The sequence below is a fragment of the Paraclostridium sordellii genome (assembly GCF_000953675.1).
Lineage (GTDB): Bacteria > Bacillota > Clostridia > Peptostreptococcales > Peptostreptococcaceae > Paraclostridium > Paraclostridium sordellii.
The window spans coordinates 2,885,525-2,943,195 of sequence record NZ_LN679998.1 but is presented as its reverse complement, the minus strand read 5'-3'; the positions used below and the strand labels follow the sequence as shown (position 1 = coordinate 2,943,195).

General features: G+C 29.1%; 60 protein-coding genes (1 of these 60 cut by a window edge). 46 read left to right on the top strand and 14 right to left on the bottom strand.

Annotation, left to right across the window (positions count from 1 at the left end):
- Positions 1–591: the 5' portion of an asparaginase gene (locus tag ATCC9714_RS14290; protein WP_055330720.1), read on the bottom strand. It extends 405 nt beyond the left edge of the window; the window shows 591 of its 996 coding nt (coding positions 1–591); it begins with the start codon at positions 589–591; the stop codon falls past the left edge of the window.
- A 680-nt stretch (positions 592–1,271) separates the two neighbouring features.
- Between ATCC9714_RS14290 and ATCC9714_RS14285 the strand changes: the two genes are divergently transcribed.
- Both ATCC9714_RS14285 and thiI read left to right on the top strand, forming a co-directional pair.
- Positions 1,272–2,423 (top strand): cysteine desulfurase family protein, encoded by a 1,152-nt coding sequence (locus tag ATCC9714_RS14285; protein ID WP_057545741.1) that lies wholly within the window; start codon positions 1,272–1,274, stop codon positions 2,421–2,423.
- A 16-nt stretch (positions 2,424–2,439) separates the two neighbouring features.
- A complete protein-coding gene (thiI, locus tag ATCC9714_RS14280; protein ID WP_057545742.1) occupies positions 2,440–3,618 on the top strand; it encodes a tRNA uracil 4-sulfurtransferase ThiI in 1,179 nt (392 codons plus the stop codon).
- A gap of 39 nt (positions 3,619–3,657) precedes the next feature.
- On the opposite strand, the gene pflA is transcribed toward thiI, so the two are convergent.
- Positions 3,658–4,392, bottom strand: a complete 735-nt coding sequence (pflA, locus tag ATCC9714_RS14275; protein WP_021122431.1) for a pyruvate formate-lyase-activating protein — start codon at positions 4,390–4,392, stop codon at positions 3,658–3,660.
- A gap of 229 nt (positions 4,393–4,621) precedes the next feature.
- Positions 4,622–6,853, bottom strand: coding sequence for a formate C-acetyltransferase (gene pflB, locus ATCC9714_RS14270; protein WP_054631401.1), 2,232 nt, complete (start codon positions 6,851–6,853; stop codon positions 4,622–4,624).
- Between the two features lie 269 nt (positions 6,854–7,122).
- Between pflB and ATCC9714_RS14265 the strand changes: the two genes are divergently transcribed.
- Together ATCC9714_RS14265 and ATCC9714_RS14260 are read left to right on the top strand one after the other, a co-directional pair.
- On the top strand, positions 7,123–8,079 hold the full coding sequence (locus ATCC9714_RS14265) for a calcium/sodium antiporter (RefSeq protein ID WP_021127733.1): 957 nt from the start codon (positions 7,123–7,125) through the stop codon (positions 8,077–8,079).
- A 144-nt stretch (positions 8,080–8,223) separates the two neighbouring features.
- On the top strand, positions 8,224–9,813 hold the full coding sequence (locus ATCC9714_RS14260) for a DEAD/DEAH box helicase (protein WP_055340681.1): 1,590 nt from the start codon (positions 8,224–8,226) through the stop codon (positions 9,811–9,813).
- A gap of 47 nt (positions 9,814–9,860) precedes the next feature.
- On the opposite strand, the gene ATCC9714_RS14255 is transcribed toward ATCC9714_RS14260, so the two are convergent.
- Positions 9,861–11,093 carry an LL-diaminopimelate aminotransferase gene (locus ATCC9714_RS14255; RefSeq protein WP_057545743.1) on the bottom strand — a complete coding sequence of 411 codons (1,233 nt, stop codon included), beginning with the start codon at positions 11,091–11,093 and terminating at the stop codon, positions 9,861–9,863.
- A 157-nt stretch (positions 11,094–11,250) separates the two neighbouring features.
- On the opposite strand from ATCC9714_RS14255, the gene spoIIAA reads away from it, so the two are divergent.
- The 6 genes from spoIIAA to spoVAE all read left to right on the top strand — a co-directional run bounded on the left by spoIIAA (position 11,251) and on the right by spoVAE (position 14,726).
- Positions 11,251–11,607, top strand: coding sequence for an anti-sigma F factor antagonist (gene spoIIAA / locus ATCC9714_RS14250; RefSeq protein WP_021122442.1), 357 nt, complete (start codon positions 11,251–11,253; stop codon positions 11,605–11,607).
- Entirely contained in the window at positions 11,600–12,034 is a 435-nt protein-coding gene (gene spoIIAB, locus ATCC9714_RS14245; RefSeq protein WP_021127736.1) for an anti-sigma F factor, read from the top strand. The genes spoIIAA and spoIIAB overlap by 8 nt, the downstream gene beginning before the upstream one ends.
- 10 nt (positions 12,035–12,044) lie before the next feature.
- On the top strand, positions 12,045–12,809 hold the full coding sequence (sigF, locus tag ATCC9714_RS14240; RefSeq protein WP_021122445.1) for an RNA polymerase sporulation sigma factor SigF: 765 nt from the start codon (positions 12,045–12,047) through the stop codon (positions 12,807–12,809).
- A 78-nt stretch (positions 12,810–12,887) separates the two neighbouring features.
- A complete protein-coding gene (spoVAC, locus tag ATCC9714_RS14235; RefSeq protein ID WP_021122446.1) occupies positions 12,888–13,328 on the top strand; it encodes a stage V sporulation protein AC in 441 nt (146 codons plus the stop codon).
- A gap of 12 nt (positions 13,329–13,340) precedes the next feature.
- A complete protein-coding gene (gene spoVAD, locus ATCC9714_RS14230; protein ID WP_054631405.1) occupies positions 13,341–14,354 on the top strand; it encodes a stage V sporulation protein AD in 1,014 nt (337 codons plus the stop codon).
- Between the two features lie 12 nt (positions 14,355–14,366).
- The gene (gene spoVAE, locus ATCC9714_RS14225; RefSeq protein ID WP_021122449.1) at positions 14,367–14,726 is read left to right on the top strand and encodes a stage V sporulation protein AE; all 360 of its coding nucleotides are present in this window, start codon (positions 14,367–14,369) and stop codon (positions 14,724–14,726) included.
- 37 nt (positions 14,727–14,763) lie between these two features.
- On the opposite strand, the gene ATCC9714_RS14220 is transcribed toward spoVAE, so the two are convergent.
- Entirely contained in the window at positions 14,764–17,523 is a 2,760-nt protein-coding gene (locus ATCC9714_RS14220) for a transglycosylase domain-containing protein (RefSeq protein ID WP_057545744.1), read from the bottom strand.
- Positions 17,524–17,715: 192 nt separating this feature from the next.
- Here ATCC9714_RS14220 and tyrS point away from each other — a divergent pair, with 192 nt between their 5' ends.
- Together tyrS and yunB are read left to right on the top strand one after the other, a co-directional pair.
- On the top strand, positions 17,716–18,936 hold the full coding sequence (gene tyrS / locus ATCC9714_RS14215; RefSeq protein ID WP_057545745.1) for a tyrosine--tRNA ligase: 1,221 nt from the start codon (positions 17,716–17,718) through the stop codon (positions 18,934–18,936).
- Positions 18,937–18,979: 43 nt separating this feature from the next.
- Positions 18,980–19,687 (top strand): sporulation protein YunB, encoded by a 708-nt coding sequence (yunB, locus tag ATCC9714_RS14210; protein ID WP_057545746.1) that lies wholly within the window; start codon positions 18,980–18,982, stop codon positions 19,685–19,687.
- A gap of 8 nt (positions 19,688–19,695) precedes the next feature.
- On the opposite strand, the gene ATCC9714_RS14205 is transcribed toward yunB, so the two are convergent.
- Positions 19,696–20,649: a SpoIVB peptidase S55 domain-containing protein gene (locus ATCC9714_RS14205; protein WP_057545747.1), complete on the bottom strand. Its 954-nt coding sequence runs from the start codon at positions 20,647–20,649 to the stop codon at positions 19,696–19,698.
- Positions 20,650–20,817: 168 nt separating this feature from the next.
- Positions 20,818–21,144, bottom strand: coding sequence for a hypothetical protein (locus ATCC9714_RS14200; protein WP_054631409.1), 327 nt, complete (start codon positions 21,142–21,144; stop codon positions 20,818–20,820).
- A 148-nt stretch (positions 21,145–21,292) separates the two neighbouring features.
- Here ATCC9714_RS14200 and ATCC9714_RS14195 point away from each other — a divergent pair, with 148 nt between their 5' ends.
- The 4 genes from ATCC9714_RS14195 (at position 21,293) to ATCC9714_RS14180 (ending at position 25,213) form a co-directional block, all read left to right on the top strand.
- Positions 21,293–22,069, top strand: coding sequence for an N-acetylmuramoyl-L-alanine amidase (locus ATCC9714_RS14195; RefSeq protein WP_021122460.1), 777 nt, complete (start codon positions 21,293–21,295; stop codon positions 22,067–22,069).
- 94 nt (positions 22,070–22,163) lie between these two features.
- Positions 22,164–22,877: a zinc dependent phospholipase C family protein gene (locus ATCC9714_RS14190; protein WP_021127745.1), complete on the top strand. Its 714-nt coding sequence runs from the start codon at positions 22,164–22,166 to the stop codon at positions 22,875–22,877.
- A gap of 136 nt (positions 22,878–23,013) precedes the next feature.
- Complete coding sequence (locus tag ATCC9714_RS14185) at positions 23,014–24,564, top strand: ABC-F family ATP-binding cassette domain-containing protein (protein WP_054631411.1); 1,551 nt, start codon at positions 23,014–23,016, stop codon at positions 24,562–24,564.
- A 19-nt stretch (positions 24,565–24,583) separates the two neighbouring features.
- Positions 24,584–25,213 (top strand): TIGR01906 family membrane protein, encoded by a 630-nt coding sequence (locus ATCC9714_RS14180; protein ID WP_057545748.1) that lies wholly within the window; start codon positions 24,584–24,586, stop codon positions 25,211–25,213.
- 9 nt (positions 25,214–25,222) lie between these two features.
- Here ATCC9714_RS14180 and ATCC9714_RS14175 read toward each other — a convergent pair whose 3' ends face one another.
- Positions 25,223–25,480, bottom strand: coding sequence for a cysteine-rich small domain-containing protein (locus ATCC9714_RS14175; protein WP_021122465.1), 258 nt, complete (start codon positions 25,478–25,480; stop codon positions 25,223–25,225).
- Between the two features lie 99 nt (positions 25,481–25,579).
- Between ATCC9714_RS14175 and hflX the strand changes: the two genes are divergently transcribed.
- The 4 genes from hflX (at position 25,580) to ATCC9714_RS14155 (ending at position 28,801) form a co-directional block, all read left to right on the top strand.
- Positions 25,580–26,863, top strand: a complete 1,284-nt coding sequence (gene hflX / locus ATCC9714_RS14170; protein ID WP_021127748.1) for a GTPase HflX — start codon at positions 25,580–25,582, stop codon at positions 26,861–26,863.
- A gap of 7 nt (positions 26,864–26,870) precedes the next feature.
- Complete coding sequence (locus ATCC9714_RS14165) at positions 26,871–27,533, top strand: HEAT repeat domain-containing protein (RefSeq protein WP_021127749.1); 663 nt, start codon at positions 26,871–26,873, stop codon at positions 27,531–27,533.
- A gap of 112 nt (positions 27,534–27,645) precedes the next feature.
- Positions 27,646–28,074 (top strand): NUDIX domain-containing protein, encoded by a 429-nt coding sequence (locus tag ATCC9714_RS14160; protein ID WP_021127750.1) that lies wholly within the window; start codon positions 27,646–27,648, stop codon positions 28,072–28,074.
- A gap of 88 nt (positions 28,075–28,162) precedes the next feature.
- Positions 28,163–28,801 carry a YigZ family protein gene (locus tag ATCC9714_RS14155; protein ID WP_021122471.1) on the top strand — a complete coding sequence of 213 codons (639 nt, stop codon included), beginning with the start codon at positions 28,163–28,165 and terminating at the stop codon, positions 28,799–28,801.
- A 118-nt stretch (positions 28,802–28,919) separates the two neighbouring features.
- Here the strand turns inward: ATCC9714_RS14155 and ATCC9714_RS14150 are convergent, their stop codons facing one another.
- Entirely contained in the window at positions 28,920–29,297 is a 378-nt protein-coding gene (locus ATCC9714_RS14150) for a sulfite exporter TauE/SafE family protein (protein ID WP_021127752.1), read from the bottom strand.
- Complete coding sequence (locus ATCC9714_RS14145; RefSeq protein ID WP_054631294.1) at positions 29,297–29,665, bottom strand: sulfite exporter TauE/SafE family protein; 369 nt, start codon at positions 29,663–29,665, stop codon at positions 29,297–29,299. The genes ATCC9714_RS14150 and ATCC9714_RS14145 overlap by 1 nt, the downstream gene beginning before the upstream one ends.
- A 110-nt stretch (positions 29,666–29,775) precedes the next feature.
- Between ATCC9714_RS14145 and nadE the strand changes: the two genes are divergently transcribed.
- Entirely contained in the window at positions 29,776–30,531 is a 756-nt protein-coding gene (nadE, locus tag ATCC9714_RS14140; RefSeq protein WP_057545749.1) for an NAD(+) synthase, read from the top strand.
- Between the two features lie 151 nt (positions 30,532–30,682).
- Entirely contained in the window at positions 30,683–31,405 is a 723-nt protein-coding gene (locus tag ATCC9714_RS14135) for a YebC/PmpR family DNA-binding transcriptional regulator (RefSeq protein WP_054631296.1), read from the top strand.
- 27 nt (positions 31,406–31,432) lie between these two features.
- On the opposite strand, the gene ATCC9714_RS14130 is transcribed toward ATCC9714_RS14135, so the two are convergent.
- Positions 31,433–31,756: a DUF1540 domain-containing protein gene (locus ATCC9714_RS14130; protein WP_021122478.1), complete on the bottom strand. Its 324-nt coding sequence runs from the start codon at positions 31,754–31,756 to the stop codon at positions 31,433–31,435.
- 118 nt (positions 31,757–31,874) lie between these two features.
- Complete coding sequence (locus ATCC9714_RS14125) at positions 31,875–32,192, bottom strand: hypothetical protein (RefSeq protein WP_021122479.1); 318 nt, start codon at positions 32,190–32,192, stop codon at positions 31,875–31,877.
- A gap of 169 nt (positions 32,193–32,361) precedes the next feature.
- Here ATCC9714_RS14125 and ATCC9714_RS14120 point away from each other — a divergent pair, with 169 nt between their 5' ends.
- From ATCC9714_RS14120 to ATCC9714_RS14010, 23 genes are all read left to right on the top strand, one after another.
- On the top strand, positions 32,362–32,961 hold the full coding sequence (locus ATCC9714_RS14120; protein WP_021122480.1) for a hypothetical protein: 600 nt from the start codon (positions 32,362–32,364) through the stop codon (positions 32,959–32,961).
- 133 nt (positions 32,962–33,094) lie between these two features.
- A complete protein-coding gene (ruvC, locus tag ATCC9714_RS14115) occupies positions 33,095–33,604 on the top strand; it encodes a crossover junction endodeoxyribonuclease RuvC (RefSeq protein ID WP_054631298.1) in 510 nt (169 codons plus the stop codon).
- Entirely contained in the window at positions 33,597–34,199 is a 603-nt protein-coding gene (ruvA, locus tag ATCC9714_RS14110; RefSeq protein ID WP_021122483.1) for a Holliday junction branch migration protein RuvA, read from the top strand. The genes ruvC and ruvA overlap by 8 nt, the downstream gene beginning before the upstream one ends.
- 14 nt (positions 34,200–34,213) lie before the next feature.
- Positions 34,214–35,227, top strand: coding sequence for a Holliday junction branch migration DNA helicase RuvB (gene ruvB / locus ATCC9714_RS14105; protein WP_054631299.1), 1,014 nt, complete (start codon positions 34,214–34,216; stop codon positions 35,225–35,227).
- Between the two features lie 79 nt (positions 35,228–35,306).
- Entirely contained in the window at positions 35,307–36,332 is a 1,026-nt protein-coding gene (queA, locus tag ATCC9714_RS14100; RefSeq protein ID WP_021127761.1) for a tRNA preQ1(34) S-adenosylmethionine ribosyltransferase-isomerase QueA, read from the top strand.
- A gap of 16 nt (positions 36,333–36,348) precedes the next feature.
- Positions 36,349–36,849 (top strand): phosphate-starvation-inducible PsiE family protein, encoded by a 501-nt coding sequence (locus tag ATCC9714_RS14095; RefSeq protein ID WP_021122486.1) that lies wholly within the window; start codon positions 36,349–36,351, stop codon positions 36,847–36,849.
- 22 nt (positions 36,850–36,871) lie between these two features.
- On the top strand, positions 36,872–37,993 hold the full coding sequence (gene tgt, locus ATCC9714_RS14090; RefSeq protein ID WP_054631300.1) for a tRNA guanosine(34) transglycosylase Tgt: 1,122 nt from the start codon (positions 36,872–36,874) through the stop codon (positions 37,991–37,993).
- 72 nt (positions 37,994–38,065) lie between these two features.
- Entirely contained in the window at positions 38,066–38,347 is a 282-nt protein-coding gene (gene yajC / locus ATCC9714_RS14085) for a preprotein translocase subunit YajC (RefSeq protein ID WP_021127764.1), read from the top strand.
- A gap of 65 nt (positions 38,348–38,412) precedes the next feature.
- Positions 38,413–38,775 (top strand): TIGR04086 family membrane protein, encoded by a 363-nt coding sequence (locus tag ATCC9714_RS14080; protein WP_021122490.1) that lies wholly within the window; start codon positions 38,413–38,415, stop codon positions 38,773–38,775.
- Between the two features lie 65 nt (positions 38,776–38,840).
- Positions 38,841–38,984 carry a six-cysteine ranthipeptide SCIFF gene (gene scfA / locus ATCC9714_RS14075; protein WP_021122491.1) on the top strand — a complete coding sequence of 48 codons (144 nt, stop codon included), beginning with the start codon at positions 38,841–38,843 and terminating at the stop codon, positions 38,982–38,984.
- Positions 38,985–39,127: 143 nt separating this feature from the next.
- Positions 39,128–40,501 carry a thioether cross-link-forming SCIFF peptide maturase gene (gene scfB / locus ATCC9714_RS14070; protein ID WP_021127765.1) on the top strand — a complete coding sequence of 458 codons (1,374 nt, stop codon included), beginning with the start codon at positions 39,128–39,130 and terminating at the stop codon, positions 40,499–40,501.
- Between the two features lie 5 nt (positions 40,502–40,506).
- Positions 40,507–41,007 (top strand): gamma carbonic anhydrase family protein, encoded by a 501-nt coding sequence (locus ATCC9714_RS14065; RefSeq protein ID WP_021122495.1) that lies wholly within the window; start codon positions 40,507–40,509, stop codon positions 41,005–41,007.
- An 86-nt stretch (positions 41,008–41,093) separates the two neighbouring features.
- Positions 41,094–42,758, top strand: a complete 1,665-nt coding sequence (locus ATCC9714_RS14060) for an ABC1 kinase family protein (protein WP_054631301.1) — start codon at positions 41,094–41,096, stop codon at positions 42,756–42,758.
- A gap of 13 nt (positions 42,759–42,771) precedes the next feature.
- Positions 42,772–45,216: a single-stranded-DNA-specific exonuclease RecJ gene (gene recJ / locus ATCC9714_RS14055; protein ID WP_057545751.1), complete on the top strand. Its 2,445-nt coding sequence runs from the start codon at positions 42,772–42,774 to the stop codon at positions 45,214–45,216.
- A gap of 10 nt (positions 45,217–45,226) precedes the next feature.
- Positions 45,227–45,739, top strand: a complete 513-nt coding sequence (locus ATCC9714_RS14050; protein WP_021127768.1) for an adenine phosphoribosyltransferase — start codon at positions 45,227–45,229, stop codon at positions 45,737–45,739.
- Positions 45,740–45,813: 74 nt separating this feature from the next.
- Positions 45,814–48,021, top strand: coding sequence for a RelA/SpoT family protein (locus tag ATCC9714_RS14045; protein WP_057545752.1), 2,208 nt, complete (start codon positions 45,814–45,816; stop codon positions 48,019–48,021).
- A gap of 11 nt (positions 48,022–48,032) precedes the next feature.
- Positions 48,033–48,482: a D-aminoacyl-tRNA deacylase gene (gene dtd / locus ATCC9714_RS14040; protein WP_021122507.1), complete on the top strand. Its 450-nt coding sequence runs from the start codon at positions 48,033–48,035 to the stop codon at positions 48,480–48,482.
- A 13-nt stretch (positions 48,483–48,495) separates the two neighbouring features.
- The gene (locus ATCC9714_RS14035) at positions 48,496–49,116 is read left to right on the top strand and encodes an MBL fold metallo-hydrolase (protein WP_021127771.1); all 621 of its coding nucleotides are present in this window, start codon (positions 48,496–48,498) and stop codon (positions 49,114–49,116) included.
- Positions 49,117–49,152: 36 nt separating this feature from the next.
- Positions 49,153–50,628, top strand: a complete 1,476-nt coding sequence (gene hemZ / locus ATCC9714_RS14030; protein WP_057545753.1) for a coproporphyrinogen dehydrogenase HemZ — start codon at positions 49,153–49,155, stop codon at positions 50,626–50,628.
- Entirely contained in the window at positions 50,618–51,880 is a 1,263-nt protein-coding gene (gene hisS / locus ATCC9714_RS14025; RefSeq protein WP_021127773.1) for a histidine--tRNA ligase, read from the top strand. The genes hemZ and hisS overlap by 11 nt, the downstream gene beginning before the upstream one ends.
- A gap of 52 nt (positions 51,881–51,932) precedes the next feature.
- On the top strand, positions 51,933–53,723 hold the full coding sequence (gene aspS, locus ATCC9714_RS14020; protein ID WP_021127774.1) for an aspartate--tRNA ligase: 1,791 nt from the start codon (positions 51,933–51,935) through the stop codon (positions 53,721–53,723).
- A 95-nt stretch (positions 53,724–53,818) separates the two neighbouring features.
- Positions 53,819–54,109, top strand: coding sequence for a metal-sensitive transcriptional regulator (locus tag ATCC9714_RS14015; protein WP_021122517.1), 291 nt, complete (start codon positions 53,819–53,821; stop codon positions 54,107–54,109).
- A 10-nt stretch (positions 54,110–54,119) separates the two neighbouring features.
- Complete coding sequence (locus tag ATCC9714_RS14010) at positions 54,120–54,560, top strand: SoxR reducing system RseC family protein (protein ID WP_021122518.1); 441 nt, start codon at positions 54,120–54,122, stop codon at positions 54,558–54,560.
- Between the two features lie 37 nt (positions 54,561–54,597).
- On the opposite strand, the gene ATCC9714_RS14005 is transcribed toward ATCC9714_RS14010, so the two are convergent.
- The gene (locus ATCC9714_RS14005) at positions 54,598–55,167 is read right to left on the bottom strand and encodes a threonine/serine exporter family protein (RefSeq protein WP_075809328.1); all 570 of its coding nucleotides are present in this window, start codon (positions 55,165–55,167) and stop codon (positions 54,598–54,600) included.
- Positions 55,167–55,883 (bottom strand): threonine/serine exporter family protein, encoded by a 717-nt coding sequence (locus ATCC9714_RS14000; RefSeq protein ID WP_101509444.1) that lies wholly within the window; start codon positions 55,881–55,883, stop codon positions 55,167–55,169. The genes ATCC9714_RS14005 and ATCC9714_RS14000 overlap by 1 nt, the downstream gene beginning before the upstream one ends.
- 329 nt (positions 55,884–56,212) lie before the next feature.
- On the opposite strand from ATCC9714_RS14000, the gene ATCC9714_RS13995 reads away from it, so the two are divergent.
- Positions 56,213–57,460, top strand: a complete 1,248-nt coding sequence (locus tag ATCC9714_RS13995) for a serine hydroxymethyltransferase (RefSeq protein ID WP_057545754.1) — start codon at positions 56,213–56,215, stop codon at positions 57,458–57,460.
- Positions 57,461–57,671 lie beyond the last annotated feature (211 nt).

The following is a 57,671-nucleotide window of genomic DNA, read 5'->3' as shown; positions in this document are numbered from 1 at the left end:
TACTATATCTCTAGATAATACAAGTTTATCGCAGTCTATTATTCCTAAAGGACCACATGTTAAAGATTTAAATGTATTTAAAGTAAGAGTGTTAGTTTTAGTAGCTTCAGATGCTAATAAAACTTCATTACTTAAAACAACTAAAACACCTTTATTATAAGCTTCATCAGATATAGCCGTACAAACAGCTGCTGCAAGATTGCTAGGTCCGTCATAACCAAGTTCATCACTACTTCTCATTGCACCTGTAACGATAACAGGCTTAGGAGTATCTAATGTTAGGTCTAAGAAATAAGCTGTTTCTTCTAAACTATCAGTACCATGTGTAACAACAACACCTGAAATATCATCATTTGAAAGAATATCATTTATATAATTTCTTAAGTTTAACATTTTTTCTGGAGTCATATGAGGTCCTGGAATTTCATCGAAATTGAATACCTCTATATCAGCAACTTTATCTATATTAGTTACCATAGACATTATTTGCTCCCCAGATAAAGATGGTATAGCAGCCCCTATTTTTTCGTCTACAGTCATGGAAATAGTTCCGCCTGTAAACACTATAGCTACTTTTTTCTTATTATGCATATTATTGACCCCCCTAAATTTATTATATCTATTAAATTATATCAAAAAAAGAGAGATAAATGTAGAAATAAGCATAAAAAAAAGAGCTTGGGGAAGCTCTTTTTTTGCGTTAAACTAACTTCCGTTGTTAGTTTAACATTGGATATAAAGTCTATCCGTTCAAAAGGGGTATTGGGAATAGAGATTTTAATTAAGGTTATCAGGGGGATAACCATGTATATATAATAGCAATATTCGACAGAAAAATCAATAGTTTTTGAAAATATATTTAATTAAAATTAATAATTAATTTTAAACATAAAAAAACCTACTTCTTTTCCGTTAAGAAGTAGGACTTAAATGAATGTAGTATATTCATTTAAAAGGGGTATTGGGAATAGAGATTTTAATTAAGGTTATCAGGGGGATAACCATGTATATATAATAACAATATTCGACAGAAAAATCAATAATTTTGACAAAAAAATTAAAAAAACATATGTTTAAGACAAAGTTAGATATAAAAAATAAATTATACTTAGATTAGGATTGAATTATAAAGGCTTTAGTATATAAAAAAAGCTGAAATAATGGTATAATAGTAAAAGTTTCACTAAATTTATATGATAATTTATGAAGTTAATTGGAAAAATAAAAGAATATTTTACTATATTTAAATAGAAGAAAGTTGGTGTATTAGCATGGAGATATATTTAGATAATAGTGCCACAACTAAGCCTTATAAAGAAGTTGTAGACAAGATGGTATATGCACTTACTATAGATTATGCAAACCCGTCAGCTGTTCATAAAAAAGGTGTCGAAGTAGAAAAAAATATAAAAAAAATAAGACAAGAAATAGCTAGAAGTATAGGATGTAAGGATAAAGAAATAATATTTACATCTGGAGGAACAGAATCAAACAATACCATAATAAGAAGTGTTGCTAGCCTTAATAAGAAAAGAAAAAATCACATAATAACTACGAATATAGAGCATCCATCAGTATTAAGAACAATGGAAGATCTAGAAGAACAAGGTTTTGAAGTTACTTATTTAAAAGTAAATGATAAAGGTGTAGTAGATATAAATGATGTGAAAAGCGCTATAAAGGATAATACTATACTAGTAAGTATGATGCATGTTAATAATGAAGTTGGAAGTATACAACCAATTAAAGAAGTTGGAAAATACTTATCTACTTTAAATGAAAAAGTATATTTGCATGTAGATGCAGTTCAATCTTTTGCTAAAATTAATTTTAAACCGTCTAGATACAATATAGATTTTATGAGTGTAAGCGGACATAAATTACATGGACCAAAAGGTATAGGATTTATGTATATAAAGGATATAAATAGAGTGAAGCCTATGCTTACAGGTGGAGGACAAGAATCTGGGCTTAGATCTGGAACAGAAAATGTAGCTGGAATATATGGATTAGGAGAAGCTATTAATATAATAATGGAAGATCTAAATTCAAAGATAGAAAAAATGAGCAATTTAAGAAATTTATTAAAAGATTATATAGTAGAAAATATTGATGATATAAAGGTAAATTCCCCAGAAGATGGAGTATGTCATATACTTAATATATCTTTTAGAGGTGTAAGAGGAGAGGTGTTATTACATCACTTAGCTCAACAAGGAATTTTTGTATCTACTGGATCTGCATGTTCTTCTAAAAAGAAAGGTAGCCATGTATTAAATGCAATGGGATTAAATGCAGAGGAAATTGATGGAGCAATAAGATTTAGTTTATCAGATATGACAACAGAGAAAGAAATAAAAGAAGCTTGTGAAATAATAAAAAAATCAGTTGAAGAACTTAGAATAATAATAAAAAGAAGATAATTAAGAGGTGATAGATTTGTATAATATAGCAATAGTAAAGTACGGAGAAATAGGAGTAAAAGGAAAAAATAGATATATATTTGAAAATAAGCTTATAAAAAATATAAAAAGCATGCTTTCTCCTTTAGGAAAGTTTAACGTATATAAAGAATATGGAAGAATATATGTTGATTTAGGCGAATTTGCTGAAGATTATGAAGAAGTATTAGAAGAAATCAAAAAAGTTTTCGGTGTAGTTGGAGTTTGTCCAGGAATAAGAGCTGACAAAGATTATGATAAATTAAAGGAGTTAGCTTTAAAATTACTAGACGAGAAAATAGAAGAAGGGTCAAAATCATTTAAGGTCACTTCTAGAAGAGGAGACAAAAGTCTTCCTTTAACTTCTCAAGAAATGAGTAAAGATATAGCTGGTTTTTTAGTTTTTAATGTAAAAGATAGAATAAAAGTTGATGTAAGAAATCCTGAAACAACTATACATTGTGAATATAGACAAAATCATGTTATGGTTTATAGTGACACTGTACCAGGTTATGGAGGACTTCCAGTTGGAACTAATGGAAGAGCTATGTCTTTATTATCAGGAGGTATAGATAGTCCTGTTGCATCTTGGATGGTTGCAAAAAGAGGAGTAGAGATAGAGGCTATACATTTCCACAGTTATCCATTTACAAGTGAAAAATCACAAGAGAAGGTAAGAGATTTAGCTCAGATCTTAGCTAAATATTGTGGAAAGGTTAGACTTCATAAGGTTAATATATTAGAAATTCAAAAAGCTATAGGTGTTTCTTGTAAAGAAGAAGAGATGACTATAATATCTAGAAGATTCATGATGAAGATAGCTCAAAGAGTAGGAGAAATGAGATTTTGTGATGCTTTAGTAACAGGAGAGAGTATAGGTCAGGTTGCATCTCAAACAATACAAGGATTAACATGTACTAATGCTGCTATTACTTTACCTGTATTTAGACCTCTTATAGCTATGGATAAATCAGAGATAATAGATATAGCTCAGAAAATAGGGACATTTGAAACGTCTGTAATACCAGAAGAAGATTGTTGTACAGTATTCTCTCCAAAGAGTCCTGTTACAAAACCTAAATTAGATAGAATAGAAAGATCAGAGTCTGTATTAGATGTAGAAAAATTAATACAAGATGCTATAGATAATATGGAAGTAGAAGTATTTGAATTTTAATAAAAAAATGTCGTAGTAATTTACTACGACATTTTTTTATTATTTATTGTGTACGTTAACTCCAAATTCAGCTAGAACTTCAGCTGCTTTTTGAACATCTTCTTTTGTAGCATCAGGTACACCTTTTAATTCATATTCAAATCCCATATTTTCCCACTTGTGAACGCCTAAAGTATGATAAGGTAGGATTTCAACTCTATCAACATTATTTAAAGTTGATATAAATTTGCCCATAAGTTCAAGATTTTCTCTATCATCTGTAACTCCTGGAACAAGAACGTGTCTTATCCAAACAGGTATATTTCTATCACTTAAGTGTTTTGCAAGTTTTAACGTTTTTTCTATACTAACACCAACTAAATCTTTACATTTATCAGGAACCATATGTTTTAGATCAAGTAATACTAAATCAGTGTAATCAAGTATAGGATCTATAGTATCTATATCTACGAAACCAGATGTATCTAAACATGTATGAATATTATTTTCTTTAGCCTTTTTAAATAATTCCTTTAAAAATTCTGGTTGAAGAGTAGCTTCTCCTCCTGAAACAGTTAAACCGCCACCAGAGAACTTCATATAAGAAGAGTATTTATTAATTTCTGTTATAATTTCATCTACTGTATATTCAGTACCACCTTTTACATCCCAAGTGTCTCTATTATGACAATATTTACATCTTAAAGGACACCCTTGCATAAATAATATGAATCTTATTCCAGGACCATCTACAGTACCAAATGTTTCTATTGAATGAACTCTACCTTTTATCATTTTATCCACCTCGTTAATTATAAGTTATTTATCATATAAAACATTAAATAACATGTATACATTATACTAAATACCCTGTATTTTACATTGCTAAACTTATAATGCATATTTTAAAAATATTTAATGCAACTTTTAGAAAAAAAGAGTGCAAACTGATGAGGTTTGCACTCGGAATATACTTTGATAAATGATTGTTTATAATATGTTTACAATTATATTAAGTTATAAATTAGCACATTTTTCCGTGGAATGTTCTGTTTATAACGTCTAATTGTTGCTCTCTAGTTAACTTGATGAAGTTTACAGCGTATCCTGAAACTCTTATAGTTAATTGAGGGTATTTTTCTGGATGTTCCATAGCATCTTCTAAAGTAGATCTATCAAATACGTTTACGTTTAAGTGATGAGCTCCTTGAGCGAAGTATCCATCCATCATTGAAGATAAGTTGTTTACTCTTTCAGTCATATCTTTTCCTAAAGCACCTGGTACTATAGAGAAAGTATTAGATATACCATCTTGAGCATGCTCGTATGGTAACTTAGCAACTGATGATAATGATGCTAAAGCACCGCTATTATCTCTTCCGTGCATTGGGTTAGCTCCTGGAGCGAATGGCTCACCAGCTTTTCTTCCGTCAGGAGTGTTACCAGTTTTCTTACCATAAACAACGTTTGAAGTTATAGTAAGTATTGATTGAGTATGATAAGAATTTCTGTAAGTTTTGTTCTTTCTTATCTTGTTCATGAAGCTTTCAACTAATTCAACAGCTATATCATCAACTCTGTCATCGTTGTTTCCGTATTTAGGGAAATCTCCTTCAACTTCGAAGTCAACAACAACACCTTGTTCATTTCTTATAGTTTTAACTTTAGCGTATTTTATAGCAGATAATGAGTCAGCACATACTGATAAACCAGCTATACCACAAGCCATAGTTCTGAATACGTCTCTGTCATGTAAAGCCATTTCTAATGCTTCATAAGAATATTTATCATGCATGTAGTGGATTACATTTAATGTATTTACATATAAGTTAGCTAACCAATCTGTAAACATGTCAAATTTCTTCATAACCTCATCGTACTCTAAGTATTCAGAAGTTATTGGCTCAAATCTAGGTCCAACTTGCTTTAATTTCTTCTCATCTACACCACCGTTTATAGCGTATAATAAAGTCTTAGCTAAGTTAACTCTAGCTCCGAAGAATTGCATTTGTTTACCTATTCTCATTGCAGATACACAACAAGCTATACCGTAGTCATCTCCCCAGTAAGGTTTCATTAAATCATCGTTCTCGTATTGAACAGAACTTGTGTCTATTGATACTTTAGAACAGAAGTTTTTGAATCCTTCAGGTAATTGAGTAGACCATAATACTGTTAAGTTTGGCTCTGGAGATGGTCCAAGAGTATATAAAGTATTTAACATTCTGAATGAGTTTTTAGTTACTAAAGTTCTTCCGTCTAATCCCATACCACCGATAGACTCAGTTACCCAAGTTGGGTCTCCAGAGAATAAATCGTTGTATTCAGGAGTTCTTAAGAATCTAACCATTCTTAACTTCATAACGAAGTGGTCCATTATTTCTTGAGCTTCTTCTTCAGTTAATACACCAGCAGCTAAATCTCTTTCGAAGTATATATCTAAGAAAGTAGAAACTCTACCTAAAGACATTGCAGCTCCGTTTTGATCTTTAACAGCTCCTAAGTATCCGAAGTAAGTCCATTGAACAGCTTCTTTTGCATTAGTAGCAGGCTTAGATATGTCGAATCCGTAAGATTCAGCCATTCTCTTTAATGCTTCTAAAGCTTTTATTTGATCAGATAATTCTTCTCTTAATCTTATAACATCTTCATCTATACATCTAACTTCTAAAGTAGCTTTTTGATCTAATTTATCTTGTATTAATTTATCAACACCGTATAAAGCAACTCTTCTGTAGTCACCTATTATTCTACCTCTACCGTAAGCATCTGGTAATCCAGTTATTATACCAGCACTTCTAGCAGCTCTCATGTCAGGAGTATAAGCATCGAATACACCTTGGTTATGAGTTTTTCTATATTTAGTGAATATTTCGCTTATTTCTGGATTTAATTTGTATCCGTAAGCGTCACAAGAAGTTTCAACCATTCTTATACCACCAAATGGCATTACAGCTCTTTTTAAAGGAGCATCAGTTTGAACTCCAACAACTGTTTCTAAGTCCTTGTCTATGTATCCAGGACCGTATGCATCTATTAAAGATACAGTATCAGTGTCAACATCTAATGTTCCATTGTTATCTCTTTCTTTTTTGAAAAGAGCTAAAGCTTCATTCCATAATTTTTTAGTATTTTCAGTTGCTCCAGCTAAGAAAGAATCATTTCCTTCATATGGAGCGTAGTTTAATTGTATGAACTCTCTAACGTTTATTTCTTTAGTCCATCTACCAGTTTTGAATCCTTGCCATGCATTCATATTGATAGCCTCCTTAAGTTTATATGTGTGTTCAATTTATATTTATAAAATCTAGCTAGATATTTTTTAAACAATATAATCATAACACAGAATTAGTATTTTGTATACAACATTTTATATAATGTTTTGTATTTTGACATTTTTCTTATATTTATTAAAATAATACCCTTTAAAATACAGAATAAACATAAATTTTAAGAATAATTTTAAAATTTAAGAGATACATAAAATTAAGTTAAATGAATATCTATTTATAAAGGGGGGATTAAATGATATTTACGATAATTTTATTTTTAATAGGATTTGTACTAATAACAAAAGGAGCAGATATATTTATAGAATCAACTATATCTGTAGCAAAAAGGACTAATATATCTGAAATGGTTCTTGGAGCAACTATTGTTAGTTTAGCTACAACTTTTCCTGAGTTAACAGTATCTGCATTTGCATCAGTAGAAGGGCATACGACAATGAGCCTTGGAAATGCTGTAGGGTCTATAATATGCAATACCGGATTAGCCTTGGGATTAGTAGCTATAATTAAGCCATTTAAAGTAAGTAGTAGAGATTTTAACTCAAAAGCTATTTTACTTATTGTATCTATAATAGTATTGATAGTGTTAGGATTTGATAAAAACATAGATAGAGTAGATTCTATGGCACTAATAGGAATTTTATTTATTTATATGATAAATAATTACAAAAGCATTCCTAAATCTAATAAAAATATGAAACAAAGCAATAAAAATGGGATTAAAATAAAATCTAAAGATTTTATGAAAATAATTACTATGTTTATATTAGGTATAACTATGATGATTATAGGATCAAAGCTATTAGTTAATAATGGTATTAAAATAGCTGAATTTGTAGGAGTTCCACAAGCAGTTATAAGTTTAACAGTAATAGCCCTTGGAACATCATTACCTGAATTAGTATCATGCCTAACTGCAATAAGGAAAAATCACAATGCTATTTCGGTAGGAAATATTTTAGGAGCAAACATATTAAATGTTTCTTCTGTTATAGGGGTTTCTGGATTTATAAATGATATTCCTATACTAAATCAAAGCTCTGTAATTGATTTTCCATTTATGATTTTATTGATTTTGTTACTTATAGTACCTACGTTTTTGAAACAAAGAATATATAGAATTCAAGGAGTTTTAATGTTATCTACATATATAATATATATATCAACTTTATATTTTACATATATAAACTAAAATAAGGAGTGAAAATCACTCCTTATTTTAGTTTATAATGAATACTTAAATAGACATAAGGATAAAATATTAATTGCATAATATCTAAAAAAAATATATAATTGATAAAGTTAATATAAATTGATTACGGAAAGGAAACAATATATGAATATAGTTAAATTCGATGATTTACCAATAAATGAAAACATAAAAAAAGCTGTATTAGAAATGGGGTTTGAAGAACCATCTCCGATACAAGCTCAAGCAATACCAAAAATAATAACAGGAGTAGATATAATAGGACAGGCGCAAACTGGTACGGGAAAGACTGCTGCGTTTAGTATACCTATATTAGAGATGGTAGACCCAGAAGATAGGAGTCTACAAGCTGTAGTACTATGTCCAACAAGAGAATTAGCAATACAAGTATCAAGTGAGATAAGAAAAATAGGTAAGTACATGCACGGAATAAAAACTTTACCTGTATATGGTGGACAACCTATAGATAGACAAATAAAATCTTTAAAGAGTGGAGTACAAATCGTGATAGGAACTCCAGGGCGTATTATAGACCATATAAATCGTAAAACTTTAAAGATGGATAAAGTTAAAATGGTTATATTAGATGAAGCGGATGAAATGCTAGATATGGGATTTAGAGAAGATATAGAAACAATTTTAAATCAAACTCCAGAAAATAGACAAACAACGTTTTTCTCAGCTACTATGCCTAAAGGAATATTAGATTTAACTAAAAGATTCCAAAAAAATCCTGAGCAAGTAAAAATAGTTAGAAAAGAACTTACAGTTCCAAATATAAAACAATACTATATAGAAACTAAGAATGCTAATAAATTAGAAGTATTATGTAGATTAGTAGATGTATATAATCCTAAATTATCAGTAGTATTCTGTAATACAAAAAGAGGTGCGGATGAATTAGTTAGTGACTTACAAGCTAGGGGTTACTTTGCAGATGCATTACATGGGGATTTAAAGCAGACTCAAAGAGATATAGTAATGGATAAGTTTAGAAATGGGACTATAGATATATTAGTTGCTACAGATGTTGCAGCTAGAGGAATAGATGTTGATGATGTTGAAGCTGTATTTAACTATGATTTACCACAAGATGAAGAGTACTATGTACACAGAATTGGTAGAACAGGTAGAGCAGGTAGAAATGGAGTATCATTTACATTTGTATTTGGTAAAGCTATGAGAAAAATGAAGGATATAGAGAGATATACTAAATCTAAGTTAGAAAAACATAACATACCTTCAATATCAGATGTAGAAGAGAAAAAAGTAAGTGTATTCTTTGAACAAGTTAAATCTACTATAGAGGAAGGTCATTTAACAAAGCAAGTTCAATGGTTAGAAAACTTCTGTAAAGAAGAAGATTACGATACTTTAGATATAGCTGCAGCATTAGTTAAATTAGCATTAGGTGATGAGGCTAAACAAGAAATAATTGAAGAAAGTTATGATACAGGTGCTGAATCAGGAATGGCTAGATTATTTATAAATATAGGTAGAAAGCAAAAAGTTCAAGCTAAAGATATAGTTGGGGCTATAGCTGGAGAAGCTGGAATACCAGGTAAGTTAGTTGGAACTATAGATATATATGATAAATATACATTTGTTGAAGTTCCAAAAAAACATACTAGAAAAGTTATTGAAAAAATGAAGAATATAAAAATAAAAGGAAATAAAGTTAACATAGAAAAAGCTAATTCAAAAAGAAGAAAATAATTATAAAAAGTAAAAGAGACATCTTAATTTAAGATGTCTCTTTTACTTTAGAATTCTAAATTTAAAGATAGTAATCTTTCTTTCAATTCATTGATTATGTTTAGTTCATCTACTTCAGATTCAGCATCAAAAGTGACTGAAAATCTTAGATAACTTCCACAATCATCCCAAGGAACAGTTGAAACTAATGCTTTTGAAAGAATATAAAGACTAGCTTCTTCGGCATTATTAAATCGAATACCGTTTTTTATGCCTAGAGGAATTGGTACATAACAATAAAATCCGCCTTTAGGAATTTCTGCTTTAAAACCAATTTCTTTTAAAGCTTTAGTCAGTAACAAAAATCTTCTATAGTAACGAGATTTATTAGCTTCAATTAAATCGCAATTATCAAGTGCATAAGCACCAGCTTTTTGGATTGCCCTAAATTGTCCTGAATCTGTATGTCCTTTAACTGCACAATAAATTTTCATAGCTTTTTCAGAACCAACTACAAATGCAAGTCTCCAGCCAGTCATATTAAAGGCTTTGGATAAGGAGTGTATTTCGATACAGACATCTAAACTGCCTTCTATATTAAGAATGCTTAAAGGATTATAATCTTCATAAGTTAAAGCTCCATAAGCCAAATCTGAAATTATTAAAATATCATTATCTCTTGCAAATTTAACTGCATATTCAAAAAATTTTTTTGTAGCAACTTGACCAGTTGGATTATTAGGATAATTTAAATATAAAAGTTTTGCTTTTTTTCTAATTTCTGATGGAATGGAGTTTAAATCTGGATAAAAATTATTTTCAGCACAAAGTGGAAGTTTATAAATTTCACCTCCCAAGAATTTTGAATAAGTTCCTAGAACTTGATAAGCAGGAGAAGGCATTAAACAAATATCACCTGGATTAATAAAACAGATAGGAAGCATAGCTAATACAGGCTTAGAACCGATACCATGAACTATATTAGCTGAATTTATGTTCTTAACACCATATACTTTATCTAAATATCTACATGCAGCTTCTTGAAATTCTATAATACCATTGTCAGCATAAAATCGGTTTTCAGGTTTTTGTGCTTCAATAGATAATATATCTACAATTGATATGTCTGCCATTTTGTCAGGTTCTCCAACACCCATATCAATAAGTTTTAAATTTGGATTTTTAGACTGGACTTCTTTTGTAATTTTTTTTACTTTTTCAAACTTATAAAGATTATCAGAGTTTTTAAAAAAGGATATTCCTCCAAGACGGTTAGCTACTTTGTTGTCAATAAAATCCATTACTATTCCTCCAAAATAATTTAGTATAATATATACTATTTAGACAGGTATATTTTTGATACAAGAAACAACTATTTAAATTTAGTTGAAGGATAATAATTTAATTTATAGAATTGAATAAAAAGTAGCATTTTAAATTTTGATAGGAGGGGAACTAATGATAAATTTTTCATTGGATAATAAAAATCTAAGGGTAGAATTTTTAAGTAAAGAATTAGACCACCATATAGCAAATGAAGTAAGAGAAGAGATAGACTATGTTATTCAAGATAAACAAATAAAAAATATAATATTTGATTTTAAAAATATGAATTTTATGGACTCATCTGGAATAGGGGTTGTAATTGGTAGATATAAAAAGGTTTCAAGTGAAGGTGGAAAGGTAGCGGTAATAAATATAAATTCGAGAGTTAAGAAAGTTTTTGACTTATCAGGTATGGCAAAAATAATAGAAATTCATGAAAGTTATGAAGATGCATTAAGTTCTTTTTTAGGGGGAGTGGCAAATGAATAATATCATGGAAGTTAAATTTTCGGCAAAGTCAGAGAATGAAAGCTTTGCAAGAGTTATAGTTGCATCATTTGCATCTAAATTAGATCCTACATTAGATGAACTTGCAGATATAAAAACTGCAGTTTCAGAGGCTGTTACAAATGCTATAATACATGGATATGATGAGAATGAAGAAATGTTTGTAAAAATAAGATGTGAGATTAATGATAAAACTGTTACTATAACTGTTGAAGATGATGGAAATGGAATAGAAGATTTGGACATGGCAATGCAGCCATTATACACATCAAAACCAGAATTAGAAAGATCAGGTATGGGATTTACAGTTATGGAAAGTTTTATGGACCAGGTAGAAGTATCATCTAAAAAAGGAGAAGGAACAAAGGTTGTTATGAAAAAGAAAATAGATTCATCTAATATAGAATAGAGGTTTTATTATGGGGATAACTGCCAATAAAGAGGAAAGAAAGGGATTGCTTAGCCATGAGGAGACTTTAAATTTAATACATCTTGTACAAAATGGGGATGAAAAAGCAAAAGAGATTTTGATAGAAAGCAATTTAGGTTTAGTTAGAAGTGTTGTATCTAAATTTTTAAATATAGGGTATGAGCGAGATGATTTATTTCAGTTAGGTTCTATAGGACTTATAAAAGCTATATATAAGTTTGATCCAAAATTTAATGTGAAATTTTCTACATATGCAGTCCCTATGATTTTAGGAGAAATAAAAAGATACTTAAGAGATGATGGGATGATAAAAGTATCTAGGTCTTTAAAACAAATAGCTATAAAAGCTAAAATGCAGACTGAAATTTTAACTAAAAAACTTGGAAGAGAACCTACTATAGAGGAATTATCAAAAGAGGTTGGAGTTGACAAAGAAGACTTGGTAATGGCTTTAGAGTCTAACTTCTCTGTTGAGTATTTACATGGAGTTATACATGAAGAGGAAGGTTCTCCAATTTGTTTAATAGATAAGATTAGCTTAAAAGGTGAAAATGAAGAGGAAAAAGTAATAGATAATTTATTATTAAAAGAGGTATTAGGTAAATTAGATAAAAGAGAAAGACAAATTATAATGCTTAGATATTTTGAGGATAAGACACAGAGTGAAATAGGAGAAATGTTAAATATTTCTCAAGTTCAAGTTTCTAGAATTGAAAAAAAGGTACTATCAAAGTTAAAAACATATATAGGATAAATAAACCCTTAAATTAAGGGTTTATTTTTTTTGTTTTGTAAAATAATAACAATATATAAATAAAAAGGAGGATGACAAATGGGAAAAAAATATAAAGACTATGTTGATGAGATTAGTCCAAAACCCAAATATGCAAAAAATTATATAATGGCATTTATTGTTGGAGGTTTAATATGCGTAATAGGGCAAATTATAAACGATGTATATTTAAACTTTGGGCTAGATAAATTAAAAGCAGCTGGAGCAACTTCTATGACTCTTATATTTATAGGATCATTTTTAACTGGAATAGGAGTATATGACCTAATTGGTAAAAGAGCTGGAGCAGGATCTATTATACCTATAACAGGGTTTGCTAACTCTATAGTTTCTCCTGCTATGGAATATAAAAGAGAAGGATACGTATTAGGAGTTGGATCAAACTTATTTAAAGTAGCAGGACCTGTATTAGTTTATGGGATAGGTTCTTCTATAGTTTGTGGTTTTTTATACTATGTAATAAATTTTTTCATTAAGTAAGGAGGAGTACAAGTGGCTAATAATAGAATTGGGAAAAGAACTGTAGAATTAAAAAACAAGCCTACTATAATATCTACATCATCTATAGTTGGACCAAAGGAGGCAGATGGCCCATTAAAAGATTACTTTGATATAAAGATAGATGATGATTTATATGGTGAAAAAAGTTGGGAATTTGCTGAAAGTAAAATGGTTCAAACAGTTGTACAGCATGCTGTATCGAAAGCTAATAAATCTATAAGCGATGTTAATTATATGATAGCTGGAGATTTATTAAATCAATTATTATCAACTTCATTTGCGGCAAGAGAAGTAAGTATACCTTTTTTAGGTGTTTATGGAGCTTGTTCAACTATGTCTCAATCATTATCCATAGGAGCTATGATTGTAGATGGGGGATTTGCTGATTTGGTTGTAGCAGCAACATCTAGTCATTATTGTACAGCTGAAAGACAATTTAGATTTCCTTTAGAATTGGGAAATCAAAAACCCATGACAGCACAATGGACAGTTACAGGTTCAGGATGTTCTTTAATATCGAATAATGGAGAAGGTCCAAAAATAAAATATTTAACAATTGGGAAGGTTATAGATGAAGGTATAACAGATGCTAATAATATGGGAGCTGCAATGGCACCAGCTGCTATAGATACTATATTTTCATATTTTGATGATACAAAAGATGATCCAAATAGTTTTGATATGATTGCTACTGGAGATTTAGGTAAAGTAGGTATGCAAATAACAATAGATTTATTAAAAGAAAAAGGCTTAGATATTTCAAAAGTATATACTGATTGTGGAGTAGAAATATTTGATTTAGAAGCTCAAGATGTTCATTGTGGAGGAAGCGGATGTGGATGTTCAGCATCTGTTTTTAACGGATATATATATAAAATGCTTAAGGCTAAAAAATTTAATAAAGTAATGTTAGTATCTACGGGAGCATTATTATCACCAACAAGTACACTACAAAAAGAAAGTATACCTAGTGTAGCACATGCAGTTGTAATAGTTAATGAATAAGAGGTGAAATCAATGATAGATTATTTAAAGGTATTTTTAGTAGGAGGAGTTATATGTTTAATAGCGCAAATAATGATGGACTATTTTAAACTTCAAACTCCTTATATAATGGTAACTTATGTAACAGGTGGTGTTTTATTAAGTTTTATAGGGATTTATGATAAAATAGTTGATTTTGGAGGGGCAGGAGCAACTGTACCTATAATAGGATTTGGGTATTCATTGTATAATGGAGTTGTAAAAGCTATAGAACAAGATGGATTTATAGGAATATTTACAGGAGGAATAACAGCTACAGCTGGAGGGATAGCGGCTGCTATATTCTTTGGATATATAATGGCTGTTGTGTTTACTCCAAAGGCTAAGCCATAAAAAAAGAACTATATGATTTATCATATAGTTCTTTTTTTTATGCACCTGTATTTTGGGCAGGTGTCTGAGGATTTGGAGATGGGGTAACTGGTTGAGTCGGAGTCGGAGTTGGATTAGCTCCGCCTCCAGTATTAGTGCCGCCACCTTGGGTAGGCGGAGTACTTCCTCCAGCATTACCACTACCATCTCCTGGTTTAGGAGGATTAGCTCCTCCAGGTATATTAGTTTGATTGTTATTACCTTGATTACCATTAGCACCATTATTTGTTCCGTTTGCACCAGTATTTGGTGTTTGATTTTCTGGTGTCGAAGGATTTTGAGGTTTTTGGGTATTAGTATTATCAGGGCTTTCATTTTCTGTTTTTTTCTCTTCAGTAGTTGCCTTAGGAACTTCCGGAGTATGATCTATCGCACTACCACTTGGAGTATGACCTTTTATAAAAGCAGCAATTGCAGAGTTATAAGCACCTTTTCCTACTACATCACCTGTAAATAAATTTATGTTAAAAAATTCTATAGAACTAGGTTTTTTAAATTCTGTAGGTTTAAGACCGTCATGAACCTTACTCATTACATTTGCCCAAAGTTTAGCTGAAGTCGAGCTTCCACCAGCAACCCCTCTACGAGGTATACTAGCTTTAGTATCAGGATTTGAACGATAATCATCACCTATATAAGTAGAACCTACATAGTATGGAGTATATCCTACAAACCAAGCATCTTTATCTTCGTTAGTTGTACCTGTTTTACCAGCAACAGGCATACTACCTATACTAGCTGATTTACCAGTACCTTCTGTTATAACAGACTTCATCATATCAGTTACAACATAAGCAACCTGAGCATCTACAACTTTATGTTCTTCTGGTGTATTTTGAACTAAAACTTGACCGTCAGATGACTCTATAGTTGTAAAAGTTATAGGTTCAACATAAACTCCACCATTTGCTAAAGTACCATATGCAGCAGCCATATCAAGAGGAGAAACTCCTTTTGTCATACCACCTAAAGTAAGTGCTGAGAATTTTCTATCTTCACCACCAGGGCCATCTTTTAAATCAGATAAACCAAAATTCTTTAGGTAATCAAGCATAGTATCTACACAATCGTCGTAAGAATCGCCAAGGGTTTCAGCAACTTTAACTGCTATTGTATTTGAAGATTTAGCTAATGCTTGACGCATAGTCATTGATCCTGTACCTGGTGTTGTAGTTTTTGGATCCCATTTATTATTTTGGCTAAACTTATATCCGCCAGGAACATCACTAAATGAATCTGCTTGATTTTTACCATTATCAATAGCTGGTGTATAAACAGCTAAAGGTTTTATTGTAGAACCAGGTTGATGAGGAGAAATTGCTCTATTTAGTACTTTTCTAGCTTTTATTTCTCTACCGCCCATCAATGCTTTTATTTGCCCAGTTCTATAATCTAAAATAACCATAGCAGCTTGAGGCTGAGGTACACCATCTGAACCCATTATAGTTTCTGGGAAGTTTGCTCTATTATTAAATTGGCCTTCTAGTTCGCCTTGCATACTTTTATCTATAGTAGTACGTATTTTTAAACCGCCATTGAAATATAGGTTATGAGCTTCTGTGTCCGTATAACCTTGGTTTATAAGACTAGTTATAACATCGTCTTCAATTAAATCTTCTACTGTAGAAGCAGGCTTTTTAGTTGGTTTAGGCAATTTTATTTCTATTTTTTCAGCGATTGATTTATTATATTCCTCTTGAGTCAAATAACCAAGTTCTAACATTTTCGCTAAAACTGTTTCTTGTCTCTTTTTAGATTCAGGGTTTAACTCAACTTTTCTACAAACCATATTACCGTCTTTTAATTGCTTGTAGTAATCATAATCAGGGATAAGTCCCCAAGAATACATTTTATCAACCATATCAAGTTCAACACGAGTAGGATCGTCAAAATTATCATTTTTACCATTTACGAAGAACTTAACTTTATTTTTTAAATCATCTTTAGTTTCATTTCCAGTTAATTTTGCAGTTCTATAGGCTGCATATTTTTGAGGGTTTTGAGTAATACCGACAATCATGGCAGATTCAGCTGTTGAAAGGTCTTTTGCATGTTTATCAAAATATGCATTAGCAGCAGCTTCTACACCAATTGCACCACTTCCAAAATAAGCGCTATTTAAATAAAGTTCTAATATTTCTTCTTTAGAAAGTGTCTTATTCATTTCTAAAGCATAGTAAATATCTTTTATTTTACGAACAACAGAAACTTCCTTAGAAGTTAATAAGTTTTTAGATACCTGCATAGGTATTGTACTTCCTCCTGGTGAAGAAGATGTTAATACATTTAATACAGCAGCTCTAGCAAGACCTTTAAAGTCTACACCATCATGTTCATAAAATCTCTCATCTTCTATAGATACAAGTGCATGTTGAAGATGAGTTGGCATATCTTTTATTGAAATCGGAACCTTTTTATTATCTGTAGGTGGATTTCCCATTAAAGATCCGTCATTATATAATAGTTCTGTTACTGTATTAACTTTTTTATCAAGCAATGCTTTAGTAATAGGTTCTACATTTTTTAAAGCAACAAATACTAGTGCTGATGATGCAGCTACACCTAAAACTAATGTAACTAAAAGCGCAACCCCAATAGTTCTAATAATCTTAAATTTATCTTTCTTATTAGGTTTACGAGTACTATTTTTACTACTGCTAGTCTTAGTTGATTTGCTGGACGAGGCTGTAGTTTTAGTACTAGAGGAACTAATTTTTTTTCTGCGGATTTTATTTTTATCATTGTTATAATTTCCCATGAAATTAACCTCCTTACTGTGACAATATATTATAACATATATAGGAATAATTTTGTATTTTATAGTTTAAAATGAATATTGTGAGAAGAAATTATATAGTATGAGTAGCATTAATTGAATTTAGTATTTAACTATGATACAATATTAATTATTTTTAACTAAGTAGTAAAAAAATATGTGTGAGGTGTACATATGATTGAAATAAATGAACAAATGAAGATAATAAGAAAAGGGGCGGCTGAAATAATATCTGAAGAAGATATTATCAAAAAGTTAGAAAAATCAGCAAAAGACAATAAGCCATTAACTATAAAATTAGGCTTAGACCCTTCTGCTCCAGATATACACTTAGGTCATACTGTAGTGTTAAGAAAAATGAAGGCATTTCAAGATTTAGGTCATCAAGTAGTTATAATAATAGGCGATGCTACAGGAATGATAGGAGATCCAACAGGAAAATCAGCAGTTAGAAAGCAATTATCGCATGAACAAGTTTTAGAAAATGCAAAAACTTACCAAGATCAAATTTTTAAAATACTAGATAGAGAAAAAACTATAGTTAGATTCAATAGTGAATGGTTACAATCTATGAATTTTATGGATGTTGCAAATTTAGCATCTAAATATACTGTAGCTAGAATGTTAGAAAGAGACGATTTTAAAAAGAGATTTGCTTCAAATCAATCAATATCAATACATGAATTTTTCTATCCTCTAATGCAAGGGTATGATTCAGTTGCAATTAAAGCGGATATAGAAATGGGTGGAACAGATCAAAAGTTCAATATACTAATGGGTAGAACCCTTCAAAAAGAATATGATCAAAGTCCTCAAGTAGCTTTATTAATGCCTATAATAGAAGGTACTGATGGAGTTAAAAAAATGAGTAAATCATTAGGAAATTATATAGGAATAAGTGAAGTTCCAAATGATATGTATGGAAAGACAATGTCTATTCCAGACGAACTTATAATAAGATACTTCGAGTTAGTTACAGATGAACATCCAGACTCAATAGAAAAAATGAAAAAAGATATGGAAGAAGATAAAGTTAATCCAAGAGATTTAAAAATGAGACTAGCTAAAGAAGTTGTTAGATTATACCATGGAGAAGAAAAAGCTTTAGAAGCAGAGCAATATTTTAAATCTGTATTCCAAAAAAGAAATATGCCAGATGATATAGCTGAAATGGAAATTTCTATGGATGATTCTGAAGAAGGATTATTCTTCATTCCTAAATTGGTAGCAACACTTAAATTATCTCCATCTACAAGTGAAGCTAGAAGATTATTAAAGCAAGGTGGAATAAAGATAAATAGTGAAAAAGTAGAAAATGATAAAGTTGAAATAAAAGATGGCGATATCATACAAGTTGGAAAAAGAAAGTTTGCAAAATTAATAATTAAGAAATAATTAAAAGCCCTCCTTACATAAATATAGTAAGGGGGGCTTTGTGATGAAAAATATTTTAAGAAAAAAAAGAAAAGAACGGTTTAAAAAAAATTTAAGTATATTCTTAATGATTTTTATACTATCCGTATTCATAGGTAGTTTCATATATATAGATAATAAACTAAGACCAACTATTACCTTAATAGCAGAAACTAAAGCTGAAGAACTAGCAAATAAATCTATAAATAAGGCTGTAGCAACAGTGATAGATAACAATATAAAATATGAAGATTTAATTAATATAAAAACTGGGGAAGATGGAACTATAACTATGATGCAAGCTAATTCCATATTAATTAATGATATTGCATCTAAAGTTGCACTTGAGATACAGTCGGAAATGAAAAAAATAAAAACAACATCAACGTATATTCCTATTGGAACAGCTATTGGAAGCCCGCTTTTAGCAAAATATGGTCCTAAAATAAAAGTTTCAATAGAACCTATAGGAACTGTATATGTAGACTTTGGAACAGACTTTGAATCTTCAGGAATAAATCAAACAAGGCACAGAATATATTTAAAGGCTAAAACTGAAGTAAAAGTTGTTGTACCTTTAACGACATCTACTAAAGAAGTAAATACACAAATACCTATATGTGAGACTATAATAGTTGGAGATGTACCTGAAAGTTATGTTAATGTACCGCAAAAAGATATGTTAAATGTTTTACCAAATAAAGATTTAAATACAAAAATAGATAAAAAATAAAGAGGGAGTTATTCTCCCTCTAACATCCAACCTATATAAACACCATATCCCATAGTAGGATCATTTTCAATAGCATGGGAGACTGCTCCTATTATTTTATTATCTTGAATTATTGGAGTTCCACTCATACCTTGAACTATACCACCTGTTATGCTTAATAACTCTTTATCTACTATCTCTATTTTAAAAGTTTTAGATTCTGGCATTTTTTGATTTTTAATATTTATTATATTTATATCGTATTCTTTAACAGAATTACTGGAAGTTTGTAATAATATTGAAGCTTTTCCAGGTTTTACTTCATTTAATTTAGCAACTTTATATTTTTTTAATTTATATAAATTTGTGTTGTTTATAGTGCCTTTAATACCAAAATCAGTATTATCTTTAAAGTTTCCTATAAATTCATTTTTATTGGCATTAATAGATCCAACACTACCTTTATAAGATTTATTAATTGTTAAATTATAAGTAGATGATATAGACCCATTTTTAACAGATAAACTTCTATTAGATCCAACACTAATTGGATGTGCAACTGCTCCAAAAGAATTATCTTTAGGATTTATATATGTTAAAGTTGCAAATCCAGAAATTAAATTATTAAAATTGATTTTTTCTAATACATCTTTAGAAACATCTAAACTTATGATTTTTGAACCTCGAAGAACTTTAACTTTTACAATTGAATTATTACTTACATTTTGTATAAAATTTGAGAAATCTTCATAATTATTGATTTTAATTTCATTTACACTAACTAAAGAATCACCTACTTTAAATGGAGAATCTTTAAAAGTATTTCTTACCATTAATAACTCTAATTCAGCATCTATTTGAGTTATATTACCTAAAGGAATTAAATAACCTATATCATTTTTTGAACTACATTCTGCATAAATAAAACTTATTGAGACAAAATATAGTAAAAATGAAGTTAAAATAAATTTTTTTAATTTCACTAAAACACCTTCTTTCTGATAAACTGATGATGATTTTAATTGGTGCTTGTTTGATTAATAATAGATTGTGCAGTATGGACTTTTTAATCCGTAGAAAACAGACACAATAAAACCATAGTTTTCAAGCTATAAAAAATAAGCACTTAAAATACATGCATTTTAAGCGCTTTAGAGTTTCTTATATATTTTTTTTATCTTTTTCCTTTTTTTCACTTTAGATTTACATCTTGTTAATGCAGTATCGGGAACTGCTTCAGGAAATTCCTCAGGTGTAGAATCATTAGATGATGAGTTTTCTGGACAACTTTTAACAGAACTTATTAATGCTAGTTCATCTGATAAAACTGCAAAAAAAGTTGCTAAAATATTTAAATCATTAACATTAACTTCTTCGGATATAGCTACAGCCAACGATGATGCAAGTACTATATAATCTACATAGCCAAATCGACATAATTTAGATTTATCATTATTAGATCTTGTTAACCTAGACATACTAACCTCCAAAATACCTATATTTAATATATATGAACTATAAAATAAGATAACAACTATAAAATAAATTAAATAGTTTTAGCTAAATTTACATAAAAATAGACTCTATTGCTAAAATTATATCTATAACATTAGAAAGGAGACACATATGAAAAAATATAGGATATTAGTTTGTTCAATGATAATTGTAGGAATAGCTTTTATAGGGATATCACAACCTATAAAAAACTTATATAAATCAACTGGGTTTATAGGTAAAGATTTGATAGATTCAAACTTAAATAAAAAATATACTATATGTATAGATCCAGGTCATCAAGAAAAAGGAGATGGAAACTTAGAGCCTATTGGACCTGGTGCAAGTTCAAAAAAAGCGAGAGTTTCTTCTGGTACTACAGGAGTTGCGACAAAAAAACCAGAATATATACTTAATTTAGAAGCGAGCATTGTTTTAAAGCATATACTAGAAGGTAAGGGATATACAGTTATTATGACAAGAGATAGTCATAATGTTAATATAAGTAATGCTGAAAGAGCTATTTTTGCAAATGAGAAAAAAGCAGATATGGTAATTAGGGTTCATGCAGATAGTTTAGATAATTCATCAAAGACAGGAGCTTCACTTCTTATTCCTCAAAAAGATGGAAAGTATACTAGTGGAATTTATGAAAGTAGTAATAAATGTGCAAATTATATAAAAGATGAAATGAAAAAATCTAATATAAATTTAAATGGAATATTTGAAAGAGGCGATTTAACAGGATTTAACTGGTCTAAAGTACCAGTTGTATTAATTGAAATGGGATTTATGAGCAATTATAGTGAAGACCTTATGATGTCTAACCCCGAATATCAAAGAAAATTAATGCAAAGTGTAGCAGATGGTGTAGAAATATATTTAAATGATATAGAAAATAAGAATTAAAAAAAATTTGAAGGTTAACAAATGAGCAAAAAAGTAATATAGTGTTAATAGTGAAATTAAATAAGTTGTTAACTACAACTATTAGGTGATTATAATGAGAAAAAAAATAGAAAATGTTTATGGAAAAGCTTTATCAGGAACTTTTAAAGTTGTTAATCCTGTAAAAAAAAGTATTATAAATACAGATTGTGAGGTTCATATATTTATCCAAGCAAATGCAATGGAAATATTAAAAAATGAAGGTTATACAAAACAATATGATTTTTTTAAATCATATTTGCCTCAAATTAATAAAGGATTAATATGGGCGGATCAAGACTTTAAAAGTTATCATCATTTTTACAATCCAAATTTGAAAAGAGGAAAATTTGGATACGAGGAAAATGCTTTGACTATAGCTAATAAATACTATAATAAAGCTGTGAAATTTTTTAAACTAAATAAATTTGAATTAGGGCTTTTTTACTTTGGGGTAGCATGTCATATAGTACAAGACATGACAATACCTCAACATGCAAAAGGTAAGCTATTAGACAATCATAGGCAATTTGAAGTATATATAAAAAATAACTATATGGATATTCCTAGACTTAGGGCAAAGGATGGGATAGTAAGAAAAAATAACGTAGAAGAATATATAGTTTATAACTCAACACATGCTTTAAATTATGATAAGATGTATAAAGATATAACTAATTTAAAAAATAAATTTTATATGCTTGGAACAAAGTGTTTGCCATTAGCACAGAGATCAACTGCAGGATTTATGCTAACTTACTTTGATACTATATTAAAAAATGAAAACTAATAAATAAGACTCCTTAAAAGGAGTCTTATTTATTAGTTTTCATTTATGAAAATTCATGAAATTATTTGTATAACTTGATTTGATTAAGAAAAGAAGATATTATGATATAGATAATAAAATAAGAAGAGGTGTTTAGATGCTAGTAGTTGAAAATGTGAGTCATGGCTTTGGAGCTAGGACTATACTTGAAAATGTGTCTTTTAGACTAAGAAAAGGTGAACACATAGCTCTTGTTGGAGCTAATGGAGAAGGTAAATCAACTTTTTTAAATATAATAACAAAAAAACTTATGCCAGATGCTGGTAATATAAAATGGTCATCAAGAGTAACTGTAGGTTATTTAGATCAGCATACAGTATTAACAAAAGGAAAAACTATCAAAGAAGTTTTAAGAGATGCTTTTAAACCTATGTTTGATTTAGAACAAGAAATGATCGGAATGTATGACAAAATGGGTGAAGCTGATGAAGCAGAAATGACAAAATTAATGGATTCAACAGCTGAAATTCAAACTATCCTAGAAAATAGTGGTTTCTATATGATAGATGCTAAAATTCAAGAAATTGCTAACGGATTGGGTCTTGGAGAAATAGGGTTAGATAAAGATGTAACAGACTTAAGTGGAGGACAAAGAACAAAAGTTTTGCTTACTAAGTTACTTTTAGAAAATCCTACTATATTAATACTAGACGAGCCTACAAACTACCTAGATGTAGAGCATATAGAATGGCTAACTAGATATCTTCAAGAATATGAAAATAGTTTTATACTTGTATCACATGATATACCATTTATAAATGATACATGTAATGTTATATATCATATGGAAAATGGAGAACTTAACAGATACAAAGGAAATTATGATGAGTTTGAAAGACTTAGAGATATAAAGAAAAGACAAGAAGATCAAGCTTATGAGAAACAAGTTGAAGAAAGAAAGAAACTAGAAGATTTTGTTGCTAGAAATAAAGCTAGAGTAGCTACTCGTGGAATGGCAAACAGTAGACAGAAGAAACTAGACAAAATGGAAATTTTAGAAAGACCTAAAGAGAAAATAAAGCCAACTTTCTCATTTATGGAAGGCAGGGCTTCAAGTAGATTTGTGTTTACAACAGAAAATCTTGTTTTAGGTTATAATGAAGCCTTAACAAAACCTTTAAACTTCACACTAGAAAGAAATCAAAAAATAGCATTAAGAGGTATGAATGGTATAGGTAAATCGACATTATTAAAAACTCTTTTAGGTATAATAAAGCCATTTGATGGGAAAGTAGAATTAGGAGATTATTTAGAAGTTGGATATTTTGAACAAGAAAGTTCAAGAGAAAATAGCAATACACCTATGGATGAAATATGGGCTGAATATCCAGGGCTTACTAACTTTGAAGTTAGACAAGCACTATCTAAATGTGGTCTTTCAAATGAGCATATAACAAGTCAAATGAGAGTTTTAAGTGGAGGAGAAGCTGCAAAGGTAAGACTATGTAAGTTAATGTTAAAGAAAATTAACTTTTTAGTACTAGACGAGCCAACAAACCACTTAGATGTAGAAGCAAAAGATGAACTTAAAAAAGCTATAAAAGAATTTAAAGGAACTGTACTTTTAGTATCTCATGAACCAGATTTTTATATGGACATTGTAGATGATGTTTGGAATATAGAAGATTTTACAACTAAAATAGTGTAAAAAAAGATAGGGGTATGAGATGAAAAAAATTTCCAATTTGATTTTGGCATTTTCAATGAGCTTATTTATAATAACTAGCATTGTTAAATTTACAGTAGTATTTAAGCCTTTATATTACTTTGATATAAAACATTTAAATATACCTATATTAAGTGGGATGTCGGAAGAAGAAATAAAACTTAATTATGATTATTTAATAAAATACAATACTAGTTATAGAGATTATGAGTTTAACATGCCAACGATTAAGTCATCTATACAAGGGAAAATTCATTTTGAGGAAGTTAGAGATGTATTTAAGGTATTAAATAAAATAAACATTATATCAGGAGTTATTTCAGTTTTAGGGATATATATTGTTTTAAAGAAAAAAGAAATAAAAATTATAAAGTATGCTGGAATAATTTCTATATTAATTCCTATATTTTTAGTAATTCCAATAACAATTCAATTTGAAAAGAGTTTTGAAATATTTCATAGATTAATTTTTAATAATGACTACTGGATATTTGACCCAAGTAAGGACCCTGTAATAAATATGCTACCTGCTGAATTTTTTCTTCATTGTGGAGTAGTTATACTAACAGGAATTTTGATATTTAGTAGTATAATATTAACAATTTACAAAATATTAAAAAATAAGCGATAAATTTATCGCTTATTTTTTTCCTAAGTTTAAAATATCATTTATTTTACTCATAATGTAATCGTGACTATTTTTATTGTGAGGAATTAGGCAAGATGAGCAATCTTTTATTCCATTAGATGTATACTTAAAATTACCGCCACAGTTTTCTTTTAAAGCATATAAAGGGCAGTAACAAAATAGGCAATTGAAATTTTCAGGATTATTTACCTTATGGCAAGGAAAATATTCACATTTATCGCTACTGAAAAATTTGTAGTTCTCAGACATATAATATACCTCCTAAATTATTTAGAGTTTTAATATAATTATACTAAAAAATTATAACAGTGGTATAATAAAAAAAAGTACATTAAATGAGGTGTTATGATGGAAAATATAGTTGAAAGAGCGTTACTAGTTGGGTTGAACATAACTACTAATGTAAAAAAAGTTGATGATATAGATATTAATGAATCTATGGAAGAATTAAAGGAACTTGCTAAAGCAGCAGGTGCCGAAGTTGTAGGAGACCTTATACAAAATAGACCAGCGAGGGATGCGGCCTTTTATATAGGAAAAGGTAAAGTTGAAGAGATAAAGGCGTATTGTGATTCACTAGATGCTACAGTTGTAGTTTTTAATGATGAGTTATCTGGGGCTCAAATTAGAAATATAGAAGAATTAGTTCAAAGAAAAGTAATTGATAGAACAACATTGATATTAGATATATTTGCTCAAAGGGCATTAAGCAAAGAAGGTAAGCTTCAAGTTGAATTAGCTCAATTGAAGTATAGACTGCCTAGACTGTATGGTATGGGAGGAGAAATGAGTAGAACTGGTGCAGGTATAGGTACTAGAGGACCAGGAGAACAAAAGCTAGAAGTTGATAAAAGACACATATTAAATAAAACAGCTGATATTAGAAGAGAACTTAGAGAAGTAAAGAAAAATAGAGAAACTCAAAGGGCTCAGAGATTAAAATCAAATATTCCAATAGTTGCACTAGTAGGATATACAAATGCAGGAAAGTCTACATTACTTAACGAATTAATAAAAACACACAAGGACTATAGTGAGGAAAAAGAAGTTTTATCAAAAGATATGCTTTTTGCAACATTAGATGTTACTCTAAGAAAAGCACTTCTTCCGAATAAAAAAGAGTTTTTAGTAGTAGATACTGTAGGATTTGTTAGTAAATTACCACATGATTTAGTTGAAGCTTTCAAAGCTACTTTAGAAGAAGTCCACTATGCAGACTTAATAGTACATGTAGTAGATGCAACTAATGATAGTTTTGAAATACAAGAAAATACAACTAAAAAAGTATTAAAAGAATTAGATGCAGACAATAAACCTACTATAATGGCATATAACAAAATAGATAAGTTAGATTTAGATATATATCCTAAAAACCAAGAAAATGTAGTATATATATCGGCTAAACAAGGTATAAATATGGATAAACTTATGGATATGATACAAGATGCACTTATGGAAAATACTCATAAGGTAGAATTATTATTACCATATGATAAAGGGGATATATTTAGTAGACTTAAAAATAAATACAATATTGAAGAGTTTGAATACGTTGAAAATGGTATAGAATTAACTGTAAGTTTAGACGAAGAAGACTATAGTATATATAAAGATTATGTAATAAACGAATAGGAATTATATGAATATATCTTGGGAAAATATAGATAATCTACAAGATCATTTTATAACGTATTTGCTTTACAAAGAGTCTAAAACAGTATCTCAAATAAGCAAAATAAGAAATCTTGAAATTCAAGAAGTAAATGACCAGTTAATAAGAGCTAAAATGGAAATTAAATTACTTCTTAAGAATCAGCTAGAAATGTCTAAAGATACTTTAGATAGATTTTTAGAACTGGGCAAAGATGATAGAATTAAATTTATGAATGACTTAGATGATGAAAAATTACTAGATTTTAAAAGAAAGATTTACAAAAGAGTAATAACAGAAAAAAATGCAGAAGATTTAATGATTTTAATATGGGCTACAGGTGAATTAAATGATGAAAGATTCTTAGGTATATTACATCCGCTAACAGGTCATAGACATTCTGATGTTAGAAGAATAACTTACTCAGCGCTTAGAAAAATATCCTCAAAAGAAAGTAGGGAATATTTTCAAAGAGGCTTGTATGATTCAAACCCCCAAACTAGACAATATTGTGCTAAAGCCCTAGCTAAGGTTGGCAACAGAAGTAGTTTAGATATGCTTATAAGATTAAAAAACAAAAAAAAGAATGAAAAAGAATATGTAATTAGGGCATATAATGATGCTATTGATATACTAGAAAAAACTACTTAATATATAACATAAACACTATAAATTTAACATATAATGGATTAACAAAGTAAATTACTTTTAAATGTAGCTCCATAACTTGGTGTAAAAATATGGTAAGTAGGGGGAGTTTAATATGATACTAAGACGTTGTGCAGGTGGAATAGTATTTTATGCAAACAAAGTGTTAATAGTAAAAAATGACAAAGGGGAATGGACTATACCTAAAGGCAAAATAAGTGAGAATGATATTCCCAGTGAAATAGCTCCATCAAAAGTTAAAGAAGAGATTTCTGTAGATGCAAAAGTACTAGATATGGCAGGAGATACTATGTATGAATTTTATTCAAGAAGTAGACAACAAAAAGTATGTAATGCTGTAATCTGGTACATAATGGAATCTGACAGCACTGAATACAGTATAACAGATGAAAGCATAGAAGAAGCTGGATTTTATAAAGTTAAAGATGCTTTAGAAATGTTAACTCACAATAGAGAGAAATCTCTTGTAGATATATCATATAGAAAGTTTAAAGAATTAAAAAAACAAAAGATAGAAAATTAATTATAGTAGTAAAAATAAAACAAGGCATTTGCCTTGTTTTATTTTTACTACTATAATTAATTTATAAAAACATTAAGGAGGCGAAATTATGTATAAAACATTACATGAATTTGGTGTAGACGAAATCATAATAGAAAAATCTACATTTATTGGATATGCTAAGCCTATAAGTACAGAAGAAGAAGCAGTTGAATTTATAAATGAAATAAAAAAGAGACATAAGGATGCAACTCATAATGTATGGGCTTATACAGTAGGACAAAACATGAATATACAAAGATATAGTGATGATGGAGAGCCTCAAGGAACTGCAGGAATTCCCACGTTAGAAGTTATAAAAAAAGAAGATTTAAGAGACGTAGTAGTTGTTGTAACAAGATACTTTGGAGGTATAAAACTAGGTGCAGGAGGACTGGTTAGAGCATATACTAAAGGTGCTAAAATAGGTCTTGAAGCAGCAAAAATAATAGAAAAAGTAAACTATCAAGAAGTTAAAATTAAAATAGATTATAATCAGTTAGGAAAAGTTCAAAATGAAATAATGAATATGGGTTATTTTATAAAAGATACTATATATGAAGATAATGTAGAAATAATTGTTTATTCAAAACAGGATAAACTAGAAGAGATAATTAATAAAATAACTGATATAACTAGTGCTACAGCTAATATAGTTTTAGGTGAAGAGTTTTACTTATCAGAAAAAGATGGTCAGATAATTTTATAAATAAAAGAATCTAATTCCAACAGTTTAAAGTTGTGAAATTAGATTCTTTTTACAATGAATATAAATATAACTTGAGATATGATTATAAATAATTGATAAATTTTTAGAATTATAATTTTTATTTTTTACATTTATTAGGACTCGAATTAAATATTCCTTTTTTTATTTCTATAATTCCTATTATTAATAAAAATATACCAAATACTTTTTTTAACATATCTGAAGAAATAAAGTTTGCAAGATAAGAACCAAATATAGCTCCAAATATACCAAATATAGCTAATGGAATAACTAGTTTTAAAATTACATTCCTATTTTTAATATGAATAATCAATGCAAAAATAGTCATAGGAATGGAAGAAAGTAAGTTGATACTTTGAGCTATCTTAGGATCTATATTCATGAGTAAAACTAAGGCAGGAATTAATATAGTTCCACCTCCCATACCCATTCCACCAATTATACCTGCAAAAAATCCACATAAAACTAATAACATTAAAACACCATCCTTATAGCTGCGAAAATCATAATAAGGCCAAAAGAAATTCTAAGAAATCTCCCTGTTAGTTTACAAAGGAGTTTAGCCCCAACTAAACCTCCTATAGCACTTCCTATAGCGACTTTCCAGGTTAAGTTAAAATCATAGGTTCCTTGATATACATATATAACTGAACTTGTAGATGTTAAAAATAAAATTATAGCTAAAGCTGTTGCATGAGATTTGTGCTCATCAACTTTTAATATGTTATTAAGGATTGGGACTAAAAGTGTACCTCCTCCGGAACCAAAAATACCATTTATAAAGCCTGTAATAAATCCAATTAAAGAGTTTTTTGTATTAAAATAGCTAGATTTTTTTTTCATATTATCACCTTCTTGAATTATTTTTCACATAAAGCATAAATTATATTTAATTAAAATAAAAATATCTGATATAATTGGATTATCCAAAGACTAAAGGAGGAAAATTATACATGAAGGAGATACATTTTAAAATAGATAAAACTGTAGAATGGCTAAGAGAAAAAGTAAAAGAATCACATACAAATGGATTAGTTGTAGGTGTTTCTGGAGGAATTGATTCTGCGGTAGTTGCGTATCTAATAAAAAAAGCTTTTCCAAATGATTCGATGGGAGTTATCATGAGTATAAAGAGTAATCCACAAGATAGAGTGGATGCATTAAAAGTTATAAATGGATGCAATATAAATTACTTAGACTTAGATTTAACAGAAGAGCAGACTAGTATATATAAAAAAGTTAGCAATGGATTAAAAGAGCAAAATCTTTATAATTCAGCAAATGATAAAATGAGCGATGCTAATTTAAGAGCTAGAATTAGAATGAGTACAGTATATACTGTGGCAAATAATATGGGATACTTAGTGGTTGGAACAGATAATGCAGCTGAAATACATACAGGATATTTTACTAAGTATGGAGATGGTGGAGTAGATTTAATTCCACTAGCAAATTTAACTAAAAGAGAAGTTTATGAATGGGCTAAAGTATTAGGAGTTCATGAAGATATAATAAATAAAGCTCCATCAGCTGGACTATGGGAAGGACAAACTGATGAGAATGAAATGGGAACTACTTACGACATGATAGACTCTATTGTAGAGGGCAGAATCAATGATGTACCTAAAAAAGATCAAGATATTATAGCTAGGTTACATAGAATAAGCGAGCATAAAAGACATACTGCAGCAGCTCCTCCTAAGTTCTAATTTACTAAATTTTAGTTTTGTGCTAAAATTACGGTGTATATAAGAGTATAAATTAAAAAATAATTTATATTACGTAATAGCAATCCTATAAGATATAAGCATAACAAATTTTAAAGTATATAAAAGAAATTATAGAGCAAGGAGTGGAATTATGGGACGTATAGGAAACATAATTAATAGAAAAGGTAAGCAAGATGCTAAAAGAGCTAAAATATTTACAAAGCATGCTAGAGCAATAGCTGTTGCAGCTAAAGAGGGTGGAGCAGATCCAGAATACAATGCAACTTTAAAAGCAGCTATAGATAAAGCTAAAGCAGACAATATGCCTAATGATAATATAGATAGAGCTATAGCTAAAGGTGCTGGTGGAGGTGCCGGTGAAAACTTTGAAACTATAGTTTATGAAGGATACGGACCAGGAGGAGTTGCTGTAATAGTAGAAGCTTTAACAGATAATAAAAACAGAACTGCAGGAAATGTTAGATATTACTTTGATAAAAACGGTGGTAACTTAGGTACTAGCGGATGTGTATCATTTATGTTTGATAAAAAAGGTCAAATATTAATAGAAGCAAATGATGATGTTTCAGAAGAAGAGTTAATGGATATAGCATTAGAAGCTGGAGCAGAAGATTTAATAGTTGAAGAAGATGGATTTGAAGTATTAACTTCACCAGAAGACTTCCAAGCTGTTAAAGAAGAATTAGAAGCTAAAGGATATTCATTTATATCTGCAGAAGTAAAATTACTTCCTCAAACAACTACTAAATTAACAGAAGAAGAGCAATTAAAGTTTATGAATAGATTAGTAGATATGTTAGAAGATGACGATGATGTTCAAAATATAGCTCATAACTGGGAAATAGAAGAATAAAAAAAGGAGATGATATCATCTCCTTTTTTATTTGTATTCAAAACTAGAACAGCTAGTTTCTGAGTATATATTAGGCTTTTTATTATCTGGTGAAACTTTTATAGATTCAAGAGTACATAGGTTGTTTTCATTATAATTGCAAGTACGTACTTTACAACACAAGCAAGAACAAGCCCCATTATCATTAGTATTATTTGTAAGTGTACTATAAACAGAATTATCAAGGAATGAGGCACAAGCAGTATGTTCAATAGATGTTGCTTTATTTCCTTGAATATCTATTCTGTTTGCATAACAAATTCCTTTATTATTATGAGAACAGTTATCAACAGAGCAATTTATTTTTGACATAAAAATACCTCCTAGAAAATATGGTTAGTAAAATTATGTCCTAAAAAAAGTCATATATACTATGTATAATAAAATAAGCAATATAAATTTATATTGCTTATTTTAAGTTATTACTATTTTAGTTATTATGAGAAAATAATAAATCATAGTTACTATATCCCATTAATATTTTTGCAATAAGAACCGGACTTTCTGGGTAAGTTTTTATTTTAGGACAAATATCATATAAACCATTTGTAAAATCTTTAAATGATAAGTTATTATTTAATTTTAATAGTTCTTCAAATTTATTTACATAGTCTTTTATATTTAAATACTCATCTAAAGATAAATCTGAAAAAACCTTAACTTTATGGTTTGGTTGTTTTAAAAATAATATATGTTGTTTAAACTCAATAAACTCCAATCTATTTAGCAAAGAAGTATTTATATTCAAATTTAAGCCCCCTTATAAAATATATATAATTTTAAGATTATAATATGAAAGTCAAATTAAAAATGGAACAATTGTATATAAAAATATAAGTTTTAAGTAATATAAATTTAGAAAATGTATAAAAAAATTGCAATTGGAAAAAATAACCGGTATAAGGAGGTTGTTTTTAATGTTCGAGAAGAAAAAAGAATTTCCTTGGCGAATACCAATTATGATATTAGTAGGCATATTAGTTCTCGCTGGAGGAATTTATGTAGGATTTAAAACGACAGATAATAATATCTCTAAAAAAAGTGAAGTAGAATTAAAGAAAGATAAAGAAAAAGTTAAAGATACTTTTAATTTAAGCGAAGACTGTGAGATTTGGGTAGAGAAAACTTATGAAGATGGTACTTCAAGTGAAGAAACTCCAACTATGATAGGAACAGTTCCAAGTGAATTAATAGGAAAGTCTAAAGACGAGATAAGTACATATTTAAAAGCTAAATATCCAGATAAGACTATAAAAAAATTAGATAAGTATGAAATAACATTATTAGAAAAAGAAACTTTTAAGGATGTTTCAAAAGCAAATCAATTTTCAATAGAAGATAAAAAAGGACTTATAATAGTTTGCCAATATGATAAGGATGGAAATAGAAAACTTTTAGAAGAAACTCAAATAGAAACTCAATCTTTACCTAAAACAGTTCAAGAAAAATTAAAACTAGGAATATGTTCAGAAAATAAAGATGAAATATATTCTATACTAGAGGATTTTGGTAGCTAAATTCTAATAAAATTTAAAATGCAAATACAAAGAGATGAAGAGGAGACTTTTCATCTCTTTATAGTTTATATATAAGTATGGTATTATATATTAATACAGAACATAAGTTTCTTAAAAGGAGTATTTTAAAAGTATGATAATTCTAGGAATTGATCCAGGTATAGCTATAGTTGGATACGGTATAATTGAATATAAGAATAATAAATTTAGAGTAATTGATTATGGAGCAGTAACTACACCTGCTCATATGGATACATTGAAAAGATTAGAACTTGTATACAAAGGAATTGATATGTTAATAAAAAATTATAATATAGATGAGGTTGGAATTGAGGAATTATTCTTTAATAAGAATGTTAAAACTGCAATTACAGTAGCACAAGCTAGAGGCGTAACTATGCTTGCATGTGCACATAATGGTAAGCCTGTTTATGAATATACACCTCTTCAGGTAAAACAAGGTGTAGTAGGATATGGAAGAGCTGATAAAGCTCAAGTGCAACAAATGGTTAAGTCATTTTTAAATTTAAAGACAGTACCAAAGCCAGATGATGTAGCAGATGCATTAGCGATTGCAATATGCCATTGTCACTCAAATAAATTAGAAAAAACACTAAAGAATATAGGGGGAAAGTATGTATAGTTATATAAAAGGTACTATAGAAGAAATAAATTTGGATAGTTTAGTAATAGAAGCAAATAATATTGGCTACAAAATTAACGTATCTTCAAATACATTAATGGATGTTAAATTAGGAAAAGAATGTAAGATATATACAAAGTTAATAGTAAGAGAAGATGATATGAGTTTATGTGGATTTGGGACAAAAGAAGAGCTTAATATGTTTGAATTATTAAATTCAGTTTCTAAAATTGGGCCTAAAGTAGCACTTGGAATATTGTCGTTTGCAACACCAAAACAAATTGGAGCTTATATAGTTAGTGAAGATGTTGCTAAAATGTCAAAAGCACCAGGCGTAGGTAAGAAAACTGCAGAGAGAATAATCTTAGAATTAAAAGACAAGATAGATAAAAATAATATTGAATTTGAGCCAACTCTTCTTAATCATACTCCTGTTAATATATCTAAGGATGAAGCAGTCGATGCTCTTGTTGCCTTAGGATATTCAACGCAAGAAGCAAAAGAAGCTGTAGATAGTTGTAAAAAGAGCGGTATGAATACAGAAGATATAATTAAAAAATCATTAAGTTATATAATGAGCAAATCTCTTAGATAGGAAGGGGGCATAGTATGTTTGATGAAGAAAATAGAATAATAACATCTACAATGCAAAATGAAGATGTAGATATAGAAAATAATTTAAGACCTAAAAGTTTAGATGACTACTTAGGTCAAAAAAAAGCTAAAGAGCTTTTAAAAATATTTATAGAGGCAGCAAAAGCTAGAAATGAACAATTAGATCATGTTTTATTATATGGACCTCCAGGCCTTGGGAAAACAACATTAGCGTCTATTATAGCTAGTGAAATGGGAGTTAACCTTAGGATAACTTCTGGGCCAGCTATAGAAAGAGCTGGGGATTTAGCAGCTATACTTACCAATTTAAATGAAAATGACGTTTTATTTATAGACGAAGTCCATAGAATAAGTAGAACTGTAGAAGAAGTACTATACTCAGCTATGGAGGATTATTGCCTAGATATAATTATTGGTAAAGGACCTTCTGCTAGAAGTATAAGATTAGATCTTCCAAAATTTACATTAATAGGGGCCACAACAAAAGCTGGTATGTTAACAAATCCACTGAGAGATAGATTTGGAGTTATATGTAAATTAGATTATTATACAGTTGAAGAATTAGCACAGATAGTAATTAGATCGTCAAGTATTTTAGGAGCTGAGATTCAAATAGGAGGAGCAACAGAAATTGCTAGAAGATCTAGAGGAACTCCAAGAATTGCAAATAGGTTATTAAAAAGAGTTAGAGATTATGCTCAAGTTAGAGCGGATGGCAATATAACAGATGACGTTGCTAATGATGCACTTGAATTATTGGGAGTTGATAGTTTAGGTCTTGATTATGTAGATGAAAAACTATTATATACTATAATAGAAAAGTTTAAGGGAGGACCTGTTGGATTAGATACATTAGCGGCTTCTATAGGGGAAGATAGAAATACAATAGAAGATGTATATGAACCGTATTTATTACAGTTAGGGTTTATAAATAGAGGTCCAAGAGGAAGAATTGCTATGCCTTTAGCTTATGAACATTTAAATTTACCATATCCAAATCAAAAGTAATAAATAGCATTAATCTAGAAAAAAGTTATTTTTTTTGTTATGATGTAATTTGTACTAAAATATAGAAAGGACGTTTAAATTGAAGACGAGTGACTTTTACTTTGACTTACCAGAAGAATTAATAGCTCAGACTCCATTAGAAGATAGATCTAATTCTAGACTTATGGTTTTAGACAAAGAGACTGGGGATATAGAGCACAAGATTTTTAAAAATATTATAGATTATTTAAATCCGGGAGATTGCTTAGTTTTAAATAACACAAGAGTTATACCTGCAAGATTAATAGGAGAAAAAGTAGATACTGGTGGTAAAATAGAATTTCTTTTATTAAAAAGAACAGATAAAGATATTTGGCAAGCATTAGTTAAACCAGGAAAAAGAGCTAAAGTTGGAACTAAATTTTCATTTGGAAATGGAAAATTAATAGGAGAAGTAGTTGGACTGGCTGAAGAAGGATCTAGATTAGTTAAGTTTTACTATGAAGGTATATTTGAAGAAGTTTTAGATGAACTTGGTAATATGCCTCTACCTCCATATATAACAGAAAGATTACAAGAAAGAGAAAGATATCAAACTGTATATTCAAAACATAATGGATCGGCAGCAGCACCGACTGCAGGGCTTCATTTTACAGAAGAACTTTTAGAAAAAATTAAAGCAAAAGGTGTAGACATAGCCTTTGTAACATTACATGTAGGACTGGGAACTTTTAGACCTGTTAAAGTAGATGATGTGTTAGACCATGAGATGCATTCTGAATATTATATGGTTGAAAAAGAAGCTGCAGATAAAATAAATAAAGCTAAGAAAAATGGAAACAAAGTAATTTGTGTAGGAACTACAAGTTGTAGAACTGTAGAGTCTGCAAGCAATGAAAATGGCGAAATATCAGAGATAAGTGGTTGGACAAATATATTTATTTATCCAGGATATAAATTTAAAGTGGTAGACAGACTAATAACAAACTTCCATTTACCTGAATCTACTTTAATAATGCTAGTAAGTGCATTATCTTCAAAAGATGCTGTCTTAAATGCATATTGTAAGGCAGTAGAAGAAAAATATAGATTCTTTAGTTTTGGGGATGCTATGTTAATTAAATAGATAAAGGGGGAATAGGATGAAAAAGTTAGATGAAAAAAGTTTATCTCTTAAAATTGCGTATATATTTGAATCTTTATTAGCGATGGTTGTACTATTAGTTGTATTTTTAGGTACAATAGATGTATTAAGAGTTATATGGAATTCATACATTATTGAATATCAAACACCTGTATTATATGCACAATTCAATGATTTATTGGGGCAAATTTTATTATTAGTTATAGGGGTAGAGTTAGTTGTAATGCTATCTTTACATATACCAGGGGCCTTAATTGAAGTATTATTATATGCTATAGCAAGAAAGCTGTTATTACTTCCAAAGAGTGAGGGTATGTTAGACTTACTTTTAGGAATAATAGCAATAGCTGGATTATTTGCAATAAGAAAATACTTAGTAACTAATGATAATAGTTCGATGAATGTAACGAGTATTCACTATGAAGAATGTGAAGAGAATGATTGTGAATGTCATAAAAGAAATTTAGAGAAAGCTCTAAATAATGAAAATAAAGAATAGATAAAAAGTAAGGAGAGTCATCATGAGTGCAGTAAGATATGAACTTATAAAAACTTGCAAACAAAGTGGAGCAAGGCTAGGAAGATTACACACTCCTCATGGAGTAATAGAAACACCAATATTTATGCCAGTTGGAACACAAGCAACTGTAAAGTCAATGACACCAGAAGAATTAAAAGAGATAGGATCTCAAATTATATTAAGTAACACATATCATTTATATATGAGACCTGGACATGATTTAGTTAAAGAAGCAGGTGGACTTCATAAATTTATGAACTGGGATAAACCGATACTTACAGATAGTGGAGGATTCCAGGTATTTAGTTTAGGACCACTTAGAAAAATAACTGAAGAAGGTGTACACTTTAGATCTCATATAGATGGATCGAAACACTTTATAAGCCCTGAAAAAGCTATGGAAATTCAAAATGCTTTAGGATCAGATATAATGATGGCATTTGATGAATGCGCTCCATATCCAGCAGATAGAGAGTATGTTAAAAACTCTTTAGAGAGAACTACTAGATGGTTAAAAAGATGTAAAGAAGCTCATAAAAATACAGAAAACCAAGCTTTATTTGGAATAATTCAAGGTGGAATGTATAAAGATTTAAGAGAACAATCAGCAAAAGAAATATTAGAACTTGATTTACCTGGATATGCAGTAGGTGGACTAAGTGTGGGAGAGCCAAAAGAGTTAATGTATGAAGTGTTAGATTACACAGTACCTCTAATGCCAGAAAATAAACCAAGATATTTAATGGGTGTTGGTAGTCCTGATGATTTAATTGAAGGTGCTATAAGAGGAATTGATATGTTTGACTGTGTTTTACCTACTCGTATAGCTAGAAATGGTACAGCTATGACAAGTGAAGGAAAAGTTGTAGTTAGAAATGCAAAGTATGCAAGAGATTTTGGACCACTAGATCCTAATTGTGATTGCTATTGTTGTAAAAATTATACTAGAGCTTATATAAGACACTTAGTTAAGGCTAATGAAATATTAGCAGCTAGACTTATAACTACTCATAACTTACATTTCTTATTAAATTTAATGAAACAAGTAAGAGAAGCTATAATGGAAGATAGATTATTAGACTTTAGAAAAGAGTTTTTCCAAAAATATGGCTATGAATTATAATTGTTTTAAGTTATAATGATTATTATATAAAACATAAAGTTTTTAATGAATATATAAAAAGGAGTGATATATATGCCTCAAGCTGTAGTAGGGATACTTATGTGGGTTGTATTTTTTGCAATATTTTATTTCTTCTTAATAAGACCACAAAAGAAAAAAGACAAACAATTAAAAGAGATGAGAGAAAATTTAAATGTTGGGTCTAAAGTTGTTACAATAGGTGGTATAGTAGCTAATGTAGCTAAAGTTGAAGAGGATGTTGTTATATTAGAAATTGGACCAAGTAGAACAAAAGTACCATTTGAAAAATGGGCTATAGCATCTACTGAAACTAAAGAAATAAACGAAAAATAAAGATAATATTTGTAATTACAAGACCTTCCCTTGAATATATTTTATATGAGAGGGGAGGTTTTTTTATGGAAAAATCAAGCAGTATTTGTAAAGGATTAGGATATGCTTACATAATAACTTTAGTATGTTTATTAGTTTATAACTTATTACTCACATTTACAAGTATGTCAGCTGATAGTATAGCGGTAGCCACATCAACAATAACAACAGCATCTTCTGCTTTTGGTGGATTTTATGCATCTATGAAAATAAAAGAAAAAGGACTTTTATATGGAGTTTTAGTTGGTTTACTGTACATAGTTTGTTTAATGATTGTAGTGTTTTTAGCTAAAGATTCTTTTATGTTTGAAGTTACTATGATGTACAAAATATTATTGGTATCTATAGCAGGAGGAATAGGTGGGGTTTTAGGCGTAAACTTTAAATAAATTTCCACTTATGTAAATTTTATGATATAATCAAAAAAGGTTTATGAAGATAGGAGGTAGTTAAAATGGAAAAGAAGCATATAAAAACTTTATCTAAAGCTACTTTAAAAGAAAGTGCGGCAAAAGGTGGATGTGGAGAATGTCAAACTTCTTGTCAATCTGCTTGTAAAACTTCTTGTACAGTTGCAAATCAAGAGTGCGAGAGATAATAAATTTATTATTTAACAAAGAAAAGCAGCCATATAAGCTGCTTTTTTTAAGTAAAATTAAAAATTTTGGATATAAAACATAGGTAGGCCATAAGCCTATTTATATGATAATATATAGATATAACAAACTAGGAGGGCATATTATGAGTATGATACATAAGTTTTCAATGAACGGATACAATATAGTTTTAGACGTAAATGGTGGAGCAGTTCATGTTGTAGATGAAGTAGCATATAACTTATTAGACCACTACAAAGAAAAGTCTTTAGATGAGATAATAGATGTTTTAAGTGATTCTTATACAGAAAGTCAAGTAAAGGAAGCTTATAATGAAATAAAAACTTTAGAAGATGAAGGATTATTATATACAGAAGATACATATAAACATCATCCTAACTTTATAGATAGAAAAAAAGTTGTAAAAGCTTTATGCTTACATGTTGCACATGATTGTAACTTAAAATGTGAGTATTGTTTTGCTGCGCAAGGTGACTTTGGTGGAGCTAAAGAATTAATGAGTTTTGAAGTAGGTAAAAAATCTATAGATTACCTAATAGCTAATTCAGGAAATAGAAAAAACTTAGAAATTGACTTCTTCGGTGGAGAGCCATTAATGAACTTTGAAGTTGTAAAGCAACTTGTTGAATACGGAAGAAGTGTAGAAAAGGAAAATAATAAAAATATAAGATTTACAATAACTACAAATGGTATATTATTAGATGATGATAAGATTAAATATATAAATGAGAATATGCATAATGTAGTTTTAAGTTTAGATGGTAGAAAAGAAGTTAACGATAGAATGAGACCTACATTAAATGATAAAGGTAGCTATGATATAATAATGCCTAAATTTAAAAAATTAGTTGAAAGTAGACCTAAGGACAAATACTACTATATTAGAGGAACTTTCACTAGAGAAAATCTAGACTTTTCAAAAGATGTACTTCATTTTGCAGATGAGGGATTTGAACTTACATCAGTAGAGCCAGTTGTAGATGATGAAAGCAATCCATTTGCATTAAGAGAAGAGGATATGGATACAGTATTTAATGAGTATGAAAAGTTAGCGATTAAATACTCTGATAGATTATTAAACGGAGAAAACTTTAAGTTTTTCCACTTTATGATAGATTTAAATCAAGGACCTTGTGTCATAAAAAGAATAACAGGATGTGGAGCAGGTAATGAGTACTTAGCTATAACTCCAAATGGAGATATATACCCATGTCATCAATTTGTTGGTAAAGATGAGTATAAACTTGCAAACATAAATGATGAAGAAATAGTAATACCAAGAGAATTAACAGATACATTTAAAAACGCACATGTTTACAGTAAGGAAGATTGTCAAAACTGTTGGAATAAGTTTTACTGCTCAGGTGGATGTCATGCAAATGCAGTAAACTTTAATGGTGATGTGATGAAACCATATCAATTAGGATGTGAAATGCAAAAGAAACGTACTGAATGTTCTATAATGATACAAGCTAGATTAATGTTAGAAGGAGAGTAGATATTGTGATAAAAGGGTATAAAGGAAAAGAGCCCAAAATTGATTCAAGTGTTTTTATAGCAGAATCTGCATGTATTATAGGTGATGTGAAAATCGGGAAAAATTCTAATATATGGTATAATGCCGTAATAAGAGGAGACGAAAATTCAATAACTATAGGTGAGAATACCAATATACAAGATGGAACGGTTATACATATAGAATATAATTCAAAAACTGAAATTGGAAACAATGTAACAGTAGGTCATAAAGCACTTATACACGGCTGTAAGATAGGTGATAATACATTAATTGGTATGGGATCTATTGTATTAGGAGGAGCCGAAATAGGAGAGCATACTTTAATAGGTGCTGGAAGCTTAATTCCACCTAACAAAAAGATACCATCAGGGGTACTTGCTATGGGATCGCCTGCTCAAGTTGTAAGAGAACTTACAGATGAAGAAAAAGAAAATCTTGTTAACTCTGCATTAAAATATGTAGAAACAGCAAATAATTATAAGTAGATTACTAAGAAAAGGGCAATATAAAATATATTGTCCTTTGTTCTCTTACTAATAAATATTATTTAAACTAAGGCTAGGTGTTAAATATGAAGGTAAGTTATAGACATTTAAAAAGATATAAAGAAATAGTTCAAATACTTATGAAATATGGTTTTAGCATAGTCGTAGAAAAACTTAATATAGAAGGTGTAGCTTACAAAATACCTATAACTAATCCACCTGCAGAGATTAAAAATATGTCTACAGGAGAGCGCTTAAGAAAAGCCTGTGAAGAGTTAGGGCCTACATATGTTAAGCTGGGCCAAATACTAAGCACAAGAAAAGATTTACTAGATCAAAATATAATAGATGAACTAGCTAAATTAAGAGATAATGTAGAAGTTTTTGATACAGATATAGCTATAAACATAATTGAAGAAGAATTAAATTCAAAGATCGAAAATATATTTTTAGAATTTAATAAAGAGCCAATCGCAGCGGCATCTTTAGGTCAAGTATATGAAGCAACATTAAAAAGTGGAGAAACTGTTATAGTAAAAGTTCAAAGACCAAATGTTGAAAATACAATAAAGTCTGATGTGGAAATACTAAAGACTATAGCAGGAGCAGTAAAAGATTTTAATAAAGATTTAAATGTTGATATACAAGGTATAATTGAAGATTTTGAGACTCAGTTACTTAGGGAATTAGATTATAATTTTGAAGCTATAAATGGACTTAAATTTCAAAATATATTCGCTAATACTAAAGAGGTATATATACCTAAAATTTATATGGAATATACCACAAAAAAAGTATTGGTTTTAGAAAAAATTGTTGGTGTAAAATTAAGTGACATAGGCAAAATGAAAGAGTTAGGATGGGATACTAATAAAATTAGCGAAATAGGTATAAACTCTATATTCAAACAAATTTTTGAATATGGATTTTTCCATGCAGACCCACATCCAGGAAATATATTTGTAATAAATGAAGATTGTATAGCTTATATTGACTTTGGTATGATAGGAATAATCGATAAAAAAACATTAAATATATTAAACTCTATTACATTAGCGGCCGTAGATAGAAATATAGATAGAATAATATACTTAATGATGGAATTGGATTTGATTTCATATGATACAAATTTAAATGGATTAAGACAAGATTTATTATATCTAATGCATTATTACTATGATGTTCCTATAGATAAGTTAAATTTAGGTGATATACTAAATGAAGTATTTAGATTTTGTAGAACATATAAAATTGCTATGCCGCCACAATTAGTTTTGTTAGTTAAATCGCTAATAACACTTGAAGGGACAGCAAGAGAACTTAACCCAAACTTTTCAATAACTATTGCAGGAAAATCTTTCATGAGATATTACTATTTAAATAGGTTTAATCCTCAAAATTTAGTAAAAGAGTCTAAGCAAAGCGCTCAAGAAGCTATAGCAGATATGAAAGTGATTCCAAAACAATTAAAAGGGATATTAAGAAATATAGAACGAAACAATATAAAAATTCATATAGAAGATGTTAAGTTCGCTAAACTAGAAAAAACAATTACAGATTTAGCTACTAAACTTTCTTTAAGTTTAGTTTTAGCTGCGCTTTTAGTTGGATCTTCATTAATTATAGCATCACCTAATGTAAATAATAGTTTATGGGTTAAAATACTGGCATTTTCAGGATTTATAGTTTCTTTTTTAGTAGGAATATTATTAGTTATTAAGATAGTTAGGTCTGAGTATATAAAAAAATAGGGGGTGACTGTCTATGTTTAACAAAAAATGGACACTTAAGTATAAAGATAAAATAAAAAAATATGATTTAAGTGAAAAACTGAAGATTTCCCCGGAAATAGGACAAATATTAAAAAATAGAGGCATAGAAAGTGAAAATGATGCTGAAATATTTATAAATCCGTCATTAGAATATTTGAGAGATCCGCTTTTAATGAAGGATATGCAAAAAGCTGTAGACAGAATAAATTTAGCTATAGAAAAAAAAGAAAATATATGGATTTATGGAGATTATGATGTAGATGGAGTATCTTCAACATCAATTTTATGTATTTATTTTGAATCTATTGGATATCCAGTAAAGTTTTATATACCAAATAGATTAGAAGAAGGTTATGGAATAAATGAAGATGCAATTAAGGTTTTAAGTGAACAAGATTGTGATTTAATAATAAGTGTGGACTGTGGAATAACATCTGTTAAAGAGGTTGATTTAGCTAATGATTTAGGAATTGATGTAATTATAACTGATCACCATGAAGTACAAGAAAGCATACCTAATGCATATGCAGTTATAAATCCAAAGCAAGAAGATTGTAAATACCCATTTGATATGTTATGCGGATGTGGAGTAGCTTTTAAATTGATACAAGCACTTACTCCTAAAGAAGAATTTGAAAAAACTATGTATGATTACTTAGAAATAGTCACTTTAGCAACAATATGTGATATAGTTCCGTTGATTGATGAAAATAGAATCATAGTAAAAAATGGATTGAAGTTAATGAAAGATGGTAAAAATCAAGGACTTAGAGAGCTTATAAATGTATGTGGAATAGATACCGATAAAATAGGTTCATCTCATGTTGGATTTTCAATTGGACCAAGAATAAATGCATCAGGTAGACTAGGATACTCATATTTAGGAGTTGAACTGTTTACAACAAAGTCCAAAGAAGAGGCAGTTGAAATAGCAACTTTACTAGAAGAAAAAAATAATGAACGTCAAATGATAGAAGCTAAAATGTATCAGGAGGCAGAAAATATAATATCTAGCAATGAAAGATATAAAGATGATAAAGTTCTCGTTATAGCAAATGAGGGATGGCAACACGGAGTTATTGGGATAGTGGCTTCTAAACTAACAGAAAAGTACTACAAGCCTACAATATTGTTAACAATAGAAGGTGATGAAGCAACAGGATCTGCTAGATCTATAAAAGGATTTAGCATATTCGATACTTTAGTTGAATGTTCTGATTTACTTGGAAAATTTGGTGGACATGAACAGGCAGCAGGGTTATCTATGAATAAAGATAATATAGATAAACTTAGAAATAAAGTAAATGAAATTGCAAATTTCAATCTTTCAGATGAAGATATGGTAGAAAATATAAATGTAGAATTTGAGTTAAATGAAGATTCTATAGATTTTAATTTAATAGAAGAACTACATAATTTAGAACCTTTTGGAGTTAGTAACCCAACACCTAAATTTATAATTAGGAATATGGAAGTTAGAACTATATTTAGAATGGGAAAAGAAAAAAATCATCTAAAGGTTAACTTAGAAAAAGAAAAAGTATACGAGTGTGTTGGATTTAATATGGCCTATCTTGCAGATAATTTTGATATAGGTGATAAAGTAGATGTATTATTCCAGTTAGATGAAAATAATTATATGGGAAGTAGAAAAATCCAATTTTTAATAAAAGATATAAGGTTAGCGTATCCTAAAGATTTAAGCAAAAATATAAACTGTATAAAACTGTTTAAAAGTATAGTACCTAGTTTAGAAAAAACAAATGAACCTTATGATATTCAAAGTATAAATATAAGTGGAGATGAGGATATAAACATCTTTGACTATATAAATGAAAAGAGTTTAATAATCACTAACTCTATAAATGGTTTTTTCAAATCTATATCAGATATATCTTTAACTGAATATGAATTTGATGTAAATTATAATATAGTATCAGATATAAATGATAAACTTCAAGTTATATTCTTTCCTTATATTGATAAAATAGACTTAAAAAGATATAATAATATTATTCTTTATGATTATTTATATAATATAGAAGATTATTCGCTTTTATATGAATATAGAAATGATCAATGTGATATTATAAAATATTATAGTAAAAGTGATTTAATATATATAAATAATATAATAAACAGTATAATTCCTGAACGAGAAGAATTTATAACTTTATACAAGTTAATTTCTAAATATAAAAAAATTCAAATTAATATATTAGAAATTAAATCTAATTTGAACATAGCACCTATAAAACTTTTTGCTATGTTAAACGTGTTTAAAGAAATGAATTTGATAAACTTTAATATTGATGATGAAAGTAAAGTTTTAACTATGGAAATTATGCCTAAACCAAGTTCTAAGCTTGACTTAGGTTCTAGTAATATATTACAAGGGCTTAATCAACTTAAAGATAAATATAAGCAAAGCTATTAGGAGGATTTAAATGAACTTAAAAGATTCAATAAGAGAGATAAAAGATTTCCCAAAACCAGGTATAGGATTTAAAGACATAACAACTTTATTAAGCAACGGAGAAGCATTTAAGTTTGCCGTAGATGAAATAATAGCAGATCTAAAAGATAAAAATGTTGATGTGATAGTTGGACCAGAGGCAAGAGGATTCTTAATGGGAACTCCAGTTGCATATGGAATGGGCATAGGGTTTGTCCCAGTTAGAAAACCAGGAAAATTACCAGGAGAAGTAGAAAAATATGAATATGGATTAGAGTACGGAACTGATACATTAGAGATTCATAAAGATTCTATAAAGCCAGGTCAAAGAGTTGCAATAGTTGATGATTTATTAGCTACTGGAGGAACTATGGAAGCTGCTGCTAAACTTATAGAAAAGTTAGGTGGAGAAGTTGTTTCTATGCAATTCTTAATAGAATTAGAAGAGTTAAAAGGTGCAGAGAAATTATCTAACTACCATGTAAACTCACTTATAAAATATTAAGGAAGTTCAATAGTTGGTAAAAAGCCAACTATTTTCATATATATCAAAATTTATAATATAAAATAGGTGGTTATATGCAAGATAAGCAATTAAAAGAATTAATAGAAAAAATAAAAAAATATGCCCCTAATGGAGACATTGACTTAATAGAAAAAGCTTATTACTACGGCAAAAAAGCACATGAAGGTCAATTAAGAAAATCCGGTGAGCCATATTTTATACATCCAATAGCTGTTGCTAATATACTTTGCGATATGGAACTTGATATGCAAACAATAGCGGCAGGGTTATTACATGATGTAGTTGAAGATACTGAATATACGTATGAAGATATAAAAAATGATTTTGGGGAAGAAATCGCAGATCTTGTTGATGGGGTTACAAAATTAGGTCAAATAAAGTATAAATCCAAAGAAGAGACACAGGCTGAAAATCTAAGAAAGATGTTTTTAGCTATGTCAAAGGATATAAGAGTTATACTTATAAAGTTAGCAGATAGATTACATAATATGAGAACTTTAAAGTATATGCCTCCTGAAAAAGCTAAATCTAAAGCTACAGAAACACTAGAAATTTATGGAGGAATAGCTAGTAGACTAGGAATTTATAAAGTAAAATGGGAACTAGAAGATATTGCTCTTAGATATATAGATAGTGAAGGTTACTATGATTTAGTTGAAAAGGTAGCCAAAAAAAGAAGTCAAAGAGAAGCTTATATAGAGAAAATCGTAGATATTCTTAAGGAGAAAGTTGAAGAAGTAAATATAAAGTGTGATATATATGGAAGACCAAAACATTTCTATAGTATATATAGAAAAATGAAAAATAAGCATAAAGATTTTGAAGAAATTTATGATTTAATGGCTGTTAGAATAATAGTAAATTCAGTAAAAGACTGTTATGCTGTTTTAGGTATGGTCCATACGTTGTGGAAACCAATACCTGGAAGATTTAAAGATTATATTGCAATGCCAAAACCAAATATGTATCAGTCCTTACATACAATAGTTGTAGGGCCAGACGGGGAACCTGTAGAAATACAAATAAGAACTAAAGAAATGCATAATATAGCTGAGTATGGTATTGCTGCCCACTGGAAGTACAAAGAAGGAAAGACTAATGTAAAAGAAAATAAATTAGAAGAAAAACTTCAATGGCTAAGACAAATGATGGAGTGGGAGAAAGACTTAAAGGATCCACAAGAATTTATGGATGCATTAAAAGATGATGTATTCAATAGTCAGGTTTATGTATTTACTCCTAAAGGAGATGTAATTGAACTGCCAGCAGGATCAACTCCAATAGATTTTGCATACAGAGTTCATACAAATGTAGGAAATAAATGTGTAGGGGCTAAAATAAATGGAAGAATAGCACCACTTGATTATAAGCTGGAAAATGGAAATATAGTAGAGATATTAACATCTGCCAACTCAAATGGACCAAGTAGAGATTGGGTTAATATAGTACAAACACCTAATGCTAAATCAAAAATTAGACAATGGTTTAAAAAAGAAAGAAGAGAAGAAAATATAGAAAGAGGTAGTGCAATCCTAGAAAAAGATTTTAAAAAATATGGAGTGCCTACTAAAGACCCTGCTATTGAAAAATATATGGTACAAATGGCTAGGAAATTTAATCAGCCAACAGTAGAAGACTTAGTTGCTACAATTGGGTATGGTGGAATAATGTCATCACAAGTAGTTCCTAAGGTAAAAGAATTATATGAAAAAGAATTTGCAAAGAAATCTATAGAAAATAAACAAATTGATGATATAAACAAACATAGTATAGGAGAACAAGAATTTACTAAAAAAAGAAAGAAAACTTCACCTCAAGGTATAACAGTAAAAGGTGTAGATAATATTTTAATTAGATTTGCTAAATGTTGTAATCCTATACCAGGAGATGAAATAATTGGGTATATAACTAAGGGAAGAGGAGTTGCAGTTCACAGAAAAGATTGTCCAAACTCTAATTTAGATAATGAATATTTTAAAAATAGACTTGTTGAAGTTTCTTGGGAAACATCAAATAGTGCTAAATTTGAAGCAGAGATACAAATTCAAGCTGAAGATAGAAGAGGAGTTATAAATGATATAACCCATATAGTAGCAATAGAAAAGGTATCTTTAAATGGAATAAATGCAAGAAAAAGTAAAGACAATATAGTAAATATAAATTTACTTGTAGAAGTTGATAGTATAGAAACTTTAAACTTTTTAATGAAAAAAATTAAGTCAATTCCAGGTGTAGAAAATATTTATAGAGTTATAAACTAAGGAGGACATGAATGAGAGCTGTAGTTCAAAGAGTAGCTTCATCTAAGGTAATTGTAGATGAAAGTACTATAGGAGAAATAAATAAAGGATTACTAATATTACTTGGAGTAACACATGAAGACACAAGTAAAGATGTAGATTATTTATTAGATAAAATAGTTAATTTAAGAATATTTGAAGATGAAAATGACAAGATGAATTTATCGCTTAAAGATGTAAATGGAGAATTATTAGTGGTTTCTCAATTTACGCTATATGGTGACTGTAGAAAAGGAAGAAGACCAAACTTTACTAATGCAGCTAAACCAGACTTAGCTACAAGTTTATATGAAGAATTTATAGACAAGGCTAAAAAAGAAGGAATCAAAGTTGGAACAGGAAAATTTGGGGCACATATGATGGTAGACCTAGTAAATGATGGACCTGTTACAATACTGATAGATTCAGAAAAAACTTTTTAAGGGGGATAAAATCATGATAATAGAAAAATTTGTAGATCATTATTTTGGAGAAAATACTTATTTAATAGCAGATAAAGATACAAGAGAAGGTGCTGTTATAGATCCAGGTGGAGATATAAAAGATTTGCTTAGATATATGGAAGATAATTTTATAAATGTTAAGTATATAATATTAACTCATGGACATGGAGATCACATTGGATGTGTTCCAGAGTTAAAGAAAGTTACAGGTGCATGTATAATAGCAAATAGTAATGAAAAAGAAATATTATTAGATAAAAAGAAAAACTTAAGCTATAGAATGAATTGTGGAGCTACAGAGTTTGATGCAGATAAATATGTTAATGATGGAGATAGTATAAACTTAGGAGATTTAAAACTTAAGTTCATATATACTCCAGGACACACTAAAGGTGGAATGTGTGTAAGAGTAGGAAACCACATGTTTACAGGAGATACATTATTTGCAGGTAGTATGGGTAGAACAGATTTATATAGTGGAGATAATAAGCAAATGCAAAAATCACTTAGTAGATTAAGAAATTATGAAGATGATATAATTGTATATCCGGGACACGGACCAAACACTACAATGGGTATAGAAAAAACTACCAACCCATATATGGCAAAATAGAATCTTCTTATTATTAAAGAAAAAGGAGTAGTTTAAATGTTAGGTGTTGAATTAAAAGGACATGACTACAAATATGAAGTAGCAGAATTATTAAAATTATTTACTACTCAATTTAGATTTATAAAAGATAATGAAGAATATGATAAAAGAATAATAAATAGCGTAAATATAGATTCTAATGAAGTGAACAGTTTAACTAATTACTATGAAGGTGAAAATTTAGTTATATCAAAACAAGAAAGTTTTGATATAACTAAATTAAACAATGAAGAAATAAAGAAAAAAACAAAGACAGTAATAAAGAGAAGTATGTTTAAAGTATTAGATAAAGTATTTGAGACTTATGTTCCATGGGGAGTTTTAACTGGTATTAGACCTGTTAAAATTGTACATAGCTTATTAGATAAAGGCATAAGTGAACCAGAAATTAGAGAAATACTTAAAAATAATTACTTGATAAAAGATGAAAAAATAGATTTAGCTTTAGATATAGCAAAAAGAGAAAGAGTATTTATATATCCTATAGATAAAAATAAAATTTCACTTTATGTAAGTATACCTTTTTGCCCTACTAGATGTGTTTACTGTTCATTTCCAGCAAATCCTATGAAACAATTTGGACATTTAAGAGATGATTATATAAAAGCACTTATAAAAGAAATTAAAGGATTAGCTAAATTATTGAAGGATACTAATAAAGAAATAGAAACTTTATATATAGGAGGAGGAACTCCTACTGCACTAGAAGCAGATCAACTAGATACATTAATAAATGCATTATTTAAAGAGTTAGATTTAACTAATATAAAAGAATTTACAGTAGAAGCTGGAAGACCGGATACCATAACTAAAGAAAAGTTAGAAGTTATGAAAAAACATAATGTAACTAGAATTAGTATAAATCCGCAAACTATGAATGATGAAACTCTAATCAAAATAGGCAGAGATCATAATGTTAATGATATAGTAGATTGTTTTAAATTAGCTAGAAGTTTAGGTTTTGATAATATAAATATGGATATTATATTAGGATTAGTTGATGAAAATTTAGATATGGTTAGAAATACCTTAGAAAAAATAAAAGAACTAAATCCAGAAAGTTTAACTGTTCATACTTTAGCAATAAAAAGAGCATCTACATTAAAAGAAAACTTAGATAAATATGAACTAACAAGATATGAAGAAATGATAAAAATGATTGAATTATCAATGGAATATGCAAAAGATATGGGGCTTAACCCATATTATATGTATAGACAAAAGCATATGCTTGGAAACTTGGAAAATATAGGATATTCAAAGGAAGGGTTTGAATGCATATACAATATTCAGATAATGGAAGAAAAGCAAAGTAATTTAGCTGTAGGTGCAGGAGCTATAAGTAAATATGTATATGTAGACGAAGATAGAATAGAAAGAACTGATAATGTTAAAAATGTAGAACTATATATAGAGAGAATTGAAGAAATGATAGAAAGAAAGGTAAAGGAGGTTTACAAAAATGTTAACTAAAGCTCCAAGAGGTACTAAGGATATAACTCCAAAAGATGCATATAAATGGAGTTATCTTGAAAATAAATTTAGAGAAGTTTGCTCATTATTTGGATACGAAGAAATAAGAACTCCTATTTTTGAACACACTGAATTATTCCAAAGAGGTGTTGGGGAAACTACGGATGTTGTCCAAAAAGAAATGTATACATTTGAAGATAAAGGAAAAAGAAGTATAACTTTAAAACCAGAAGGTACAGCAGGTGTAGTTAGAGCCTTTATAGAGCATAAGATGTATGCAGATACTCAACCTACAAAATTATTTTATCAAACTCCATGTTTTAGATACGAAAGACCTCAAGCTGGTAGACAAAGACAGTTCCATCAGTTTGGAGTTGAAACACTAGGTAGTGATAATCCATCTATAGATGCAGAAATCATAGCTTTGGCGGTACAATTTTTCAATGAAGTGGGATTAAATAATTTAGAAACATGTATAAACTCTGTAGGATGTCCTACTTGTAGAGAAAAATACAACAAAATATTAAAAGAGTATCTTGATGCAAAAAGCGATGTGTTATGTGAAACTTGCAATGAGAGAAAAGAAAAAAATCCAATGAGAGTTATAGACTGTAAAAATCCAGTATGCAAAGAAAATATAAAGGATATTCCTTATATGATAGACCACTTATGTGATGACTGTAAGGAGCATTTTGATAAAGTCCAAGAATATCTAACTGAAATGGGCATCAACTACAAAGTAGATAAAACGATAGTTAGAGGGTTAGATTACTACAAAAAAACTGCTTTTGAGATAGTATCAAATGATATAGGAGCTCAAAGTACAGTTTGTGGTGGTGGAAGATACGATGGATTAGTAGAACAATTAGGTGGACCTAAAGACATTAGTGGTATAGGCTTTGCCTTAGGAGTTGAAAGATTATTATTAACTCTTGAAAATAATAATATTGAAATAGAAAATCCTAAGTCTACTGATATATTCATAGCTACAATAGGAGAAAATGCTCAAGCAAGAAGTTTTAAAATTTTAAAAGAATTAAGAGAAAATCATATAAGTGCAGATAAAGATCATTTAGATAGAAGCCTAAAGGCTCAATTTAAATACTCAGATAAGATAAATGCTAAATATACAGTAGTAATAGGTGATGATGAATTATCTAATGATGAAGTAAAACTTAAAGATATGAGTACTTCAGAACAAACTACTATAAAATTAAGTGAACTAGTAAAAGAGCTAAAGAATAGATTATAAATTAATAATTAAATTTATGATATTGACATAAATGATATATGGAGGATAAGATATGGAGACTCTAAATGGATTAAAAAGAACTCACTACTGTGGGGACTTAAGAGAATCTAACATAGGTGAAGAAGTTGTACTTATGGGATGGGTACAGAAAAAAAGAAATTTAGGTGGATTAGTATTTGTCGACCTAAGAGATAGAAGTGGTATATGCCAAATAATCTTTGATACAGATGTTAATGAAGAAGCTTTTGCTAAAGCAGAAAAATTAGGGTCTGAATATGTTATAGCGATAAAAGGTAAAGTAGCTGAAAGATCTTCTAAAAATCCAAACATACCAACAGGAGATATAGAAGTATTTGCAACAGAGTTAAAACTATTAAATAAATCAGAAACACCACCTATATACATAAAAGATGATGATAATGTATCTGAGGAATTAAGACTAAAATATAGATACTTAGATTTAAGAAAACCATCAATGCAAAAGAACTTAATGTTAAGAAGTAGAGTGGCTAATATAGTTAGAAATTATTTATCAGAAAATAATTTCTTTGAGATAGAAACGCCTTTCTTAATAAAACCAACTCCAGAAGGAGCTAGAGATTATCTAGTACCAAGTAGAGTTAACGAAGGAAAATTTTATGCATTACCACAATCACCACAATTATTTAAACAATTATTAATGGTAAGTGGTATGGATAGATACTTCCAAATAGTTAAGTGTTTTAGAGATGAAGACTTAAGAGCTGATAGACAACCAGAATTTACTCAAATAGACTGTGAAATGTCTTTTGTTGAGCAAGAAGATGTTATGTCTGTTATGGAAAAAATGGTACAAAGAATATTTAAAGAAGTTTTAGATGTTGAAGTAAAATTACCTCTTAAAAAGATGACTTATGCTGAGGCTATGGAAAGATATGGATCAGATAAGCCAGATACTAGATTTGGATATGAATTAACAAATATATCTGATTTAGTAGCTAATTGTGGATTTGGAGTATTTGCTAATGCAACTAAACCTGGAATGAGTGTAAGAGGTATAAATGTTAAAGGAAAAGCTGAAGATTTCTCTAAAAAACAAATAGGGAAATTAGAAGATCACGCAAAAACTTATAAAGCTAAGGGGCTTGCGTGGATGAAAGTAGGAGAAAATAGAGAAGTTACATCTCCTATAGCTAAATTTTTTACTCCAGAAGAAATAACTGCTATTCTAGATAGGATGGATGCTCAAGCAGGAGACTTATTATTATTTGTTGCAGATAAAGATAGTGTTGTATTTGATGCATTAGGACAAGTAAGATTAGAAGTTGCTAGAAGATTAGATATATTAGATAGCAATGTGTATGAAATGTTATGGGTAACTGAGTTCCCGTTATTTGAAGAAGATGAAGAAACTGGAAGAATGATAGCTAAACATCATCCATTCACATCTCCACTTGATGAAGATTTAGATAGATTAGAAGGTGATGAAAAAGCATCTTTAAGAGCTAAAGCTTATGATATGGTTATAAATGGATATGAAGTAGGTGGAGGTAGTGTTAGAATATTTAATGCTGACGTTCAACAAAAAATGTTTAAAGCTTTAGGATTTACAGAAGAAGAAGCAAATGAAAAATTTGGATTCTTATTAGAAGCATTTAAATATGGAACACCTCCTCATGCAGGTATGGCATTTGGATTAGATAGACTTATAATGATACTTGCTGGAACAACTAATATAAAAGATGTTATAGCGTTCCCTAAAAATCAAAGTGCTGTTTGCCCTATGACAAATGCTCCTGCTATTGCAGAAGAAACTCAATTAGAAGAATTAAGCATAAAAGTAGATATAAAAGAAGAAAAGTAATATTTGATAAATACTGCTAAATTAATTTAGCAGTATTTATTTTTTTTTATAGAAATGGTATATAATATAATATATGAATAGAGAAGAGGTTGGATATGGAAAAGAAATTAGCTAATAATAATGATAAAGAAGCACTTATAAAAAGATTAAATAGAATAGAAGGTCAAGTAAAGGGAATTCAAAAAATGATAGAGGATGAGAGATATTGCGTAGATATTTTAGTCCAAATTTCTGCTATAAGATCAGCTATAAATAAAGTAGGAAATATAATTTTAGAAAATCACATTAAAGGATGTGTATCAAATTCTATTAAAGACGGTGATTTTGAGCAGTCAGATGCATTAATCTCTGAGTTGATGCAGACTATAAATAAATTTACTAAATAGGGGGAGTAATATGAATCAGCGTGGCTATGTTATAGAACTAGTTGATGGAACAACTGCAAAAATAAAAATGCAAAAGCATTCAGCTTGTGCAGCTTGTGGTAAATGTGCATCATCTACAGATAAAAAGGATATTATAGTAGAGGTAGATAATAATATAGGAGCTAAAGTAGGAGACTATGTAGAGGTTAATATGGACTCTGTCAATGTAATAAAAGCTGCAGCTATAGTCTATATAGTACCACTTATTGCTCTATTAGGAGGAACTATAATATCATATGGAATTTTTAATTTTATAGATATAGGTATGAATAAAGAAGTATTAAGTGGATTTATAGGTATAGTTTTAACTATAATATCTTATTTATTAATAAAAAGCAAAGATAGAAAATTTAGAGAAAGTAGAAATTATATACCAATAATAACGAAGGTAATAAATACTATAGATATATAAAAAGAGCTATTCAGTTAGAATAGCTCTTTTTATATATCTATTTTTCATTTTCATAATTTTCATCATCATCGTCGTCATTGTCTAAACTTACATCTTCTGTCATTATATTATTTTCGTAATTGGAATCTTTTTTAGTTATTACATGGTTAAAACTAGAAATAGCTTTTTTTAATTTAATTGTATTAATAGTTTTGACAAATGATGTTACAAGCAATATACCAAGTGAGATTGCTCCACCTACTAGTAAAGCGGTTGCCCCAGTTGAAGCTGCTAACTCATAATTTTCTTGAACCAAGTAAAGCATTGTATTATACATTCCTAATCCTGGAACTAATGGAATTATACCTGGTATTACAAATACAATAGCTGGTTGCTTTAAATATCTTGCAAAAACTTCACTTGCTATTCCTACAATTGTGGCTGGAATAAAGTTTGATAAAATAGGATTATTAGTCACTCTAAATAAATAAACATATAAAACCCAACCTATAGCACCAATTAATCCAGCATAAGGAAGTGATCTTTTTGGTGCGCTTAAAAATATAGAAAATCCAATTGTACAAATGAAACTAAATACAAAGTGTAGAGATAGTGGCATACTACTCATTATAATACACCTCCTAATCTAAGCCATACTTCTAAGATGAAACCTACGCCTACAGCTATTGCGACTGCAGTTAATGTTGCATCAAATGCTCTAGCAACTCCTGAAATTAAGTCTCCAGAGATAAGATCTCTTAAACCTTTTATCAATGAAACCCCAGGAAGAAGAGGCATTATAGAACCTACTATAAGTGTATTTGGTTGACTTAGTATTCCTATGCTAGATAAAGATGTACCAATAATTGCTATAAATATTGCAGCAGTAAGTGTAGCAAATGATGGTATTCCACTAATTCCAAACATTTTATCATATATTATTACTGCAAAAATAGATGTTATAAATGTAAAAATAAAATCTATAAGTGTACATCCAAGTAATACTGAGAAACATGCAGATCCAAGTCCAGTACCTATGTAAACAACCCACTGATTATAAGATTTAACTTTTTCTATAGTTTTTAATGAGGTTATTGCATCTTCAATGGATAAGTCTTTATTAGAGACAAATTCTCGAGAAAATGTATTTAAAAGATCGATTTTATTTATATTGATACCTCTATTTTTTATTGTTTTCATAAAGGTTATACCATCGAATCTTTCATCTGAAATAATTATTACTGTAGGGGATGTAAATACGTTTACATGCTGATACCCTCTGGAGTTACAAATTCTAAGAACCGTATCTTCAACTCTATATGTCTCTGCACCATTGCGAAGCATAAGTTCGCCGGTAAAAAGAGCAAGTCTAAAGATACTTTTTTTTCTTTCTTGATCTTGCTTAAGTTCTCTATCCAAAAAATACACCTCCAAAATAAATATAATAATAAAGATTATATCAAATATCTTACTATATTACATATATTTATTTACTATATATCAACAATAAATACGATTTAAAATATATTTGAAAATAAATAAAATTTGAACATGAAAAAAATATGCAAAATAGGATATATTTACTTGTGAAAAATAATATATAAATAATAAGAGTTTAGAAAAATTCGACTTTGGGAATATATATTTTAATTTACTAAGGAAGGGTGATTGCAATGTTTGAAAATTTAAGAAAAGTTGATAAGGAAATTTATGATAGTATGAAAAGAGAATTAAATAGACAACAAAGAAATATAGAGTTAATAGCTTCTGAAAATGTAGTTTCAATGGCGGTTATGGAAACTATGGGGAGCCATTTAACAAATAAATATGCAGAAGGTTATCCAGAAAAAAGGTACTATGGTGGATGTGAATACATAGATGAAGTTGAAACTTTAGCTATAGAAAGATTAAAGAAAATTTTTAAAGCAGAACATGCAAATGTCCAACCTCATTCTGGAGCAAATGCAAATATAGGAGTTTACTTTGCTTTATTAAAACCTGGGGATAAAGTTATGGGAATGAACTTATCTCAAGGCGGACATTTAACTCATGGTTCACCAGCTAACATTTCAGGTCAGTATTTTGACTTTACTGAATATGGAGTAAGTGGAGTAGATGGAAGAATAGATTATGATGACATAAGAACAAAAGCTCATGAAATAAAACCAAAACTTATAGTTGCAGGAGCTAGTGCTTATCCAAGAGAGATTGATTTTAGAAAGTTTAGAGAAATAGCTGATGAAGTAGGGGCTATGTTAATGGTGGATATGGCTCATATAGCAGGGCTTGTAGCAGCTGGATTGCATCAAAACCCATGTGAAGTAGCTGATTTTGTAACAAGTACTACTCATAAAACACTAAGAGGGCCAAGAGGAGGAGTAATACTTTGCAAAGAAAAATATGCAAAAGCTATAGATAAAGCCATATTCCCAGGAACACAAGGTGGTCCACTAGAACATATAATAGCATCTAAAGCAGTGGCTTTTAAGGAGGCATTAGAACCTGAATTTATAGATTATCAAAATCAAGTAGTAAAAAATGCAAAGAAGCTTGCTGAAGAGCTTATAAAAAGAGATTTTAATTTAGTTACAGATGGAACAGATAATCATTTGATTTTGTTGGATTTAACAAACAAAGGGATAACTGGAAAAGAAGCTGAAAAAAGGCTGGATGAAGCTTATATAACAGCTAATAAAAATACTATACCATTTGATCCAAATGGAGCATTTGTAACTAGTGGAATAAGATTAGGGACACCTGCTGTAACTACTAGAGGAATGAAAGAAGAAGATATGGTAGATATAGCAAAAGCTATAGATTTATGCTTAACTCATAATAATGAAAAAGAGGCTAGGGAAACAGTTATTAACTTAACAACTAAATATCCTTTATACAATGAATATAATATATTTAATGAGTAGAAGTGAAAAATATACTGCGAAGTTAAAGCTTCGCAGTGTATTTTATTTAAAGAATAAACAATATAAAAAAATAAATTAATAAAAAATTATAAAAAAGTATTGACCTTATAAAAATAAGGTGGTATAGTATTACTTGTCCTTAAGAAAAGGGCAAACATGAACTTTGAAAATTAAACAGTAGGTTAATTATATAAATTCTTTTTTAAAGAAT

What these genes read in the sequence shown, in the direction of transcription:
- hflX (WP_021127748.1), top strand. Translation starts at nt 25,580, where the DNA reads ATGGAAAATATAGTTGAAAGAGCGTTACTAGTTGGGTTGAACATAACT.
- ATCC9714_RS14120 (WP_021122480.1), top strand. Translation starts at nt 32,362, where the DNA reads ATGTTCGAGAAGAAAAAAGAATTTCCTTGGCGAATACCAATTATGATA.
- ATCC9714_RS14035 (WP_021127771.1), top strand. Translation starts at nt 48,496, where the DNA reads ATGATAATAGAAAAATTTGTAGATCATTATTTTGGAGAAAATACTTAT.
- aspS (WP_021127774.1), top strand. Translation starts at nt 51,933, where the DNA reads ATGGAGACTCTAAATGGATTAAAAAGAACTCACTACTGTGGGGACTTA.
- ATCC9714_RS14265 (WP_021127733.1), top strand. Translation starts at nt 7,123, where the DNA reads ATGATATTTACGATAATTTTATTTTTAATAGGATTTGTACTAATAACA.
- ATCC9714_RS14190 (WP_021127745.1), top strand. Translation starts at nt 22,164, where the DNA reads ATGAGAAAAAAAATAGAAAATGTTTATGGAAAAGCTTTATCAGGAACT.
- recJ (WP_057545751.1), top strand. Translation starts at nt 42,772, where the DNA reads ATGTTTAACAAAAAATGGACACTTAAGTATAAAGATAAAATAAAAAAA.
- ATCC9714_RS14285 (WP_057545741.1), top strand. Translation starts at nt 1,272, where the DNA reads ATGGAGATATATTTAGATAATAGTGCCACAACTAAGCCTTATAAAGAA.
- ATCC9714_RS14150 (WP_021127752.1), bottom strand. Translation starts at nt 29,297, where the DNA reads ATGTTATTAGTTTTATGTGGATTTTTTGCAGGTATAATTGGTGGAATG.
- ATCC9714_RS14165 (WP_021127749.1), top strand. Translation starts at nt 26,871, where the DNA reads ATGAATATATCTTGGGAAAATATAGATAATCTACAAGATCATTTTATA.
- ATCC9714_RS14255 (WP_057545743.1), bottom strand. Translation starts at nt 11,093, where the DNA reads ATGGATTTTATTGACAACAAAGTAGCTAACCGTCTTGGAGGAATATCC.
- ATCC9714_RS14050 (WP_021127768.1), top strand. Translation starts at nt 45,227, where the DNA reads ATGAACTTAAAAGATTCAATAAGAGAGATAAAAGATTTCCCAAAACCA.
- ruvB (WP_054631299.1), top strand. Translation starts at nt 34,214, where the DNA reads ATGTTTGATGAAGAAAATAGAATAATAACATCTACAATGCAAAATGAA.
- scfB (WP_021127765.1), top strand. Translation starts at nt 39,128, where the DNA reads ATGAGTATGATACATAAGTTTTCAATGAACGGATACAATATAGTTTTA.
- spoVAC (WP_021122446.1), top strand. Translation starts at nt 12,888, where the DNA reads ATGGGAAAAAAATATAAAGACTATGTTGATGAGATTAGTCCAAAACCC.
- ATCC9714_RS14080 (WP_021122490.1), top strand. Translation starts at nt 38,413, where the DNA reads ATGGAAAAATCAAGCAGTATTTGTAAAGGATTAGGATATGCTTACATA.
- ATCC9714_RS14005 (WP_075809328.1), bottom strand. Translation starts at nt 55,167, where the DNA reads ATGAGTAGTATGCCACTATCTCTACACTTTGTATTTAGTTTCATTTGT.
- tgt (WP_054631300.1), top strand. Translation starts at nt 36,872, where the DNA reads ATGAGTGCAGTAAGATATGAACTTATAAAAACTTGCAAACAAAGTGGA.
- spoIIAA (WP_021122442.1), top strand. Translation starts at nt 11,251, where the DNA reads ATGATAAATTTTTCATTGGATAATAAAAATCTAAGGGTAGAATTTTTA.
- ATCC9714_RS14180 (WP_057545748.1), top strand. Translation starts at nt 24,584, where the DNA reads ATGAAAAAAATTTCCAATTTGATTTTGGCATTTTCAATGAGCTTATTT.
- ATCC9714_RS14175 (WP_021122465.1), bottom strand. Translation starts at nt 25,480, where the DNA reads ATGTCTGAGAACTACAAATTTTTCAGTAGCGATAAATGTGAATATTTT.
- scfA (WP_021122491.1), top strand. Translation starts at nt 38,841, where the DNA reads ATGGAAAAGAAGCATATAAAAACTTTATCTAAAGCTACTTTAAAAGAA.
- ATCC9714_RS14000 (WP_101509444.1), bottom strand. Translation starts at nt 55,883, where the DNA reads ATGCTTCGCAATGGTGCAGAGACATATAGAGTTGAAGATACGGTTCTT.
- ATCC9714_RS14220 (WP_057545744.1), bottom strand. Translation starts at nt 17,523, where the DNA reads ATGGGAAATTATAACAATGATAAAAATAAAATCCGCAGAAAAAAAATT.
- ATCC9714_RS14015 (WP_021122517.1), top strand. Translation starts at nt 53,819, where the DNA reads ATGGAAAAGAAATTAGCTAATAATAATGATAAAGAAGCACTTATAAAA.
- ATCC9714_RS14145 (WP_054631294.1), bottom strand. Translation starts at nt 29,665, where the DNA reads ATGAAAAAAAAATCTAGCTATTTTAATACAAAAAACTCTTTAATTGGA.
- hemZ (WP_057545753.1), top strand. Translation starts at nt 49,153, where the DNA reads ATGTTAGGTGTTGAATTAAAAGGACATGACTACAAATATGAAGTAGCA.
- ATCC9714_RS14010 (WP_021122518.1), top strand. Translation starts at nt 54,120, where the DNA reads ATGAATCAGCGTGGCTATGTTATAGAACTAGTTGATGGAACAACTGCA.
- pflA (WP_021122431.1), bottom strand. Translation starts at nt 4,392, where the DNA reads ATGATAAAAGGTAGAGTTCATTCAATAGAAACATTTGGTACTGTAGAT.
- yajC (WP_021127764.1), top strand. Translation starts at nt 38,066, where the DNA reads ATGCCTCAAGCTGTAGTAGGGATACTTATGTGGGTTGTATTTTTTGCA.
- nadE (WP_057545749.1), top strand. Translation starts at nt 29,776, where the DNA reads ATGAAGGAGATACATTTTAAAATAGATAAAACTGTAGAATGGCTAAGA.
- ATCC9714_RS14060 (WP_054631301.1), top strand. Translation starts at nt 41,094, where the DNA reads ATGAAGGTAAGTTATAGACATTTAAAAAGATATAAAGAAATAGTTCAA.
- ATCC9714_RS14155 (WP_021122471.1), top strand. Translation starts at nt 28,163, where the DNA reads ATGTATAAAACATTACATGAATTTGGTGTAGACGAAATCATAATAGAA.
- pflB (WP_054631401.1), bottom strand. Translation starts at nt 6,853, where the DNA reads ATGAATGCATGGCAAGGATTCAAAACTGGTAGATGGACTAAAGAAATA.
- dtd (WP_021122507.1), top strand. Translation starts at nt 48,033, where the DNA reads ATGAGAGCTGTAGTTCAAAGAGTAGCTTCATCTAAGGTAATTGTAGAT.
- ruvC (WP_054631298.1), top strand. Translation starts at nt 33,095, where the DNA reads ATGATAATTCTAGGAATTGATCCAGGTATAGCTATAGTTGGATACGGT.
- ATCC9714_RS14160 (WP_021127750.1), top strand. Translation starts at nt 27,646, where the DNA reads ATGATACTAAGACGTTGTGCAGGTGGAATAGTATTTTATGCAAACAAA.
- ATCC9714_RS14130 (WP_021122478.1), bottom strand. Translation starts at nt 31,756, where the DNA reads ATGTCAAAAATAAATTGCTCTGTTGATAACTGTTCTCATAATAATAAA.
- sigF (WP_021122445.1), top strand. Translation starts at nt 12,045, where the DNA reads ATGGGGATAACTGCCAATAAAGAGGAAAGAAAGGGATTGCTTAGCCAT.
- spoIIAB (WP_021127736.1), top strand. Translation starts at nt 11,600, where the DNA reads ATGAATAATATCATGGAAGTTAAATTTTCGGCAAAGTCAGAGAATGAA.
- spoVAE (WP_021122449.1), top strand. Translation starts at nt 14,367, where the DNA reads ATGATAGATTATTTAAAGGTATTTTTAGTAGGAGGAGTTATATGTTTA.
- hisS (WP_021127773.1), top strand. Translation starts at nt 50,618, where the DNA reads ATGTTAACTAAAGCTCCAAGAGGTACTAAGGATATAACTCCAAAAGAT.
- ATCC9714_RS14260 (WP_055340681.1), top strand. Translation starts at nt 8,224, where the DNA reads ATGAATATAGTTAAATTCGATGATTTACCAATAAATGAAAACATAAAA.
- ATCC9714_RS14095 (WP_021122486.1), top strand. Translation starts at nt 36,349, where the DNA reads ATGAAAAAGTTAGATGAAAAAAGTTTATCTCTTAAAATTGCGTATATA.
- ATCC9714_RS14045 (WP_057545752.1), top strand. Translation starts at nt 45,814, where the DNA reads ATGCAAGATAAGCAATTAAAAGAATTAATAGAAAAAATAAAAAAATAT.
- ATCC9714_RS13995 (WP_057545754.1), top strand. Translation starts at nt 56,213, where the DNA reads ATGTTTGAAAATTTAAGAAAAGTTGATAAGGAAATTTATGATAGTATG.
- tyrS (WP_057545745.1), top strand. Translation starts at nt 17,716, where the DNA reads ATGATTGAAATAAATGAACAAATGAAGATAATAAGAAAAGGGGCGGCT.
- yunB (WP_057545746.1), top strand. Translation starts at nt 18,980, where the DNA reads ATGAAAAATATTTTAAGAAAAAAAAGAAAAGAACGGTTTAAAAAAAAT.
- ruvA (WP_021122483.1), top strand. Translation starts at nt 33,597, where the DNA reads ATGTATAGTTATATAAAAGGTACTATAGAAGAAATAAATTTGGATAGT.
- ATCC9714_RS14185 (WP_054631411.1), top strand. Translation starts at nt 23,014, where the DNA reads ATGCTAGTAGTTGAAAATGTGAGTCATGGCTTTGGAGCTAGGACTATA.
- ATCC9714_RS14135 (WP_054631296.1), top strand. Translation starts at nt 30,683, where the DNA reads ATGGGACGTATAGGAAACATAATTAATAGAAAAGGTAAGCAAGATGCT.
- ATCC9714_RS14200 (WP_054631409.1), bottom strand. Translation starts at nt 21,144, where the DNA reads ATGTCTAGGTTAACAAGATCTAATAATGATAAATCTAAATTATGTCGA.
- ATCC9714_RS14195 (WP_021122460.1), top strand. Translation starts at nt 21,293, where the DNA reads ATGAAAAAATATAGGATATTAGTTTGTTCAATGATAATTGTAGGAATA.